Origin of the sequence: Metallosphaera sedula DSM 5348, from assembly GCF_000016605.1 — an archaeon.
GTDB classification, from domain to species: domain Archaea; phylum Thermoproteota; class Thermoprotei_A; order Sulfolobales; family Sulfolobaceae; genus Metallosphaera; species Metallosphaera sedula.
Map to the genome: position 1 here is coordinate 1,530,216 of NC_009440.1, position 55,787 is coordinate 1,586,002.

Annotated in this window: 63 protein-coding genes and 5 tRNA genes (2 of these 68 cut by a window edge); 43 read left to right on the forward strand and 25 right to left on the reverse strand. The window is 45.1% G+C overall.

What is annotated here, in order from left to right; genetic code table 11:
• The 3 genes in view from MSED_RS08020 to MSED_RS08030 are tightly spaced (at most 2 nt apart) and all read right to left on the reverse strand, a layout consistent with a single transcriptional unit that may run on beyond the window.
• Positions 1-991, reverse strand: partial view of a succinate--CoA ligase subunit beta gene (locus MSED_RS08020; protein ID WP_012021524.1) — the 5' portion only. It extends 23 nt beyond the left edge of the window; only the first 991 of its 1,014 coding nucleotides appear in the window; the start codon lies at positions 989-991; the stop codon falls past the left edge of the window.
• Positions 992-993: 2 nt separating this feature from the next.
• Positions 994-1,659, reverse strand: a complete 666-nt coding sequence (locus MSED_RS08025; RefSeq protein WP_012021525.1) for an endonuclease III domain-containing protein — start codon at positions 1,657-1,659, stop codon at positions 994-996.
• Positions 1,652-2,602 carry a UDP-N-acetylglucosamine--N-acetylmuramyl-(pentapeptide) pyrophosphoryl-undecaprenol N-acetylglucosamine transferase gene (locus tag MSED_RS08030; RefSeq protein WP_012021526.1) on the reverse strand — a complete coding sequence of 317 codons (951 nt, stop codon included), beginning with the start codon at positions 2,600-2,602 and terminating at the stop codon, positions 1,652-1,654. The genes MSED_RS08025 and MSED_RS08030 overlap by 8 nt, the downstream gene beginning before the upstream one ends.
• Before the next feature lie 45 nt (positions 2,603-2,647).
• Between MSED_RS08030 and thrS the strand changes: the two genes are divergently transcribed.
• Positions 2,648-4,273 carry a threonine--tRNA ligase gene (thrS, locus tag MSED_RS08035; protein WP_012021527.1) on the forward strand — a complete coding sequence of 542 codons (1,626 nt, stop codon included), beginning with the start codon at positions 2,648-2,650 and terminating at the stop codon, positions 4,271-4,273.
• The gene (locus tag MSED_RS08040; RefSeq protein WP_012021528.1) at positions 4,274-4,744 is read left to right on the forward strand and encodes a methylated-DNA--[protein]-cysteine S-methyltransferase; all 471 of its coding nucleotides are present in this window, start codon (positions 4,274-4,276) and stop codon (positions 4,742-4,744) included. It begins immediately after the preceding gene.
• 172 nt (positions 4,745-4,916) lie between these two features.
• On the opposite strand, the gene MSED_RS08045 is transcribed toward MSED_RS08040, so the two are convergent.
• Entirely contained in the window at positions 4,917-5,114 is a 198-nt protein-coding gene (locus MSED_RS08045; RefSeq protein ID WP_012021529.1) for a hypothetical protein, read from the reverse strand.
• Between the two features lie 287 nt (positions 5,115-5,401).
• Here MSED_RS08045 and MSED_RS08050 point away from each other — a divergent pair.
• Positions 5,402-5,488: transfer RNA gene (locus MSED_RS08050), tRNA-Thr, on the forward strand.
• 2 nt (positions 5,489-5,490) lie between these two features.
• Here MSED_RS08050 and MSED_RS08055 read toward each other — a convergent pair.
• From MSED_RS08055 to MSED_RS08065, 3 genes are all read right to left on the reverse strand, one after another.
• Entirely contained in the window at positions 5,491-5,844 is a 354-nt protein-coding gene (locus MSED_RS08055; RefSeq protein WP_012021530.1) for a hypothetical protein, read from the reverse strand.
• A 100-nt stretch (positions 5,845-5,944) separates the two neighbouring features.
• Positions 5,945-6,367 carry a universal stress protein gene (locus tag MSED_RS08060; RefSeq protein ID WP_012021531.1) on the reverse strand — a complete coding sequence of 141 codons (423 nt, stop codon included), beginning with the start codon at positions 6,365-6,367 and terminating at the stop codon, positions 5,945-5,947.
• A 316-nt stretch (positions 6,368-6,683) separates the two neighbouring features.
• Positions 6,684-8,003: a glycosyltransferase family 4 protein gene (locus MSED_RS08065; RefSeq protein WP_048060119.1), complete on the reverse strand. Its 1,320-nt coding sequence runs from the start codon at positions 8,001-8,003 to the stop codon at positions 6,684-6,686.
• 116 nt (positions 8,004-8,119) lie between these two features.
• Between MSED_RS08065 and MSED_RS08070 the strand changes: the two genes are divergently transcribed.
• A tRNA-Ala gene (locus MSED_RS08070) sits at positions 8,120-8,209 on the forward strand.
• 132 nt (positions 8,210-8,341) lie between these two features.
• Here MSED_RS08070 and MSED_RS08075 read toward each other — a convergent pair.
• Positions 8,342-8,776: a phosphate-starvation-inducible PsiE family protein gene (locus MSED_RS08075; protein WP_048060120.1), complete on the reverse strand. Its 435-nt coding sequence runs from the start codon at positions 8,774-8,776 to the stop codon at positions 8,342-8,344.
• Between the two features lie 436 nt (positions 8,777-9,212).
• Positions 9,213-9,665, reverse strand: coding sequence for a nucleotide-binding protein (locus MSED_RS08085; RefSeq protein WP_012021534.1), 453 nt, complete (start codon positions 9,663-9,665; stop codon positions 9,213-9,215).
• Positions 9,666-10,019: 354 nt separating this feature from the next.
• Between MSED_RS08085 and MSED_RS08090 the strand changes: the two genes are divergently transcribed.
• Entirely contained in the window at positions 10,020-10,286 is a 267-nt protein-coding gene (locus tag MSED_RS08090; RefSeq protein WP_012021535.1) for a hypothetical protein, read from the forward strand.
• On the opposite strand, the gene MSED_RS08095 is transcribed toward MSED_RS08090, so the two are convergent.
• Together MSED_RS08095 and MSED_RS08100 are read right to left on the reverse strand one after the other, a co-directional pair.
• Positions 10,287-10,817: a cob(I)yrinic acid a,c-diamide adenosyltransferase gene (locus MSED_RS08095; RefSeq protein ID WP_012021536.1), complete on the reverse strand. Its 531-nt coding sequence runs from the start codon at positions 10,815-10,817 to the stop codon at positions 10,287-10,289. It abuts the gene before it with no gap.
• 158 nt (positions 10,818-10,975) lie between these two features.
• Positions 10,976-12,373, reverse strand: coding sequence for a hypothetical protein (locus MSED_RS08100; protein ID WP_048060335.1), 1,398 nt, complete (start codon positions 12,371-12,373; stop codon positions 10,976-10,978).
• A gap of 326 nt (positions 12,374-12,699) precedes the next feature.
• Between MSED_RS08100 and MSED_RS08105 the strand changes: the two genes are divergently transcribed.
• A tRNA-Ala gene (locus MSED_RS08105) sits at positions 12,700-12,773 on the forward strand.
• 6 nt (positions 12,774-12,779) lie between these two features.
• Here MSED_RS08105 and MSED_RS08110 read toward each other — a convergent pair.
• The 3 genes from MSED_RS08110 to MSED_RS08120 all read right to left on the reverse strand — a co-directional run bounded on the left by MSED_RS08110 (position 12,780) and on the right by MSED_RS08120 (position 15,375).
• Positions 12,780-13,355, reverse strand: coding sequence for an indolepyruvate oxidoreductase subunit beta (locus tag MSED_RS08110; protein ID WP_012021538.1), 576 nt, complete (start codon positions 13,353-13,355; stop codon positions 12,780-12,782).
• Complete coding sequence (locus tag MSED_RS08115; protein WP_374108055.1) at positions 13,343-15,172, reverse strand: thiamine pyrophosphate-dependent enzyme; 1,830 nt, start codon at positions 15,170-15,172, stop codon at positions 13,343-13,345. Before MSED_RS08115 ends, MSED_RS08110 begins: the two co-directional genes overlap by 13 nt.
• 127 nt (positions 15,173-15,299) lie before the next feature.
• Positions 15,300-15,375: transfer RNA gene (locus tag MSED_RS08120), tRNA-Pro, on the reverse strand.
• A gap of 44 nt (positions 15,376-15,419) precedes the next feature.
• Between MSED_RS08120 and MSED_RS08125 the strand changes: the two genes are divergently transcribed.
• Positions 15,420-16,145, forward strand: coding sequence for a helix-turn-helix domain-containing protein (locus MSED_RS08125; protein ID WP_012021540.1), 726 nt, complete (start codon positions 15,420-15,422; stop codon positions 16,143-16,145).
• Here MSED_RS08125 and MSED_RS08130 read toward each other — a convergent pair.
• The gene (locus tag MSED_RS08130) at positions 16,105-16,452 is read right to left on the reverse strand and encodes a nascent polypeptide-associated complex protein (RefSeq protein ID WP_012021541.1); all 348 of its coding nucleotides are present in this window, start codon (positions 16,450-16,452) and stop codon (positions 16,105-16,107) included. The two genes, MSED_RS08125 and MSED_RS08130, sit on opposite strands and share 41 nt — an antisense overlap.
• A 58-nt stretch (positions 16,453-16,510) precedes the next feature.
• Here MSED_RS08130 and MSED_RS08135 point away from each other — a divergent pair, with 58 nt between their 5' ends.
• The 9 genes from MSED_RS08135 (at position 16,511) to MSED_RS08175 (ending at position 25,166) form a co-directional block, all read left to right on the forward strand.
• Positions 16,511-17,776, forward strand: a complete 1,266-nt coding sequence (locus MSED_RS08135; protein WP_012021542.1) for an MBL fold metallo-hydrolase — start codon at positions 16,511-16,513, stop codon at positions 17,774-17,776.
• The gene (locus MSED_RS08140; RefSeq protein WP_012021543.1) at positions 17,773-18,933 is read left to right on the forward strand and encodes a threonyl-tRNA synthetase editing domain-containing protein; all 1,161 of its coding nucleotides are present in this window, start codon (positions 17,773-17,775) and stop codon (positions 18,931-18,933) included. The genes MSED_RS08135 and MSED_RS08140 overlap by 4 nt, the downstream gene beginning before the upstream one ends.
• The gene (mvk, locus tag MSED_RS08145) at positions 18,920-19,870 is read left to right on the forward strand and encodes a mevalonate kinase (RefSeq protein WP_012021544.1); all 951 of its coding nucleotides are present in this window, start codon (positions 18,920-18,922) and stop codon (positions 19,868-19,870) included. The genes MSED_RS08140 and mvk overlap by 14 nt, the downstream gene beginning before the upstream one ends.
• A gap of 16 nt (positions 19,871-19,886) precedes the next feature.
• A complete protein-coding gene (glmS, locus tag MSED_RS08150; RefSeq protein ID WP_012021545.1) occupies positions 19,887-21,674 on the forward strand; it encodes a glutamine--fructose-6-phosphate transaminase (isomerizing) in 1,788 nt (595 codons plus the stop codon).
• On the forward strand, positions 21,671-22,729 hold the full coding sequence (locus tag MSED_RS08155) for a sugar phosphate nucleotidyltransferase (protein WP_012021546.1): 1,059 nt from the start codon (positions 21,671-21,673) through the stop codon (positions 22,727-22,729). The genes glmS and MSED_RS08155 overlap by 4 nt, the downstream gene beginning before the upstream one ends.
• Before the next feature lie 78 nt (positions 22,730-22,807).
• Positions 22,808-23,209, forward strand: a complete 402-nt coding sequence (locus MSED_RS08160) for a DsrE/DsrF/DrsH-like family protein (RefSeq protein ID WP_012021547.1) — start codon at positions 22,808-22,810, stop codon at positions 23,207-23,209.
• Positions 23,206-23,424 (forward strand): sulfurtransferase TusA family protein, encoded by a 219-nt coding sequence (locus MSED_RS08165; RefSeq protein WP_012021548.1) that lies wholly within the window; start codon positions 23,206-23,208, stop codon positions 23,422-23,424. The genes MSED_RS08160 and MSED_RS08165 overlap by 4 nt, the downstream gene beginning before the upstream one ends.
• A gap of 37 nt (positions 23,425-23,461) precedes the next feature.
• Positions 23,462-24,352 carry a cysteine synthase family protein gene (locus MSED_RS08170; protein WP_048060122.1) on the forward strand — a complete coding sequence of 297 codons (891 nt, stop codon included), beginning with the start codon at positions 23,462-23,464 and terminating at the stop codon, positions 24,350-24,352.
• 151 nt (positions 24,353-24,503) lie between these two features.
• Positions 24,504-25,166, forward strand: coding sequence for a BUD32 family EKC/KEOPS complex subunit (locus MSED_RS08175; protein WP_012021550.1), 663 nt, complete (start codon positions 24,504-24,506; stop codon positions 25,164-25,166).
• Here MSED_RS08175 and MSED_RS12030 read toward each other — a convergent pair.
• Positions 25,150-25,335 carry a hypothetical protein gene (locus MSED_RS12030; RefSeq protein WP_053092991.1) on the reverse strand — a complete coding sequence of 62 codons (186 nt, stop codon included), beginning with the start codon at positions 25,333-25,335 and terminating at the stop codon, positions 25,150-25,152. The two genes, MSED_RS08175 and MSED_RS12030, sit on opposite strands and share 17 nt — an antisense overlap.
• Before the next feature lie 38 nt (positions 25,336-25,373).
• On the opposite strand from MSED_RS12030, the gene moaA reads away from it, so the two are divergent.
• Genes moaA through folE form a run of 3 tightly spaced genes read left to right on the forward strand, consistent with a single transcriptional unit; the run spans position 25,374 to position 28,056 of the window.
• The gene (moaA, locus tag MSED_RS08180) at positions 25,374-26,327 is read left to right on the forward strand and encodes a GTP 3',8-cyclase MoaA (RefSeq protein WP_012021551.1); all 954 of its coding nucleotides are present in this window, start codon (positions 25,374-25,376) and stop codon (positions 26,325-26,327) included.
• Positions 26,308-27,372: an aminopeptidase P family protein gene (locus tag MSED_RS08185; RefSeq protein WP_012021552.1), complete on the forward strand. Its 1,065-nt coding sequence runs from the start codon at positions 26,308-26,310 to the stop codon at positions 27,370-27,372. The genes moaA and MSED_RS08185 overlap by 20 nt, the downstream gene beginning before the upstream one ends.
• Positions 27,373-27,426: 54 nt before the next feature.
• Positions 27,427-28,056 carry a GTP cyclohydrolase I gene (gene folE, locus MSED_RS08190; protein WP_012021553.1) on the forward strand — a complete coding sequence of 210 codons (630 nt, stop codon included), beginning with the start codon at positions 27,427-27,429 and terminating at the stop codon, positions 28,054-28,056.
• 52 nt (positions 28,057-28,108) lie between these two features.
• Here the strand turns inward: folE and glnA are convergent, their stop codons facing one another.
• From glnA to MSED_RS08210, 4 genes are all read right to left on the reverse strand, one after another.
• Entirely contained in the window at positions 28,109-29,521 is a 1,413-nt protein-coding gene (gene glnA, locus MSED_RS08195) for a type I glutamate--ammonia ligase (RefSeq protein ID WP_012021554.1), read from the reverse strand.
• A 120-nt stretch (positions 29,522-29,641) separates the two neighbouring features.
• Positions 29,642-30,247: an ATP-binding cassette domain-containing protein gene (locus MSED_RS08200; protein WP_012021555.1), complete on the reverse strand. Its 606-nt coding sequence runs from the start codon at positions 30,245-30,247 to the stop codon at positions 29,642-29,644.
• 64 nt (positions 30,248-30,311) lie between these two features.
• Positions 30,312-30,710: a thioredoxin gene (trxA, locus tag MSED_RS08205; RefSeq protein ID WP_012021556.1), complete on the reverse strand. Its 399-nt coding sequence runs from the start codon at positions 30,708-30,710 to the stop codon at positions 30,312-30,314.
• Positions 30,703-32,052, reverse strand: a complete 1,350-nt coding sequence (locus MSED_RS08210) for a class I adenylate-forming enzyme family protein (RefSeq protein ID WP_012021557.1) — start codon at positions 32,050-32,052, stop codon at positions 30,703-30,705. Before MSED_RS08210 ends, trxA begins: the two co-directional genes overlap by 8 nt.
• Positions 32,053-32,247: 195 nt before the next feature.
• Between MSED_RS08210 and MSED_RS08215 the strand changes: the two genes are divergently transcribed.
• The 3 genes from MSED_RS08215 to MSED_RS08225 are packed head-to-tail and all read left to right on the forward strand — an operon-like array spanning position 32,248 to position 34,650.
• Positions 32,248-33,102 carry a beta-ribofuranosylaminobenzene 5'-phosphate synthase family protein gene (locus MSED_RS08215; RefSeq protein WP_012021558.1) on the forward strand — a complete coding sequence of 285 codons (855 nt, stop codon included), beginning with the start codon at positions 32,248-32,250 and terminating at the stop codon, positions 33,100-33,102.
• A 31-nt stretch (positions 33,103-33,133) separates the two neighbouring features.
• On the forward strand, positions 33,134-34,129 hold the full coding sequence (locus MSED_RS08220; RefSeq protein ID WP_187146796.1) for an RsmB/NOP family class I SAM-dependent RNA methyltransferase: 996 nt from the start codon (positions 33,134-33,136) through the stop codon (positions 34,127-34,129).
• A 2-nt stretch (positions 34,130-34,131) separates the two neighbouring features.
• Positions 34,132-34,650, forward strand: a complete 519-nt coding sequence (locus tag MSED_RS08225) for a DapH/DapD/GlmU-related protein (RefSeq protein WP_012021560.1) — start codon at positions 34,132-34,134, stop codon at positions 34,648-34,650.
• On the opposite strand, the gene xerA is transcribed toward MSED_RS08225, so the two are convergent.
• Together xerA and MSED_RS08235 are read right to left on the reverse strand one after the other, a co-directional pair.
• Positions 34,647-35,507, reverse strand: a complete 861-nt coding sequence (xerA, locus tag MSED_RS08230; protein WP_012021561.1) for a site-specific tyrosine recombinase/integron integrase — start codon at positions 35,505-35,507, stop codon at positions 34,647-34,649. The genes MSED_RS08225 and xerA overlap by 4 nt on opposite strands.
• A 47-nt stretch (positions 35,508-35,554) precedes the next feature.
• Positions 35,555-37,186: a hypothetical protein gene (locus MSED_RS08235; RefSeq protein WP_012021562.1), complete on the reverse strand. Its 1,632-nt coding sequence runs from the start codon at positions 37,184-37,186 to the stop codon at positions 35,555-35,557.
• An 87-nt stretch (positions 37,187-37,273) separates the two neighbouring features.
• Between MSED_RS08235 and MSED_RS08240 the strand changes: the two genes are divergently transcribed.
• Together MSED_RS08240 and MSED_RS08245 are read left to right on the forward strand one after the other, a co-directional pair.
• On the forward strand, positions 37,274-38,272 hold the full coding sequence (locus MSED_RS08240) for a DUF711 family protein (protein WP_012021563.1): 999 nt from the start codon (positions 37,274-37,276) through the stop codon (positions 38,270-38,272).
• A gap of 49 nt (positions 38,273-38,321) precedes the next feature.
• Positions 38,322-39,371, forward strand: coding sequence for a phosphate signaling complex PhoU family protein (locus tag MSED_RS08245; RefSeq protein WP_012021564.1), 1,050 nt, complete (start codon positions 38,322-38,324; stop codon positions 39,369-39,371).
• Here the strand turns inward: MSED_RS08245 and MSED_RS08250 are convergent, their stop codons facing one another.
• On the reverse strand, positions 39,372-40,538 hold the full coding sequence (locus MSED_RS08250; protein ID WP_012021565.1) for a nicotinate phosphoribosyltransferase: 1,167 nt from the start codon (positions 40,536-40,538) through the stop codon (positions 39,372-39,374).
• A 60-nt stretch (positions 40,539-40,598) separates the two neighbouring features.
• On the opposite strand from MSED_RS08250, the gene MSED_RS08255 reads away from it, so the two are divergent.
• The 16 genes from MSED_RS08255 to MSED_RS08330 all read left to right on the forward strand — a co-directional run bounded on the left by MSED_RS08255 (position 40,599) and on the right by MSED_RS08330 (position 50,957).
• Entirely contained in the window at positions 40,599-41,069 is a 471-nt protein-coding gene (locus MSED_RS08255) for a 30S ribosomal protein S19e (RefSeq protein ID WP_012021566.1), read from the forward strand.
• Positions 41,070-41,077: 8 nt separating this feature from the next.
• On the forward strand, positions 41,078-41,431 hold the full coding sequence (locus MSED_RS08260; RefSeq protein ID WP_012021567.1) for a DNA-binding protein: 354 nt from the start codon (positions 41,078-41,080) through the stop codon (positions 41,429-41,431).
• Positions 41,428-41,583, forward strand: a complete 156-nt coding sequence (locus MSED_RS08265) for a 50S ribosomal protein L39e (RefSeq protein ID WP_012021568.1) — start codon at positions 41,428-41,430, stop codon at positions 41,581-41,583. Before MSED_RS08260 ends, MSED_RS08265 begins: the two co-directional genes overlap by 4 nt.
• 3 nt (positions 41,584-41,586) lie before the next feature.
• Positions 41,587-41,850, forward strand: a complete 264-nt coding sequence (locus MSED_RS08270; protein ID WP_012021569.1) for a 50S ribosomal protein L31e — start codon at positions 41,587-41,589, stop codon at positions 41,848-41,850.
• Positions 41,850-42,521, forward strand: a complete 672-nt coding sequence (locus MSED_RS08275; protein WP_012021570.1) for a translation initiation factor IF-6 — start codon at positions 41,850-41,852, stop codon at positions 42,519-42,521. Before MSED_RS08270 ends, MSED_RS08275 begins: the two co-directional genes overlap by 1 nt.
• Before the next feature lies 1 nt (position 42,522).
• Positions 42,523-42,783: a 50S ribosomal protein L18Ae gene (gene rpl18a / locus MSED_RS08280; RefSeq protein WP_012021571.1), complete on the forward strand. Its 261-nt coding sequence runs from the start codon at positions 42,523-42,525 to the stop codon at positions 42,781-42,783.
• A gap of 5 nt (positions 42,784-42,788) precedes the next feature.
• Positions 42,789-43,223, forward strand: coding sequence for a prefoldin subunit alpha (pfdA, locus tag MSED_RS08285; RefSeq protein ID WP_012021572.1), 435 nt, complete (start codon positions 42,789-42,791; stop codon positions 43,221-43,223).
• Complete coding sequence (gene ftsY, locus MSED_RS08290) at positions 43,220-44,341, forward strand: signal recognition particle-docking protein FtsY (RefSeq protein WP_012021573.1); 1,122 nt, start codon at positions 43,220-43,222, stop codon at positions 44,339-44,341. Before pfdA ends, ftsY begins: the two co-directional genes overlap by 4 nt.
• A gap of 83 nt (positions 44,342-44,424) precedes the next feature.
• On the forward strand, positions 44,425-44,604 hold the full coding sequence (locus MSED_RS08295) for a preprotein translocase subunit SecE (RefSeq protein WP_012021574.1): 180 nt from the start codon (positions 44,425-44,427) through the stop codon (positions 44,602-44,604).
• A gap of 11 nt (positions 44,605-44,615) precedes the next feature.
• Positions 44,616-45,077 carry a transcription elongation factor Spt5 gene (locus tag MSED_RS08300; RefSeq protein WP_012021575.1) on the forward strand — a complete coding sequence of 154 codons (462 nt, stop codon included), beginning with the start codon at positions 44,616-44,618 and terminating at the stop codon, positions 45,075-45,077.
• Positions 45,078-45,088: 11 nt separating this feature from the next.
• On the forward strand, positions 45,089-45,595 hold the full coding sequence (locus tag MSED_RS08305) for a 50S ribosomal protein L11 (RefSeq protein WP_012021576.1): 507 nt from the start codon (positions 45,089-45,091) through the stop codon (positions 45,593-45,595).
• A 4-nt stretch (positions 45,596-45,599) separates the two neighbouring features.
• Positions 45,600-46,256 carry a 50S ribosomal protein L1 gene (locus MSED_RS08310; protein WP_012021577.1) on the forward strand — a complete coding sequence of 219 codons (657 nt, stop codon included), beginning with the start codon at positions 45,600-45,602 and terminating at the stop codon, positions 46,254-46,256.
• On the forward strand, positions 46,253-47,251 hold the full coding sequence (locus MSED_RS08315) for a 50S ribosomal protein L10 (protein ID WP_187146782.1): 999 nt from the start codon (positions 46,253-46,255) through the stop codon (positions 47,249-47,251). Before MSED_RS08310 ends, MSED_RS08315 begins: the two co-directional genes overlap by 4 nt.
• Positions 47,252-47,294: 43 nt before the next feature.
• Entirely contained in the window at positions 47,295-47,603 is a 309-nt protein-coding gene (gene rpl12p, locus MSED_RS08320; protein ID WP_012021579.1) for a 50S ribosomal protein P1, read from the forward strand.
• A gap of 56 nt (positions 47,604-47,659) precedes the next feature.
• Entirely contained in the window at positions 47,660-50,374 is a 2,715-nt protein-coding gene (gene alaS, locus MSED_RS08325; protein WP_012021580.1) for an alanine--tRNA ligase, read from the forward strand.
• Positions 50,334-50,957 carry a DUF434 domain-containing protein gene (locus tag MSED_RS08330; RefSeq protein ID WP_012021581.1) on the forward strand — a complete coding sequence of 208 codons (624 nt, stop codon included), beginning with the start codon at positions 50,334-50,336 and terminating at the stop codon, positions 50,955-50,957. The genes alaS and MSED_RS08330 overlap by 41 nt, the downstream gene beginning before the upstream one ends.
• Positions 50,958-50,969: 12 nt before the next feature.
• Here the strand turns inward: MSED_RS08330 and MSED_RS08335 are convergent.
• Both MSED_RS08335 and MSED_RS08340 read right to left on the reverse strand, forming a co-directional pair.
• Positions 50,970-51,060: transfer RNA gene (locus tag MSED_RS08335), tRNA-Arg, on the reverse strand.
• 111 nt (positions 51,061-51,171) lie between these two features.
• Positions 51,172-52,512, reverse strand: a complete 1,341-nt coding sequence (locus tag MSED_RS08340; protein ID WP_012021582.1) for a hypothetical protein — start codon at positions 52,510-52,512, stop codon at positions 51,172-51,174.
• Positions 52,513-52,779: 267 nt separating this feature from the next.
• Between MSED_RS08340 and MSED_RS08345 the strand changes: the two genes are divergently transcribed.
• The 3 genes in view from MSED_RS08345 to MSED_RS08355 are tightly spaced (each overlapping or abutting the next) and all read left to right on the forward strand, a layout consistent with a single transcriptional unit that may run on beyond the window.
• Positions 52,780-53,343, forward strand: a complete 564-nt coding sequence (locus MSED_RS08345) for a hypothetical protein (RefSeq protein ID WP_012021583.1) — start codon at positions 52,780-52,782, stop codon at positions 53,341-53,343.
• Positions 53,340-54,938 carry a hypothetical protein gene (locus MSED_RS08350; protein WP_012021584.1) on the forward strand — a complete coding sequence of 533 codons (1,599 nt, stop codon included), beginning with the start codon at positions 53,340-53,342 and terminating at the stop codon, positions 54,936-54,938. Before MSED_RS08345 ends, MSED_RS08350 begins: the two co-directional genes overlap by 4 nt.
• Positions 54,935-55,787, forward strand: partial view of a hypothetical protein gene (locus MSED_RS08355; RefSeq protein ID WP_012021585.1) — the 5' portion only. It continues 653 nt past the right edge of the window; the window shows 853 of its 1,506 coding nt (coding positions 1-853); its start codon is at positions 54,935-54,937; its stop codon lies off the right edge, out of view. The genes MSED_RS08350 and MSED_RS08355 overlap by 4 nt, the downstream gene beginning before the upstream one ends.

Consider the following 55,787-nt stretch of genomic DNA (forward strand, 5'->3'; position numbering starts at 1 on the left):
TTGCGGTTAATGCATCTTCGTAAACTCTTATCCCTTGACTTTGGAGTATTTTCTTCCCTTCATCCTCATTCGTACCAGTTAACCTGACGTAAATGGGTTTGTTTATCTTACGATAGGCCTCCACTATCCCCTTAGCTACCTCATCACACCTAGTTATTCCACCGAAAATGTTAATCACTATCTTTTTCACCTTGGGGTTACTTCCAACCCTGATCACCGCAGACGCAACCTTTTCGGTATCTGCACCCCCTCCTACATCTAGGAAATCAGCCGGATTTCCCCCCATTAGTTTCACGAGATCCATGGTCGCCATTGTAAGACCTGCGCCATTACCCACTATGCCCACGTCTCCCTCGAGTTCGACGTAGGAATCCGCTGGAACTTTCTCCCTCTGTAGCTCCTTTAACAGTTCTTCGTGTCTATACAGTGCGTTATCATCTAGGATTACCTTGGAGTCGAGAGCCAGAGGACCGTTCTCCGTGATGGCGAGCGGATTAATCTCAGCCAATTCAGCGTCGTACTCCAAGATTAGCCTGAGTAAACCTTCTATGACCCCTCCGAGACCCCTATACCCAACATATTTCTCGATTGCATCCACATCGTACCTCATTAATTTTCTATCTATGGGGATAACAAAAGTCTTGACGTCCTTACTCTCCTCAATGTTTATCCCACCAAATGGGGATGCCACTATCATCGGGTTCCCAGTCTCTCGATCCATCATAGCTGAAAGGTATATTTCCCTGGTGTGCGGGACAAATTCCTCTATCAAGAATGTGTTTATACCTTCCTTCATGAGTTCTTGAATCGTGCCGTAACTGTCCTCAGTTACCCTAACAAGCCCCCTCTTTCCCCTACCGCCCTCAAGTAGTTGTGACTTAACCACCACCTTCCCTTGAACGTGAACAGGGGACTTCACCACCTGTCCGCGAGGCACTGGGATGTTAACGAGCGAAAAAAGCCTCTTTCCCTCATACTCGTAAAGCTTCATGGTTATCTATAATTATATTCGCATACTTGTTTAAGAAAGCATCTATCACACTTAGGCTTGGTTAGTAAACAAAAAGCTTTTCCAACAGCACCTAAACCAGCATGCAAAATCTTATACAAGTATAGGTCCTGTTGAACATTATGGTAGACGAAGTTGGGTAAGTCACGTTTCTTCATTTCCTGCCCAGTTACCCTCCCTAGTACCCTCCTAGAATATTCAGTGTTTGGGAATACAGGTTGATGACCCGCGAAGAGAAGGATGGAATCAGCGGTCTCCTCACCGACGCCCTCTTGGGTCAGAAGTAGAGGCCTCCTCTCAAGCAACAGGACTTTGTTTAGACCACCCATTTCCTTAACAAATTTAGCGAAGTTCAGAACCCTTCTAGCCTTAGTCCTGTAGAAATTGATGGGTCTGAAATAGCTCTCTAAAGTCGGGAGATCCAGCTCTGCTATGGAGTCCACCTTGGCAAGTCCGTGTTCCTCCAGTGTCCCAATTACCCTCTTTACTGATTCCCACTTGGTCAATTGGACAAGAAAGGCTGAGATCACAATCTTATCGGCTGAATCGAAGCCATCCCACCACTCATAGGATTTGGGATCGGTAATAACCCAGCCTGTGTGTCTTATGACTTCCTTATTCCCCTCAAAGAGCTTAACGAGTTCATTCAAGATAATCCATGATCACCTTCACTAACCTCTCTGTCCCAGGTTCATAATAGTTGGGCTTTTTACGCTTCTGAATGGCCTTAAGCAATTCCTCGTCTTCCCAAGTGGATGGATCGTCTAGAAATTCTGCACCTATTATTTCGGAGTATAGTTTCACATCCTCGTGGGTAGCAGCCCTGGTGAGGCTCTTGTTAAAGACAATGATTGTGGGTTTCCCATAGAGCACGGCTGACTCCATGGCTGTTTTACCCTGATGAGTTATTACCAGGGAAGCTCCTGCGATAAATCTCTCAATATCTGGATCAAAGCTGAATGCTTTTACGCCACTTTTCACGTATGGCTCAGGAGATATCTTTCCAGTCTGCATTACCAGATTTGTTAGCCCTAGACTGGAAATCCTGTCAAAAAGGGCTTTGAAACCTTCGGTCCCCGCGGTGACTAGGATGAAACCCTCGTCCACTGGATCATATTTTCTCCTTTGAAGAATGGGCCCCACCACTATCCCGTTCTTATAAAGCCTAGATTGCTCCTTCCAGTGAAGGAACACTCCCTTGGAGAAGTGCGATAACACGGACACTGCCTTTCCCTTGGTCACAATCCTATCCTGGCTTTCTAGCGTGAAGAGAGTGGAACCCCTCAATCTTTGAAATAAAGAAGGTATCACTGAATGATTCGAGCCAGTAGCAATGACCACGTCATAACTTGGAAGAGAAATTGATTGCGAGAGCGCCCTAAACCCCCTTGTTACCAAGGAAGTGTTTGGGCCCTTCGGATCCCTAGGCTTACTAACCTCGTATATCTTCTCAGCGTGAGGGCTCAAGAGCTTCCTGGAGTTTTCGTCGCCCTCAGGAATCACGAAGTCAACCTTAAAGGGTAAATACTCTGCGATGGCCTTGGCAAATCCTGTATGTCCCCCTCCGCTCGCTATAATGAGCAGCCTCTTCATGCTAAACTATAAGATTTTTACCCTTTTAGCCTATTTAGGGCTAACATGGAGTCCTATAGAGGATTGTGGCTAAAGGGAGCAATAGTAATGGCATTAAACATGTATGAGGCTGGGCTCACTCCAGTGGAGATAGGCCTAGGAGAGAGAGATTTTTACATTGATGTTCAGTCAGATTCGGCTCTTTCCCTTCAGGAGTCTGAGAAGTTTGCCCAGTGGAAAGATCACAAGTACGAGATCAAGGACGGAAAGGTAACCTATAACGGAAAACAAATACTTCTTCAAGGGGACGTGACACCCTCTGGAGAACCAAGATATTTCAAGGTTCTGAACATCTCAGTACATCATCCCTCAGCTAACGTTCAGTTGGTGAGGATTAGGGGTATTGCCTTTGAGACCAAGGAACAAATGGACGATTACCTTCAGTGGTTGGAGAAGGCCTCCGAGACTGATCATCGTATTATAGGGGAGAGGATGGATCTCTTCAGTTTCCACGAGGAATCTGGTCCAGGTCTAGTCCTGTTCCATCCCAAGGGCCAGCTAATTAGAAATGAGATGATAAACTACATGAGGGAGATTAACGCTTCCATGGGATATCAAGAGGTCTACACATCTCACGTGTTTAGGACTGTTCTTTGGAAGATAAGCGGTCATTACGATACTTACAGGGACAAGATGTTGATCTTCCAAAAGGATGATGACGAACTAGGAATAAAACCCATGAATTGTCCCGCTCACATATTAATCTACAAGTCAAGAGTTAGGAGTTACAGAGATCTTCCCATAAGGTTCTCCGAATTCGGCAACGTTTATAGATGGGAGAAGAAGGGGGAGCTTTACGGCTTACTTAGAACAAGGGGATTCACGCAGGATGACGGTCATATCTTTTTAAGGGAGGATCAGCTGAAGGACGAGGTAAAGAATCTAGTTAGGAAGACTCTTGACGTCCTCGGTAAGTTCGGGTTTAAGGGAGAGGACGTTCGGATAAATCTGAGCACAAGACCAGATGAAAGTATAGGAAGCGATGAACAGTGGGAGAAGGCGACTAAGGCATTGCTAGATGTACTAAAGGAACTTAACGTTCCCTATGTCGTGAAGGAGAAGGAGGGGGCGTTTTATGGACCCAAAATAGATTTTGACATAAGGGACAGCTTAAACAGATGGTGGCAATTGTCCACTATTCAGGTAGATTTCAATCTGCCTGAAAGATTCAAACTGGAGTACGTGGATGAGGATGGAAGCAAGAAGAGGCCGGTCATGGTTCACAGGGCCATATACGGCTCGCTCGACAGAATGATAGCCATACTTCTTGAACATTTCCGTGGAAAGTTACCCACCTGGTTGTCTCCCGTTCAGGTAAGGGTTCTACCCATAAGTGAGGACAACCTAGATTACGCTAAGAGGGTTATGGACGTGCTAGTGCAGAGAGGTATCAGAACGGAAATCGATCCGAGCGGGGAAACGCTTTCCAAGAGGATAAAGAGAGGTTATGATGACGGTGTTCCTTACCTTGTCATTGTTGGTAGGAAAGAGGCCTCTGAGGAAAAGGTAACCATCAGGGCCAGAGGAAACGTGGAGATAAAGGGGGTTCCTCTTTCCAGATTTGTGGATGAGCTCTCCCTAGAAATCGGGAACAGGGACGCTGAAAATACTCTGATTAAGAGGATTGGATAAATGATAAGATATGGGACATACATGAGCCCCTTTGGCCCTATTACCTTGGTTTCGGAAGATGAAAAGATAGTTATGCTGGATTTTTGTAAGTGCGCCGAAGAAAGCCTAGTGGATAACAATAGTTTTGTAGGTCTCTTCAAAAAACTTGACAATTATTTCCAGGGTAAGAGGACTGACTTCGACGATATACCAATCAGGCTTAACACGAACAGCTTCAGGATGAGGGTTTACAAGGAGGTGAGGAAAGTGAAATGGGGTGAAGTAGTTACTTATAAGGATATAGCGGAGGCTGTAGGAACTTCACCTAGGGCAGTGGGGGTTGCACTGTCGAAGAATCCAATTTTACTACTAATTCCTTGCCATAGGGTTGTAGCTGAAAACGGCTTAGGTGGTTATTCCAGGGGTGTAGAGCTGAAAAGGAAACTTCTGGAACTTGAGGGTAGCTTAATCAAAGTACCCTCAATAAAATGAGGGATATCTTACCCTTGTTTCACACCTATACTGTCATTTGGAAACATTTTCTTCATCTCATCAACTGAATATAATATTTAAAAAGTACAAAAATGAAAAGAAATATTGCTTCTCTGCACTTAACTAACACTCACATAAGATCTGACCGAAAAACTAACTTGACGTAAATCCTTTACTGGTTTAAGCTGTACTCTAAATCCTCAGAATCGCCTATATACCAATCCCTGGTAGCTCTCTCTACTCCCTTCTCCTTTATCTCCTCTAACATGAAATTGAAATGCTCGTTAGCAATTTCCGCACAGTCCTCTGGAAGCCTCGAGATAAGCTCGTTAACTATTTTCCTTATTAGGCCTACGTTTTCTACATCCATCGTAATATTTTGAAAGTTATATAATAGGGGGAGAATAACGTTAGTAATAATAGTTTAGCCAAGCCGTGTTGTCCTATATCGAGTGTAGTCATGTAGCGGAGTTCGAGAAGTTTAGGCTCTGTTGGGTAAGGGATTATTCTCGTTCTAATTCTCTACCCTTGTGAATGGAAAATCTAATTCTTCCCCCTTTCTATCTCTCGCTTCCTATCGCAAGACAACCAGGTCATAATCGCGAGGCTATAGTCATGAATAAAATTTTTGAACTACTCCATGCTCTACTTATCTGTGCCGCGGTAGCTCAGCCTGGCTGGAGCGCTGCCCTGGTAACCAACCCGGGCAGGCAGAGGCCCCGGGTTCAAATCCCGGCCGCGGCTCCTCACATATAAGTTTGGGGCTGTTGAGCTATTGGAGATTTCCTTATCATGTTTTCAATGATCATGTTTCCCTTGCTAAGTTTTCTAAGAACGTAAATTGATAGCACTTTCAACTTTCTCTTTCTCAGATCATCCATTTCCATTTCTATTCTCCTTAATTCCAAGTCTTCATCTTCAAATTCATCTAGAACCGACTCTCTTGAATTTAGATCCCTGAGTATTTTCTCTATTTCAGAAGAAACCCTAAGTATTTTCTCATCTTCCTCCTCTTTCGTTAATTCTAAGATCATTTTACCAGCCTTAGTTACATTTCCCTTATTCAGTTCATCAGCTATCTGAAGAAGAGTCTCGAACATTAGAATAAATTATGTAGGTTGAGGTTATAAATAAGTTTTAATGTGATGCCCGGCATTCTTCATTTAGAAATATTTTGTGTAAAAATTACTCATCGTGAAATCATCTAACTACCAGGACTGGGACTTTAGACTCCTGGACAACCCTGGTAGAGACACTCCCCAACAGGACTCTTTTCATCGTAGATAGTCCCCTGCTTCCCATCACTATTAGCTTTATATCGTTCTTCTGAACATAATCAAGTATAACGCTAGCCGGATCCCCTTCCAATGCCTCACCTACACCCTTCAGTCCCGCATTTGTTATCTCCTTTAACGCGTAATCTAAGTCATCTTTTGCCTTTTTCTCCATGGCCTTTACGGCATTCAAAGGAGGTAAGACGCCGGAGCCGTAGAATATGGCCTCATCTACTACTTCTATAACATATATCACACTACCATACCTCTTCGCAATGTCTATGGCAACCTGAAGAGCCCTCTTTGAGTGTTCAGATCCATCGAATGGCACGAGAATTGAATCGAACATTTCAATTATACATTTGACAATATACCATTTAAAGCTCTACTAAGATAGAGTAAGGCCAAAAGTTGTATCACTGTTAACTTCTTAGGGTCCACGTAATTTCAATAATATTAGTTTGCGATATGACGGATCATAGATGAACTGGGTGTGCAGAATTGGACCATTTACCTTGTTATGAGCCTTGGAATTGAAGATGTGAGATCAAGGTTTATGTGGATTTGACGAGAGTTAATGCCGGGTTAGTCCTAGGACTAGAAAGACAGATGTAAGGGCTTCCAATTCAATAAATTCCTCTTTTCTCTCTAATTATTTAGTCCCCTTACTTGCTATGAATGTAACCTCTTTGAGCCTCCTCTAATGCTTCCTTTACTTTTCCTGACGCTGTTTGTACGGAACATTGTGGCAATGTCTCATAACCTCTTTGACCTAACTTGTCGTAATTCTTTACCGCTTCCACCAAAGCCCATGACATTTGATCTGGTTTATCAGGCGAAAAAGTGTATCCATTCACCCCATTTATGATCAACTCACTTACGCCGGCTCCCTCGCTTACTACCACTGGCTTCTTGTAATTCCACGCTTCACATATTGTTAACCCAAACCCCTCGCTTCTTGAGGTCAAAGTGACCACGTCGCTTCTTTGATATAAAGCCATTAGTTCATGGTCGCTCACATATCCTGTGAAAATGACCTTATCCTGAACTCCTAGCTCCACCACTAAGTCCCTTAGCTTTCTTGCCCAAATACTAGCCTTATCATGGCCAAGGCTCTTACTGGTGAAACTTCCGTTCCCTGCCACTACCAGCTTCAAGTTGGTGTTTTTGATAGCCTTAATCGCTATGTCCTGACTCTTTATCGGGTCCATTCTTCCCACTAACAGGACTACCTTATCATCCTCTTTGATCCCAAATTTCTCTGAAACAGATTCGACTTCGCTCTTGCTTACGTGGGAGTAAGCTGAGGGATCTATGAAGGGATATATTTGTCTAGCTTTCACCTTGGCACCTGATCTGACTAAGCCCTCTAGGTCACGTTTTGTACTGGATATGATCAGATCGAAACCCTCAAATGCCCTAACTAGGAACTCTCTGACCCTATCACTTAACCTCTCTGGCACAAAGGGAATATGGTACCATAGGACTGCGGGAGCTGATGGGCCAATTATCCCTCCCACGAGTAACTGCTGGAAATCATTTATCAGATATACGTCTGTATCAGAATAGAATTCCAGGAGTTTAAGGGCAGAATGCCAGTTGTAGGAGGCATAAGCTATGTAGTCTGAGCCAACGATATTATAGTTGTACATGCCGTGAGCTTCATTGTATAATCCTTCCTTGAATCTGGTGTAACTGGATAGAAGAGTTGGAGGTAAATCGATGAAGTGAATATCTATTCCTTCCAGCACAACCTGAGGAGGGTATCCAGGTCCTAAGGCTACCCATCTGCTCCTCTCAAATCCTGAGGTTTTGACTAGGGACATCATCATCCTAGCTACTCCGCCCACTGAGATCTGATAATCTTGGTCAGAAAGTGAGCTCAGATCCAGTGGGATTGGAACTTCTCCATATCTCTCCAAGAGTTCCTTGTAGGTGAAGTTGAAACGGATTGGAGGAGTTTGAGTATTAATGGCAATTCTCATGCAGTAAGTAACGTAACTACCTGTTATAAAGATGAAGAACCCACGAGAATAGAGAGGAATGTCCCTGGTCGTTACTGGCGATAACATTTTTAGTCAAACGGTTAGATGAAGTATGTGGGCCGGTAGCTCAGCCTGGAAGAGCGCTCGGCTTGCAACCCACGGGCAGGATACCGAGAGGTCCCCGGGTTCAAATCCCGGCCGGTCCATACTATTTTATGAGTATTGTAATTATTAGCTTGACTATAGTATATTTTCTACAGCTTCTCACATAGCTTACTGACCCGCCTAAATTAGAAATTCATTTAGTAGTAAGGCACATATAACTAAAATAAGTTCGATTACCTCGCCTTTTTCCTGGTGAGCTGACGTTGACCGAGCCTCTTTTTTCCCTTCCTAGATATAACATATCTTGCTAAGGACCCGGCAACTATGAGGCTTCCAAGAGTTAACAGATCAGTATAGTTAAAGGGAGGAGCAAGTATCTCGATGATAATTTCTCTAGATACAAAGGATATCATCGCGTCTATAACGTAGACAACACTCCTTCCTTTTCCCCTAAAGAAGTCTAGGGCACTTAGATATACTTCTAGGAAAACGATAATTAAGAGTACATTCTCAAGAATCACAGAGGCAACGTAGATCAACCCCGCTTGAAATGCCGTAACTATCTGAACTGCAGTGCTGATAACTGTGAACCCTAAGCCTATTAGGAGCAGAATCTGCACTATTACTGATACTGTTTTAAAGACAAGTGAACTGCTAATTATTTTCACAGTATCATTTAATATTGGTCTATTCAAATAGTTATTGGTAAAGGATTCGAGAAACCTAAACTTTGAAGAGTAATGGTACGAATGTATGAAGGAATAAATGGGAGTGATTCTCCTTCACGTGAACTTAAGGTCAAGCTTACTAGCTTCCAGATATGAAGTTAAAGATCTAGATCGAAATTATATCCCGAAATTACTTTTTATAACAATCTCCTGTGGCTAATGGACGTTATCCTCTATCATCTTTGCCATGTTTACTATTTCTTTTGGAATATCTGCATTCCAAAATCCATTAAATGATAAATCTCTGTAGAAAGGTATTATTAACATACCAAATACGGGCTTAGAATTGATTTTAAAATTACGCTCTTCTCTTGTCATATTAATTACAATAAAGTCTAGGATTCCCCTAGCAGAGTCACTACTATTTCTGACTAACTCAATATATGATTCGATCATTTTTTTCAGTGGACATTATTACAAACTCTTGAGGACTACTGACAGCTATAACATGCGTGGGATCACTCTTAACACCATAAAATGCGAGCATCTCTCCGGAAACTATTTTGTCATATATGTGAACACCGTAATCGATAATTAAATAGTCTGTCTCTGAGATTATTTCATCATACTTGTCTTTAATTTTACTCAAGTTAAAAGAGGAAGAAAGCTGAGAGGACATGGAAACTATCTTAAGGTTCCCCTGGTCTATCATGTAATCATGACCATCTTCCAAACTACCCCGAATCCCATGAATATTACATAGTGTCCGAGACGAACTGATATCCAGTATTGTTACCCTATGTCTTGCCGATAACACCTTTGCAATTCCATTTACTACAGTTGATTTCCCTACACCGCCCTTAGCTCCGATGACGGCTATTCTAATCATTTTCTTGGTCTATAACATCTAGCAAAGAAAATATTTCCGCTTTCTCTTTGGCCTTGAAAAGCGTTGAGGTAGAAATTGGAATTCTCCTTTAGTGATAGCACTTCTTTTTCTGATGCGAAAACAAAAGTCATAGTTTACAACCTGATCTTAAAGGTCGAGTACTCATCGCGATCTTTCTAAGGCGGTGTATTTCTTTTACTACCTGTTAGCTACACGTAATCCTTCAAAGCGTCTGTCACTACGTCCACCTCAAAACACCTTTAAAAGCTGTAACACCTCCTTTTGTCTAGAAGGAGATAGTGGTGGTAACCCGATGGCAATATTAATATTTGGAACCAGAGGGCACAGTATCACATGGTTAAACTTGTCAACTGGAGGAGAGCGACGTTAACTGAGCAGAAATTGAACATCACTTCCATACTTAAGAGAACCAGTGCTGATATAGTGATTATTCCCTTAAGTCACAGCAAATTAGTGGAATACATAAAGTCCACGGATCTAGATACCATGGAGCCTTTAATCATAAGACTTGAGAAAAAGGGCAAACTCACGAGGGAACTCAACAAGCTGAAACGGGAAGGATTTGAGGTAAAGGTAGTTCTTCCTAACCTAGATAATTGATCATTTGCTTTTACCTTTCCAGATCACGTCCTGGTTTCCTGTCTTCTTGTTAACCCAGAGTCCCAGAACAAATAGTAAGCTTGAAAGTCTATTCAGGTAAATAACGTGGCTCTCTCTGGTTCTATTCTCTCGATAAAGACTGACTACACTTCTCTCTGCCCTCCTACACACAGCTCTGGCTAAATGTAGAAAGGATGAGGCAAGATGCCCACCGGGTAAGACGAAGTTCTTTAGGGGATCAAGCTGATTTCCGTAGATATCAATTAATTTCTCTATCTTCTCGATTTTATCCTTCTCAAATCCCATGTCAAATCCAGCAATTTCTGAAGAGATCTCAAAGATATCCCTCTGTATATCTTGAATTGGATCCCTTAGCTCAGGGTATAGGGATACCACCACCCCCAGGACCGAGTTTAACTCGTCTAGGTTGCCCAACGCTTCCACAAGCTTGTCGTCTTTCCAGACTTGTCCTATGGATGGGATCCTTGTGAGACCTGAATCACCTGTGCCCGTGTACCACTTTCCCGACAATGTGCGAGGCCATGGATCATCAACTCTTGGGACTTAAAAAGACTAGTACTCCAAGTGAAACAAAACGAATAGTGGCGAGAAGACCTTGATGAGCCCTGTGAGGTAGGGGGTGTTAGGCTCCTCATTGCACTACGTGCTACCTTAGAACCAAGTGGTAACTATCTAGAGGCGCAATCGGTAACGATCCCCACTAGATCCTCGTAGGAGTAGTATGGATACTCCAGGATGGCTGCCGAGGCACAGTTCTCAACCTTGAGCCTATTCTGATACCACTCCCTGTAGAGTAATCTATCCGTAACTGGGGGAGGATTGCCAGACAGCTGTTGGACTAGTTTGTTATAGAGCGTTTCAAGCTCGGAGGCTCTTTCCTTAGCCTCGGTCAAGGCCTGCTCGTAGGATTGATCCATCCAGTCAATCAAGGTAGCAGAGGCCAGGGCTATGAAGGGAGCGAAGCCTATCTCCGACAAGGCCTTCTTGAACCGTTCCGCGCCATCGAGGAGGGCCTGGAGCTCCGGCTCAAGGCTGAGCTCCTTAGCCCAGGTCCTGACACCGGTGGAGGTGAGCGGGGGAGGCCTCACAGCCCTCACGGCAACAACTTCGAGACCTTGAAGGGAAAGAGTCTCGTATCCCGAGACCAGTCCTGCTACCCCGAAGCCGGAGCAGGTGTTCCCGCAGGCTATTGAGGTGAGAATAGGGGCGCCCAGGTCGGCGTCGCCTATCCTAGTAAAGGACTTGCCAAAGTTGCATAAATTCTCGGGCATAATCTCGGCACAGATTGAGGCTAACTCCTGGCTAATCCCGTTCAGGGTAAAGAATGGGAAGTAAATGTTACCCAAGATGGTAAGACCACCTATCTGTATGGGCTTGGCGGGGGTAGCCCCTATCCCCTCATAGACGAAGGGGTATCCATCAGAGGACAAACGCATTTCATCTTCACCAGATCTAGACAGGTAATAATTTCCCTTTTTGTCCCGGTACGTTAGAAATGTACTAGATCTAGCTCTCAGCTCTGGCGCATTGCTCAACAATCCCATGAAAACTACCTGGTAACTTGAAAGTACGTTCCAAATCCGCCCAGGGATTCCATTACAGTCCTCGAACTGAGCTGGGTTGTACCAGACTGGTGGCACTTCAGGTCTCTGCATGGGAAATATCCCGATCCCCACCTCGGCAAATCTCTCAAGGATAGCTAGCCCGATCTTCCCGTAGGAGGTTGCCTTACTCCCTCCTTGGTACGCTATTATGGTTCCGTTGGTCCAGTGGGGAGATACCCCACCCACATAGTACCACTCCCCTGTGTCCTCGGTCCTGAGGAGGAGACCCTGTCTGAATATCTTGTCCGGGTCGTTGTCAACCTCCTCGCTCACCCTGTGAGAGCTCGCGATCGCAAGGTAAACCTCGTATCTCCGCGCGCTTTGCTTCTCGTACAAAGAGAAGTAACCCCTTAACCCCTGCTGGAGGCACTGCTCCTGCTTCGTGTTCAGGCTTACCTCGAGACCAATGATTGGCCCCAGCGCTCGGCTCACACCTGAAATTGCTCCAGCTTCTTGATCCATATTCATTTCCACATCGGGAATTTATTTATTCGTTATCGTCGCATCGAGGGTATTACCTGTTTTTGAAACATTAAATAGCTGGTCTGGCCAGAGCCTTACCCTGACATACCGTAATAACTACGTCTAGCCCCATGGCGTAACCTATGGTCCTCACATTTTCGTCCATTTCTCTGCGGAAATCTACTAGATGTCCTTGGCTATAGCCTTACTAATTATGGATGCGGCGATACCACAACTGAGTTAAACCAGTCACATATCTTCTCAGAAAGAACCCTGGTCCTCTTAAAGGGTAAAAATAAAACTAGATAACCGGAATTGATGGTGGTGGGCCGGTAGCTCAGCCTGGAAGAGTGCCTGGTTCGCACCCAGGAGGTCCCGGGTTCAAATCCCGGCCGGTCCATCCTCGCTACTGCGTCATTAAGGCCTTTTCCTTGCTTCTTTCCCAGAACCTGACCCCAGCCAGGAAGGAGTTCCTGTTATTTTCATCCCTCAAGACCGAGAGGAAATCATCCCTCTCCAGGTACTGAGAGAACCTCGCTTGATAAACTACTCCAAGAAGAGCAGTGTTACACTTACCTGCTTTCCCTACGAGTTCATTGCAATCCAAGACATGTACTTTCCAGTCCCTTAACCTCTCGATTATCATTCTAACGTCATATTCCTGGACCTTAGGGAGGGAAGGCGGTTTCACTGACGCATTTAGGAAAATCTCTCCTTCCCTTGAAAGATACTCTACATTCCTGAGCGCCTCCGTTGCCTCTAATGCTATCATTATATCTGCCCCTCCGCGAGGTATGAGCGGAGCCTCCACGTTTCCGATCCTAACGTGAACGTTAACTGCACCTCCTCTCTGGGAAAGACCGTGAGTCTCAGCTTCGAAGACTCTGTAACCCTTACTCGCAAAGGCCTCAGCTATGATTTTACCCAACGTAACAACTCCCTGACCCCCTATTCCAGCTATTAATACGCTTAGCTTGTCCATGCCTCATCCCACCCCATAGGTTTCTCCCCCTCAAGTTTGATAGCGTTAAAGGGGCACACGGGAACGCATGCGCCACACCCAATACAATCCTGAGGATTAATTACCGCCTTCTTGTCACTCCTTTTCAGGATTGCAGGACACGTAAAGTAATCATAGCAGATCGTACAGCCTGTACATTTATCGTAATTCACCACGGCTACCTGTGCGGGTTTTACCCTATCTATGACCTCGAGGGCACAGGCCCTTTTCGCCACCACGACAGCTGGTGCCTGATTCCTCTTTACCCATTCAGATGCCCTAGCTACAACCTTGGCAAAATCAGGACTAAAGGGATCCCCAACTTCCACATACTCAACGCCTAGGCCCTTAGCTACGTTCGCTATATCAATACTGGTTGATGGGCTACCCTGTTGGCCTGTCATGGCGGTGGAGCGATTATCTAACACGATCACGAGAACTGGGAACTTGTTATAGACGGCATTTGCGAGGCCTGGAAGTCCTGTATGGAAGAACGTTGAATCTCCTATGATTGCCACGGGGATCGTGTGCGTCGACCTATAAACTCCATTAGCTATTCCTAAACTACTTCCCATGGATATCAAGCTATCTTGCTCGTTGAAAGGCGGGAGTACTCCCAATGAGTAGCAACCTATATCCCCAGAATAGAAGGTGCTTGAGATCCCGCCCAGGGATAGCCCCTTCTTGAGGAAGAAGAAGCTTGACCTATGCGGGCAACCTGGACACATGGCGGGAGGTCTCTTGGGTACATCTACGGGGGCCTTTAGGATCTGGTCCAGTTGAGGTTCCTCCTCAATACCAAGGAATTTAGCTATGGCTCTTGATACCCTTTCGAGGGACATTTCTCCCGCGTATCCCGTAAGTTTCTTTCCATCCACCTTAACGTGAAGTCCTTGGTCAAGTATCATGGATTTCAACTGATTCTCCACCACAGGATCCAGCTCCTCAATCACAAGGACTTTCTCGACGTCAGTAAGGTAATCTAGAATCTTCTCAGGCAATGGTACAGAGCAGGATACACCTATTACCTTAACTTGCTCAGCCTTAAGTTCCCTCAAGGCCTCTAAGGCGTAAGAATATGAAATTCCTACCCCAACAACAGCCACCTTACCTTCCCCGCGAGACTCCACCAGATGGGCGGTAAGCGACTTGATCTTCTCCCATCTGTTAAGTTGTTCCTCCCTATCCCTTCTGGAGACCTCAGGTACAAGGGAGTATCTTCCAGGGTTTTTCTGGAATTTCCCATAGACCGGTTCCCTCCTGGGAATTACATTAACCTGTGACCTAACATGGCTAATCCTGGTATTTGTGGAAATAATGACAGGATGACCAACCTCCGAGCTCAGGTTAAATGCCTCAACTGTGAGGTCATGAGCAGATTGGGGATTGAAGGGCTCAAGGACTGGAATCATACCCATAAGCCCATAATACCTGGTGTCCTGTTCGCTCTGCGAAGACCACATGCCTGGATCTCCTGCAGAGACCACCACAAGTGCCCCTGATACTCCCGTGTAGGATGACGACATAAGCGAATCTGAGGCAACGTTCATTCCCACGTGTTTCATGGTGACCAGGGCCCGGGCACCCATAATTGCAGCCCCGAATCCTGTCTCAAAGGCCACCTTCTCATTGGAACTCCATTCTGTGTAAACGTCCTTGAACTTCATAAGGGTCTCAATTATCTCGGTCGACGGAGTTCCGGGGTAACCTGCCGCAACCGCAACGCCGGACGCTAGAGCACCGTAAGCTATGGCCTCATTGCCTAACATTAGACTTGGCTTAACAACTAACATAACTATCGTGATAAACTTTACATGTAAACTTATAAAGATAAATACTATTAATTGTGTTAAGTGTAATAGGTTTTAATATTTACATGTTATCAACATGATAGATAAAGCCACTAGATGACAGATCGGAGACGGATGGGCCCGCCGGGATTTGAACCCGGGATCACGACGACCCGAACGTCGCATCCTAATCCAAGCTAGACTACGGGCCCTCGTCTCAAGTGAAGTTATAATATGCGCGTTATAAAAGTTTTCAATGGCCACTGAATACGTTATAGAGAGCATTGCCAAGAGAATAGCCGGGGACATAGTGTGGAGCGAGAACCCAGGTCTCGCAATGAGGAAGTGGAGGGAGACCTTTGGGATTTCCCAGTCAGAGCTGGCTCGAATACTTGGGATGTCCCAATCGGTCATAGCTGATTATGAAAGGAATAGGAGGCAACCTGGAAGCTACGTAGTCAAGAAGTTCGTGGAAGGGTTGATAGAGGCCGACTCCAAAAGGGGTTACAAGGTGATAAATGAGCTAGGGAAACTCTTCTCCCTGAACTTTCCCTTCATACTAGATATGGCCGACTTCGTGTCTCCAATAACGCTCCAGGACGTCGTGATGGCCGTGGACGGGATACCCGTGATGGCAGATCTGAGCAACATACAGGTCTACGGCTATGTGATCACAGACAGTATTAGGGCTATCACGGCATTAAGCGGAATGGAGTTCTACCAGTTCCTTTCCATAGTGTTCAACAGAATCCTCGTATTCACAAAGGTGTCAAGCGGAAGGTCGCCCATGATAGCCCTTAAGATTGCCCCCATAAGACCTAAACTCGTAATCCTGCATAGGCCGGTTAAGATGGATCCCCTTTCCATATACATTGCCAACAAGGAGGGCATAAACGTAATAGTTTCCACCAAGAGAACTGAAGATGAACTTCTTAACGGGCTTAAGAGCCTTGCCCTTCGGTCAGAGATAAAATTGCCTTAGCTATATCCCCGTTGGCCTTGCTCAAGGCCTCCCTGACTTGCGCCTCTGGCTTCCCTGTCTGCTCCATAACGAACCTAACGTCATCCTCGTTAACTTCAACCTTGGGTTCGGCTTTGCTCTCTACCCTCGTAGTTCCTCCCACTATGGTAATTGCCTCCTGGCCCATCACGTTAGCCTTGGTCACCATGGGAGACTCGATCACTATCCTCTCATTGGGCGTCTCAATTATTACTCGTAAAGCGTCTATGTTCTGAGTTTTTATGCCCATTTTCTCAAGCTTCTTGAGATCCTTGGGACTGACTTTCATTAGACATTTTATGCTATTACTCAAACTTAATATTTGCGGTTAACCTTTACTAACAGATATGGACTATAGTATAAAGATACTTGGCGGAGGCAATGAAGTAGGCAGAGCTGGGATAGAAATATCCAATTCTAGCGAGAGCCTAATTCTTGACTACGGAGTAAATTTTAATCAAAAGGATGAACCAAACTTCCCCCTTCAGGAGTCACCTTCCAAGGTTAAGGGATTCGTGGTCTCACATGCCCACTTGGACCACGTTGGGGCCTTACCCATTTACCAGATATCCAGTAGTAAACCGGTTTACGGAACTGGGATCTCGAAGTACATTACTGAGTTGATGTTGAAGGATTTCATCAAACTGTCTGGACCAAAGGTCCCCTTTGAGTGGGTTGAAGTGAAGAAGACTATGGATAACTTTAGGACGTTCAATTACGGTGAGGAAGTGGAGATAGGAGGGTTCACCGTAACAACTTCAAGCGCGGGACACATACCCGGTAGCGCCATCACAGTTGTGAAAACGGAAAAGGGAGACATAGCCTATACTGGAGACATAAACGTGACCATGGCAAAACTTGTGAAACCAGCTGAACTGGAAGTAATGAGAAAGTCTAGGGTTATCATCACCGAGGCCACGTACGGCAAGTTTAACCATCCCACCAGGAAAAGCGTTGAGGAGGAGTTTTACGCCTCCGTAATGGAAGTACTTGAGGGCGGAGGGACGGTCCTTGTCCCAGCGTTCAGCCTTTCCAGAAGCCAGGAAATACTTTCAATTCTTGCTGAGAAGAACATACCCTACCCCGTGTATTATGACGGGCTTGCTAGAACAATAATGGAGATCATGATTGATAACAGTCAATACATAAATAACAAGGAGGCCTTGAGGAAGGCCTATGATGAGTTCCAATACGTGAAGGGGTGGGAGGATAGGAGAAAGGCATGGAGATCAAATGGAGTTATAGTTGCTAGCGCAGGAATGCTAAAGGGCGGACCAGCTGTATACTATTTCAAGAAGATAGCTGACAGTCAAAAGAACGCGGTGTTCCTCGTGAGCTATCAGGCTGAGAATACTCCCGGAAGGAAGCTATTGGAGCTAGGTAAATTTGATGACTCCTCACCCTTGTTAAAGGCAAGGCTACAGATGTTCGACTTCTCCAGTCATGCAGGGAAAAATCAGCTACTGGACATAGTTAAGACCTCAGAAGCCCTTGAGAAGATAGTTGTAGTACATGCGTCTCCAGATAGTGCCCAGGCTTTCTCGGACTACGTGAAAGAGAAGTTGGGGGTAGAAGTTTTAGTACCAGAAAATGGACAAGAAATCCGACTATGATACTATTGTTCATACATGCGTCCGATTTCTCCTTTGAGGTAAAGCAGAAGGCATTGGAAACGGCTGAGGATCCTAATCCTGGGTCCTTTTCTTCTCAAAATACGTTAGTTACATTCATCTCTGTGGAGAAGGGAGATGACGAGGAGATATTGGAGAGAGCCCTGGAGAACATTCGCGACGTAATGAGTAAAACCAAGCCAGATACGCTTGTGTTATATCCCTATGCCCATCTATCCTCGAACCTGGCTGAGCCAAAAACGGCGATCCAGGCACTTAATTCGCTTTACGAAAGGCTTAAGGCGGAGAAAGAGAAGGTGGTTAAGGCACCCTTCGGATGGTATAAGGCCTTCACAGTGAGCTGTTATGGTCATCCACTAAGCGAGCTCTCGAGGAGGATAACTAAGGCCGTAGAATACCAGAAGAGCAAGGAAATGGAGATCTGTACCAAGTTTGGGTTCCCAGGATCTCCTGAGTCAACTTTCATGAAGATGGCAGTTCTGGAGAGGTTAAAGAGAGATTTGGGTGCTAAGGGGGTTGTATACGGTGAAACTAGAGTCAAGGGCTTCCTGAGTGTTAGATTCTCTAGACCAGAGGGCAGGGCACTCCCCTGCGTCAACGAGGACCCCAGGATTGAGGTAGTTTACGAGAGTGATAGGGACCCTGACTTTCCCAGGGAATTTCAGGACTCGGTTAACAGGTTTCAGATCTGGAGCCGGAACGGGAACCTTGTTAGGGTAGACGTAGGGCTTCTGCTATACTACATACTCTTGAAGTCTAGGGAGAAGCAGACACCCACTTTACCCCTTTGGCTATCGCCAATCCACGTGAGGATACTAAAGGTCAGAAAGGAGGATAACGTTGAGGACTTTGCGAAATCCTTGAAGGAAAGGGGTATCAGGGTTCAAGTTGACGACCTTGAAGAGGGTTTGGGAAATAAGATACGTAGGGCAGGAATGGACTGGATCCCCTTTGTGGCCATAGCGGGAGAGAGGGAGCTCAAGACAGGGAACCTGACCGTAAGGGTGAGAGAGACCTCAGAGCAAAAACCCATGACTGTGGACGAGATAGAGAGAGTTGTTAAGTCGGCAGATGACCTTCTTCTGCCATCTAACCTGCCCCTGAGCCTGAAGGAGAGGTTAAATAATGAGGAGAGTTGAGGCCATAGTACCCCTTAAGCTTACCCTATTCGGGGAACATGCAGTAGTTTATGGGGAACCTGCAATAGCCATGGCAATTTCGGAGACTATGAAAGTTACCGTCACAGAAAGCGATAGAACCGTTATCTCCTCTTCTTCCCTTAACATTGGGAACATAAAGGTGGATTTGAGGGACATGAGGGTGGAGAGCGAACAGACTGGTAAGGCACTATCGTTTGCCCTAGAGGCCCTGAACTATTTTGACGAGAAAAAACCAGCTCTAATCTCCATAGAATCCTCCGTCGATCCCTCGGTTGGATTGGGAACTAGCGCGGCGGTTATTGTGGGAGTAGTATCTGCATACTCGAAGTTTCTAGGTTACGACATGACCAACTTGGAGATTGCCAAGGTATCTAGACATATCGAGAAAAAGGTTCAAGGCCTAGGTAGCAGGATGGATACCTTCACTACCTCACTGGGAGGGGTTCTGTACTTTCCTAGGAATTCGGAAGACGTGGAAAGGGTAAACTCGTCTTTGAACATCTCCGGAGGATACATAAGACGAATCTCCTCTACTGCGGAGATCTTGAGAAGGGTTAAGGCAGTGAAGGATAAGAGTAGGGAATTCGACGATATACTTCACCTCATAGGGAAATTGGTAGACGAAGCCAGGTGGGGAATAGAGAGGGAGGACATGGAAACTGTGGGACAGTTAATGTACATCAATCACGGTCTTTTGATGTCCCTTGGAGTTACCTCGCCTGCAATAGACGAACTGGTTTCCACGGCCAGAAACATGGGCCTTCCGGGTTGCAAGATGAGTGGTGGTGGGGGTGGAGGATCAGTTGTCTGTCTCAAGTCGCAGAAGGCTGAACTCCTTTTAGAGTCAAGGGGCTTCAGACTTGTCAATACTGAACCAAATCAAACGGGTGTGGTGATAAAGGAAATAAATGACTGAACGTTAACCATGTATCATGTGCGGAATTATTGGAGTAGCATCTATCGGAGCCAAGGATGCTGCCTTAGCCAATATAACTTTGGACGCATTAAAGAGCTTAGAGTATAGGGGATACGACAGTGTAGGAATGGCCTCGATGGATAGCTCTCACCTAGAGGTGAGAAAGGCTGCAGGTAACGTGGAGAAGTTCGAGAGGTTAAAGAATCCTTTGAACATGAAGGGAAACATTTTCCTGGGCCACACCAGGTGGGCTACTCACGGTGAGCCAAATGATATTAATGCTCATCCCCATCTAGACTGCACAGGGGAAATAGCGGTTATACATAACGGAACTGTGCTCAACTTTCTAGAACTTAAACAAGACTTGATTGCCAAGGGGCATAGGTTCGTAAGTGATACAGATACCGAGGTGATTGCCCATCTCATTGAGCATTACAGGAAGCTTGGAATGGACAACTTCACTGCGTTTAAACAGGCCATATTCAGCATACAGGGAGACCACGCAGTTCTAGCCATAATAAAGGGAGATAATAGGATATTTTTCTCGAAGAAGAACAACCCTCTGGTAATAGGATTAGGAGACGACATGAACCTTATATCCAGCGATGTTTGGAGCCTGGTTAAGGTTACTAACAGGACCATAACCATAGGTGACGACGAACTTGGATACATAACCGCTACCTCGGTTTACGCAGAAAAGATTACTGGGGAAAAGGTCAACCTGACCTCTAGGCTCATTATTCAGCAAATAGACAGTTCCGCAACTTCCCTTCAGGGATACGAATCCTTCATGATGAAAGAAATCAGGGAAAGCTGGGGAGCGGTTAGGGATACCATAGTTGGACTCATGAATGACATGGAGAAGCTTGGTAAGGCAGTGAAGGCTATGGACAAGGCACGCAGGATACTTGTGGTGGCAGCTGGGACAAGTTATCATGCAGGGTTAATTTTCGCCTCTAGGTTGATGAGGACTGGGAAGACCGTTATCCCAGTTATAGCCTCTGAGTATGAAAACGTTAAGGCTGGCGGGGAAGACGTTGTTTTAGTCATTAGTCAGAGCGGGGAAACCATGGACTCACTTCTAGCGATGAAAAGCTTCAAGAACAGTGGGTCTTTCGTTGTATCCCTAACCAACACCCTTGGAAATAGTATCTCATACTACAGTGATATCGCCCTCCATACCAGGGCAGGACCTGAGATAGGTGTTGCTGCAACTAAGACCTTTACCTCTCAGGTTGGGGCTTTACTCCTTATTTCCTCCTTAATGATTGGAGAAAACCTGGATTACCTTAAGGAAGCTGAGAGTACAGTATCAAGTAGCTTCTCTAAGTCCATTGGTTATGCAGAAAAAATAGGGGTGGATGTTTCAAAGAAACAAAGCTTATACTACCTTGGAAAGGGACTTGGAGTGCCCATGGCCATGGAGGGAGCGCTGAAAATTAAGGAGATAGCGTACATTCACGCAGAGGCTTATCCTGCAGGAGAGAGCAAACATGGACCCATTGCGTTGGTAGAGAAGGACTTTCCCGTGATCTTTGTGAATACTGGCGAGCACGTAGATGAACTAAGAAACAATTTGAAAGAGATGCAGAGCAGAAAGGCCAGGGTATACGTGGTCAGTGCAGGCTCTGAGCTAAGAAGCGACCAGGAGGTTACTGAGATCATGATCGACATTAACGACGCTAGACTGGCACCTCTGGCTTTGGCACCTCCATTGCAACTAATTGCGTATTATGCAGCGAAGGAAAGGGGTCTGAATCCCGATAGACCCAGAAACTTGGCTAAGACGGTGACTGTTAGATGAAAGCACTGATACTCGCCGCAGGAAAAGGAGAAGGACTAAGCCCCTACAGTGATAAGGTGCAGAAGGAGACAATCCGAATTGTGGGTAAACCTGTAATACAATACGTAATAGAAGGACTTGCTTCAGTTGGAGTTACAGAATTCGTAATCGTCGTGAACGAAAAGGAGGAGCAGGTATTGCAGGCAGTGAAGGACTTGAACGTGAGGATTGAGACAGTTAGGCAGAGGTCCCCTGGAATCTCTGGGGCTGTACAGGATGGGATGGAGTACATGGATGACATGTTTGTTCTGGCCTTTGGAGATATAGTAACGCCCAAGGACTTTTACAGGGAACTGATTACCACGTACCACAGATCTGGTTCCCCTGTATTTTCCACAGTTCCCGTATCAACGGGTCTAGACACCTACGGGCTCGTGAAGGTTGATCAGGGACTGCGGGTTGTGCGCGAGGGATCCACGCTTGCATTGGCAGGAGCCTACGTAATTCCCAAGAAACCGTTCAATGACTTTCTCCAGTACCTAGATGAAGTGGCCAGGGACGCTGACTATTTTGTATGGACAGGATCGTGGGTAGACATAGGATATCCGGAAGACTTAATTCAAGCAGTTGAGGAGCTACTGAAATCCGAGTCGTCAAGGATATCTAACAAGGCTAGCATAGCTAGCACTGCAGTGATAGGAAAGAGTGTAATAGTGGAGGATGGGGCCACGATCGAGGATTTTGCGATAATAAAGGGTCCAGCATACATTGGAAGAAATGCGTATGTGGGTTCGTTCTCCCTTGTTAGGGATTTCTCGTCGATTGAGGAGAGCGCAATCATTGGAGCCTACTCTGAAATAGCCCATTCATTGTTGGGCCCCTACTCTGTCGTAGGATCTAAGTCGTACATTACTCACAGTATCATAGGAGACAGAACTAGGGTGGGAGCATCTGTCATAACAGCTAGCTATCCCGCAACTGTGAAAAGGCAGGTCTCTGGAAAGTTTGGCGCTTTAATCTCTCCAGATGAGAGTATACCGCACGGGGTAGTGATTGGGCCCTCCTACAGGAAATAGACCAGCTACGGCTCTAGGAGTCTTAATAACCAGCACATCTTTCTGCATCTTTTTAATTTGGCCATCTATCATAGAGTTATGCCGAAACTGACAATTCTTCTCGCGGACAACAGTATGGACAAGTTATATCATGGGCTTGTGCTGGCACTTGACGCTAGATCCATAGACTGGACTGTGAAGTTCTTTGTGACATCGCAGGCTGTCTCGATCTTTACAAAGAAGTTCAAGGGTAAGTCTAAACTGAGGCTTGGTTTTCTGGCTAGGCTTTTCGTGGAATCGGAAATGAAGAGAATGAAGCTTCCAGATACTTCTGTGCTCATAGAGGAGGCCATAAAGGAGGGTGTGGAGTTTTACGTGGATGAAGTAGGGCTAAAGATAGCTCATTTAGGGAAGGAGGATCTGCTGGATAACGTGAAACTCTCTGGAGGAATTACGTATCTGAAGGAGGCTCAAGACTCTGACGTGGTGGTCACATTATGAAAGAAATTGAGACAAACGAAGTCTGCCCTGTGGTGATCCTTAAGGTGATGAGGGAATGGAGAAGCGTTAAGGGGGAGGAAGAGCTAGTGATTAGAACTCCTTGGGAAGCAGTTACACAAGAACTCGAGAAGTGGTGTAATGAGACCGGGAATCAGTTCCTAGGTTACACCAAGGAGAAGGGAAAGTTCGTAATTAGGTTGAAATTAAAAAGATAGATTATTATATCACCCAGATCTCCTTTTCTAAGGGTAGATGCGTATTGTGTCCTCAGAAAAGGTATATTATAACCCAATCCAACTACTAGAGGAGAATTGGCCTACTCCTCTTCTTAAGTTATCCATTGGCCAAGACGTGTGGGCCAAACTTGAGTTCTTCAATCCCTTCAGCAGAAGTATAAAAGATAGGACAGCCCTTTTCCTATTTAGAGAGGCACTTAAGGCAGATGCGACTCAGATAACGGAAGCAACTTCGGGAAATGTGGGGGTAGCCCTGTCTTCACTTTCAGCCATATACGGCAAGAAATTCGTTGCCTTCATCCCCACGCAGGCCCCGAGGGCATTCAAGATTGCAATGAAAGTGTTGGGAACTGAGGTAATAGAGGCCGGAAAATCTACGAATGATCTAATCCCGCTCGTAAAGAGCTTCGCTAAAACCTCGGGAAGCTACCATCTAAACCAGTTTAACAACCCCCTCAACATCAAGGCTCACATGGAGACTACCGCTAAGGAACTTGATGAACAACTGAAGTCCGTGAACAAGTTCCCGGAGAGGATAATCGCAACCATGGGAACTGGGGGCCATATTGCAGGGATATCCAAATATTTCAAGGAAAAATACGGTGATGAGGTAGAGATTATAGGGGTCCAACCCGCAGAGAATGACAGAATACCTGGAATAAAGAGGCAAAACGGTGATACACTGGTCTCCTCAGCCAAGGTAGATAGGGTGATTGACGTCACCTCAAAGGAAGCAATAGAAGGTGTTATTAAGGTAGCAAGGAGCTCAGGAATACTTATAGGACTTAGCTCGGGTGCAACAGTCGCAGCTTATAACAGGTTTAACGATGAAAAGACCACTATCCTCATTTTCCCAGATGACGGCTTCAAATACCTTGATGAGCTTGAAAGATTTCTTCAGTCCTAAACACTTAGAAATTTAGTCCTGTTATCAATTTACACTTATTTTCCATATCCATAACAGGAAGATCTTTAAGCGGATAAAACTAGTTGACAACCCCTCCTCGAGTTCAAGGAAAACACTATGAGTTAAAAGATCGTGAATCCTATACACTGACATGAAAATAGAGGATGCCATCAGAGTGCTTTACGCTCAAACCAAGGTATTAGAGACACAGGGTCAAAAGTACGTGGTTAAGTGCTATGACTCTAGCGTAGCCTTGAAATGGTACTTCATTTCTTCCATGTTCAGACCTTTTCCCTATGTGGCTAACCCCCTAACTAGGATGAGCAGGGAGATGGAGTTCATGACCTATCCCTGGAAGAACCTAAAGGTGCCCAAAATAATAGACTTTGACATTAAGGAGAAGTGCGTGATCAGGGAGTTCATCGAGGGAAAGATCCCTGAGGAGGAGAATGATTTCATTAATCTAGGAGTAGTATTGAGAGAAATACATGATAACGGCTTTGTCATGGGCGACACAAAATTTGAAAATTTTCTGATAAACGATTCAATTTATGTAATAGATGCGGAAGAGGCCATAATGAGCGACGAACCTGAATTAAGGGCATGGGATATTCTAGTATATTTCCTTTTTGTTGCATATAAATATATACAAGATCTTAAAGGTTTCGAAAATATCGTGCATGGATTTTTAGATTTATATAAACCGAGCAGAGAGGTAGCCCTTAATGCGATGAGCTTGAGAAATGTTCAACTCTTATCCCTATTCCCACCCATACACCTAGGCATACTTAGAAAAATCATTTCCGAATTTTAATCAGAACCGTGTTATCTGCTCTCTCCAAAGCTATCTCCGAGTCTGTTAGCTTAGTACCGCAGGCGGGACATCTGTAGAAATATCTGATAACTTTCCTGTTATTTGTTGTCTCCGCCTCAGATATGAATTCCATCCTTACACCACATCTGGGACAAATTACCTCGTTCATATTCGAGTTTATAAGATCCCACACAGGTATAAAACTTAATGATTGACAGGTATGGAAGGCCTTTAGAGGACTTGAGGGTTACCCTAACTCACGTATGCAACTTCTCCTGCTTCTTCTGTCATATGGAAGGTGAGGATACGGAGTCCATGCAGGGATTGTCCCCTCACCAGATAGGTCTAGTCTCTAGGGTGGCTGTTGAGTTTGGCGTGAAAAGCGTGAAATTAACGGGTGGGGAGCCTACCCTAAGAAGGGACTTACCTGAGATCATTAGGGAAATTAGGACCTCAGGAGTTAGGGATATCTCCATGACCACTAACGGATTCCTCCTCGCAAACATAGCTGGCAAGCTGAAAGATGCAGGACTAGATAGGATAAACATTAGCTTACATGCCCTAACGAGAGAGAAGTTCAAGGACGTTACAGGGGTGGACGGAATGGACAGGGTCATAGCTGGGATAAGAGAGGCAAAGAACCAGGGTTTTAAGCCCATAAAACTGAATTTCGTGTTAACCAAGAGAAATAGCGAGGAGGCTAAAAGGGTAATAGAGTTTAGTGAGGAGATCGGAATAGACGAGTTACATCTCATAGAGCTTCACCCTGTGGGTCTTGGCAGATCAACCTTCTCCTTTCACCAGGGAATGGAAGAATTGGAGAAGGAAATCGCCAAGATTGCTGTGAAGTCAGAGATAAGAGAGAAACATTTCAGACCAAGGTATACCTTGCCCTCAGGACTCGTGGTGGAGATAGTTAAACCTTACGCAAACCCGATCTTCTGTGCAGGGTGTAATAGGGTAAGGTTGACTGTAGACGGCAAGTTGAAGACATGTCTCTACAGGGATGATAAGGTAATAGACGTGATGTACGCCTTGTCCAACAAGGACTTAACCCTTGAGGAAAGATTGGAGCTCATAAGACATGGATTTGAGGCAGCTATTTCTATTAGGGAGCCCAACTTTAAGTACATGATGAAAATTGAGGCTCAACAAGCTTGAGAAAATAAAGGAAAAGTCTAACGCGAAAAACCTGCTAATTGTCGGGGAGCCTAACCTGTTCTATTTCACGGGATATAGGGGAGTTGGTGGCTTACTGGACTGTGATGGTACAAGGACCCTACTGGTGCCATTACTGGAAAGGAATAGGGCCTTGGGAATCAAGGACTTGGATGTGAAGGTATATTACCCGGTAAAGCTCGAGGAGAACGTAATAGAGGGAACGCTAGTTTCAGCAGTAGAAAAACTCTGTCCTTCCACGACAGATAAAAAGCTCTTGATAGATTTGGGTTACGCCTCTGTGGATCTATTCCTTCAGTTGAGTTCTAAGTATGAAGCGAAGAACATCACAGAAGATATACTCCAGACGAGGGCAATAAAGGAGGAAAAGGAAATTGAGGCTATCAGGCATGCTCAGAGGGCAACCGCCATGGCCATGAAGATGGCAAGCGAGTCTCTAGTAGAGGGAATATCCGAAATTGAACTTGCAGGCATAATTGACGAGACCATGAGAAAGGGTGGTGCTGAGGACTATGCTTTTCCCTCTATAGTCGCCTTTGGTGAAAATTCGGCTGAACCTCACCATATTCCATGCGAAAGAAGGCTGAGAAAGGGTGATACAGTAGTGGTAGATATAGGGGCTAAATACAATGGATATTCCTTTGACAGCACAAGGACATTCCTGTACGGAATCACAGAGAAAAGCAAGAGGATATATGACGTGGTTCTTGAGGCACAACTAGAGGCAATCGACGCAGTCCAGGAAGGAATAGAGGCGTCTCAAATCGATAGGATAGCCAGATCCAGGATTGAGAAGGAGGGTTTCGGAAAACTATTCGTTCACTCCACGGGACATGGGGTGGGAATCGAGGTCCATGAAAGCCCAGCAATTTCCATGAAGTCTAAAGACATCCTAAGGGAAGGTATGGTAATAACGGTAGAACCAGGTATATACTTCCAAGGTGAACTGGGCGTTAGAATAGAAGATACAATCCTTGTCAGAAAGGGTAAACCGGAGGTCCTTGAGACCCTTTATAAGACCTTGTAAGTCTATTTAATATAAGAATTTTTAGTAGATGTATCTTATGATACCTGTTTGGCCATGGAAACTTCATTAAGCAAAGAAAAACTAGAGGAAGAAATAGCTAAGAGAGTTAGAGAAATTCTAGAGCTTCTGGGAGAAAATCCTGATAGAGAAGGATTGGTTGAGACACCAAACAGAGTAGCCAGAGCATTTCTAGAGATGACTTCCGCTCTGAGGACTCATCAGCCGGAAATAAAGGTGTTCAAGCTAGGAGAGGATGGAGTGACATATGAGGAGGACCAGATAGTATTAGCCTCAGATATTCAGTTCTCCTCCCTATGCGAACACCATCTTTTACCCTTTGTTGGAAAAATACATGTTGCCTACGTAGTCGGTGAGGAGGGTAAGGTTGCTGGATTTAGTAAGATAATAAGGATTGTGAACTATTACGCCTCTAAACCCCAAATCCAGGAGAGACTAGTTAGTGAAATTGCAGATGCCTTAATGCAGAGCGACCTACATCCAAAGGGTGTAATAGTGATAGGAGATGCGGTTCATATGTGCTCTTACGTTAGAGGAGTCAAGGATAAGGAAGCTAAGTTGCTGTCAATAGCTAGCAGAGGAGTATTCAAGACGAATAGAGCTCTAAGAAACCATGTATTTAGAATGCTAGAGGTGTCAAACAGAAGAGGATTTAGGTTGGGCTAGCCTAAATAAAAGAAAATAGAATAAATAAAACCATATAAAGAAATAAAAGAAATTACACATCCAGGTAATAGTATATTTCCATTGGATGTGGGTACATCTGAAGAGTTCTGCTTTCCTCCCTCTTCAAGTCTATGAAGGTCTCCAGTATAGATGAGTTGAAGATTGGTTTTAGGAACTCTGTATCAGATTCTAGCTCATCCAATGCTTCATCTAGCGAGCGTGGTAACTCTTTGATCCCCAGCTCCTTTCTCTTTTCAGGAGTTAGATGATAAATGTTAGTATCTACAGGGTTACCGGGATCGATCTTCTTCTTCACTCCGTCCAATGCTGCAGCAGCTATGGCAGCGAAGGCTAAGTAAGGATTGGTTGAGGGATCGGGAGCCCTGTACTCTATCCTCTTGGCTTTCTCCATCCCCTTATAGTACGATGGAACCCTTATCACGGCGCTCCTATTACCCTTACTCCATGCAACGTAGACAGGAGCCTCAAATCCAGGAATTAGCCTTCTATAACTGTTAACAGTGGGAGAGACTATGGCCGATAACGATCTTGCATGAGATAAAATTCCGCCTATTACATATCTCCCGAACTGGCTAAGCTCCGCATATTCGTCATTGGGGTCATACATTAAGTTCTTACCATTCTTGGTCCACAGGCTAAAGTGAGTGTGCATTCCTGTTCCATTATCGCCAAACATGGGCTTTGGCATAAACGTCGCAACGAGACCGTATTTAGCGGCTACGTTTCTGATAACATACTTCAAGGTTTGCAGCTTATCGGCAGCATCAACCATTGTCGAGAATCTGAAATCTATCTCTCCTTGACCTGCAGTAGCTACTTCATGATGTGCTGCCTCAATTGTAAAGCCAAAGTACTTAGTAAGGGTCTGGATGATATCTAACCTTACATCCATGAGCTGATCCACTGGCGGAGCTGGATAGTAACCTTCCTTGTATCTGATGATGTAGCCTCCACCACCGTTCCATGGAGCCTCTCTAGCGGTTATCTTGTAACCTGTACCCTGTTGAGGGGTCTTAACGTCCACATCAACACGGTCAAAAAGGAAGAACTCTAGCTCGGGCCCATAATAGGAAATGTAACCTTCACCTGATAAGACACTCTCCGCAGTCTCTGCAACGTATCTAGGATCCCTCTCAAATCTTCCCTTTCCACCTCCCCAGTACACTTTAGTTAAAACTCTCGCCACTGACGGGGACCATGGTAAAGCAACCAGACTCTCTAGAACGGGTGAAAGAACCATATCGCTTTCGTATATTGTGGTGAAACCCTTGATGCTACTTCCATCAAGCTTACCGAAACCGTTCTTTATCTCCTCGACCGTGAAATCAGAGGCGGGTATAGTAACATGCTGTAGCCTTCCGGGTAGGTCGGTAAACTGTAAGTCTATCCATTCTACCTTATTCTGTTTTACGTATTCTACGGCTTCTTCAGGTGTCTTAGGCATGTATTTGGCATAATTAGCTGGGTATAAAAGTCTGTTTGTATTTATAATAAAAAGAATTCAGGAACTTAAATTCTAAATTAAAAAGTACTCATGTTCTACCGTAATCTATAAAGCAAGAAACTAGAATCTTTTCAAGAGAGAACCATTGCTCATCACATAGTGATGGTCTGCATAATTAGAGTCCGAAATGTCCTGCGTGGTAAAGATCAAATCGAAACCGAAGGACTTTCTTATATCGATGAGGTTCTTAAGAAAAATCTCTTTGTCGCTAATATTTGCCATTGCCTCGTCCAGCAAGAGCAAATGTGGCCTTCTTAATATAGCCGTCACTATTGAGACCCTCTCCCTTTGACCTAGACTTAGCTGTCTGACCTTGCCAGTGAAGTTAATGGAAAACTGGCTCTTAATTTTCTCAAGTTCAGCGTCTGTTACTGGAGAAGTGCTGAGTTTAAGGCCAAAACGTAAATGATCGTCAACTTTCATGGAGGGGATGAAGGAGTCTTGAGTAACTAAGACTATCCCTCTCTTTTCAGGAGGAAGCTGGGTTACGTCTTTTCCATACAACTTCACATAACCCTTATCAGGTTTGATGAAACCAGCAATAATGTTCAATAGGGTAGATTTACCAGATCCATTGGGACCAGTTACACAAATGGTGCCCTGATCATTTAATTGTGCATTTAAAGTAAAATTTCCAAGTCTCTTAGTCACCATAACATCTATCATTTTACACTTAATTAGTAAGAAAGAGGTAAAAATCTTTATTGAATAATCCTACAATGAGTAGAGACTAAATGTATTTCTTTAAAGCGTTCTCCAAGGTGTCTTCGTCCACCGCCCCCACAAGGGTTTCCTTAACTTGACCATCCACCAGAATGAGAGTGGTAGGTATGTTCATTATCCCGAACTTATCTGCAGTCTTTGGATTCTCATCGACGTTTAACCTTCCAAATAGTGCCTTGTCGCTGTACTTTGAGGCCACTCTCTTGAACACGGGCTCATAAAGATGACAGGGAGCACACCATTGTGCCCAGAAGTCTATAACTACAACCTTATTCTTGGAAAGTACCTCTTCCAGGCCGTCATCCGTTATGGCCACTATCTTTTCCTCGGTCCTCCTCTCTAGGGACAACGCCTTCTTATTCAATCTCTCTGAAATCTCCTTAGCTAACTGTTCAAGTTCACTCAAGTTTGTTCACTATGTAGATTCTCTTTAACTTCTTATAAAATGCTACCTTCGAGTTAACGTAATCTAGAAGCTCCTGTTCGCTCACCTTCTTCCTTAATGTGACCTTGGCGACCGGTTCCTGTCCTAGGTTGCCCGCATCTTCTCCAACAACTTCAGCTTTCTCCACCGCTGGATGAGTCAGAAGAATAGACTCAAGATCCCTGGGAAATATTGGATAGCCCTTGTATTTGAGCATCCTTTTCTTCACGCCCTTAAAGAAAAGCAGACCACGTTCGTCAATGGATACTAAATCTCCAGTTTTAAGCCAACCATTATACCAGACACGGTCGTTCTCCTTAGTGTCCTTGTATCCAAGCATGAGCCAAGGCGCCTTAGCCCACAACTCGCCAACCTCTCCAGGCATTGCATCCTTACCGTCCTCCATGACCACCTTGATATCTACGTGTTTGAGGGGCTTCCCGATGGTTATTATCCCTGTGATGTCCCTAGGTTGGAGCGTAAGAACCAATCCCTCGGTGAAACCGTATTGCTGAATAATGTCCTTGCCGAACTTTTCCTTGAATCCCTTGACTGTATTGGGAAAGAGAGGCGCAGCAGTGCTTATGCAAACTTCAAGGGATTGTAAACCATGCCCCCTCTCTATAAGGGAGTCATAAACCATGGGAACGGTTGCTAGGAAATTGACGTTATTCGTGTTGATCATTTCGCTAGCCTGTACGGGATCGAATTTCTTGACTGGTATAAGCTGTCCTCCAGCCTCAAGCGTTACACCTAGGACGCTATTTCCTAGGACGTGTGCTATGGGAACAGTGAGAATGGTTGAAATACGAGAAAGTCCAATTGACTCGTAAAGAACTCTATCATTGAACTCAACCCTGGATCCGCTATGAATAACCTCCATCGTTCTCCCGGCTATCCCCGCGTAGTAGTAGGATAGACCCGGGGTGTTATCGTTGTACTCCTCAGGTCTCTCCTTAACTTCGCCCTCAAAGGATGGTATTACTGCCTTGAAATCCTTGAGTACTTCCTTCTCCCTACTCAAGGTTTCCTGATCAACTAGAATCATGTCTGGAGAGCTGTCCTCTAGGATGAACCTAAGGTCCTCCGCTGAGGTCAAAGGATCTATTGCCACCACTTTAGTACCTGCCCAAAACCCGGCAATGTAGGAAAGTACCGATTCCGCTGAGTTGAACATAAAGTGTGCAACAACGCCACGTTCCGGTATCTTAGAGGCAAGCCTAGCTACCCTGTCCCTAGCCTGTTCATAGGTCATTACTCCTGGTATGAGGTAACTATTGGGTCTGACTTTACTCCACTTCTCAAGGAGCTTTGCGATACTCATTGGGATCTACTTTCATTCTCTCCGAATAGCTTTTTAATTCTAGCCTTTGGGTCACGCTTGTTCTAAACACAATCGTGGTACAACCTATCTTGTCAGTTCCTAGGCGAGCGTAACTTAATCCTAGATTGTGAACGCATCCTCACAGGAACGATAAAGGAAGGGTTTAAGATTTTTCTCTCTCCCTGATCTTCAAGGATGCTAACAATCAAGGGTCTTTCGAGAATTCACATCACTCTCTTCGACTTAGAGGGAAAGCATGGAAGAATTGATGGAGGTATGGGAGTCGCGCTGAAATATCCCAGGATAGTGGTGAACTCAGGTAACTGTAAGGAGGTAAAGGTAGGAAAGATTGAGACGTCGATTTGCGTCGAGGAAGATTACGAAGCGCATGTGGGGCTTGGACATACTACACAGTACTACCTTTCCGTGGCCAAACTGGCATCAGAACTCAATTTCGAGAGGAGAAACTCGCACGAACTGGCCAGGTTGGTTGGAAGAGGCGGAACTTCTGGTGTTGGAGTACATCTCTTTGATAGGGGAGGGTTCGTGGTGGATGGAGGGCATTCTACCAGGGTTAAAGACTCGCCCTTACCCTCAGACTACTCGAGTGCTCCTCCTCCCCCCTTATTACTCAGGGTGAACTTCCCTTGGTATATTTACGTCAATATTCCTTCTGGTAAAAGGATATTTGGACCAGAGGAGATCAAGGCTTTCAGGCAAAATGCCTCAGGGTTTGATGAGTTAGCTAGGGTTGTCCTCATGGAGTTCATCCCATCTGTGGTTGAGAGGGACCTATCGGGAGCTCTGGAAGGACTTTGGAAGATACAGGGTCTAGGTTTTAAAAAGGTAGAGGTAAGTCTTCAGACTGATACCGTCAGGGAGTACATGATAAGACTTTACAAGATGGGATTTCCCTCAGGCCTCTCGTCATTTGGGCCTGCCATTTTCACCTTCGTTTCCTCTAGGAGGGAAGGAGAGGAACTAGTATCCAGATTCGGAGGATGGGTAACCGAGCCCAATAATAGAGGTGCAGAGGTTGAATGGTCCTGAGCTGATATATGACGAATTCGTGATGGAAGAGTTGAGGAGGGTATACGGGAGTTCGCTCAACGAGTACCTAGAATATCTGGGAAGGCCAAATCCTAGACTCTACATCAGGCTCAATACGTTGAGGAAACAAGAATTGAAAGAAGAGCTCCATGAATTCAAACAGGATGAGGACTTTGAGGAAGCCTATTTCGTTGAGGTGAGGGGCCCAAACTTCCTTGAAATGCGCGATACCAAGGTAGTGGTTGACAAGAAGACGGCCGAAAGCGCAATGCTAGGTTCCAACGTGTACAAACCTGGAATTAAGAGGATCGAGGGGAATGGCTCTAGGGTTTCCGTTGTGTCGGAGACAGGGAATCATGTGGCCAATGGAATTCTAAGGAGAGATAACATGATAGTAGAGGTTACTGAGTCCCTTTACTCGTCGATAAAGGTTGCGGAACTTGATGTGGTAAAGAGGGGGTTGGCGATCTCTCAAGGTAAAGCCTCAATGTACGTTGCCAAGCTTCTGGATCCGAGGCCTGACGAAATAATAGTTGATATGAATGCGTATCCGGGAGGGAAACTCACCCATGTTTATCAGCTACAACCTAAGGCAAAAATCATGGGGTTTGACCATACAAGAAAAAAGATAGATAAATTAAGAAATATTCTGGATACCCTAAAGATGAAGATGGATGTGTATGTGGCTGACTCCAGGTATCTGTACGAGGATCTGGGTATCAGGAACGTGGACAAGGTTATGATCGATCCACCCTGTTCTGCTCTAGGTGTTAGACCGAAAATCTTTGATAGAAAGACCAAGGAGGACATACAAAACTTCTCCTCCTATCAGAAGCAATTTCTTAACTCGGCGTACAAAATACTGAAGCCGGGAGGAACGGTCATCTACTCGACGTGTACCACAACTTTAGCCGAAAACGAAGAAGTAATTACAGATCCGCGCTTCGAGATAGAGTTCATGATCAGGTTCCACCCAAACGTGCATCAGATGACCGGTTTCTTTATAGCGAAGTTGATCAAAAGGTGAGTATGCCCGTTGAAGAGTTTCTAGGTAAGAAACCAAGGATATCCCCTAAGGTCTACCTTCACCCCACATCTTATGTTATAGGGGATGTAACAATAGGGGAACTAACTAGCGTGTGGCATTACGCTGTTATAAGGGGCGACAATGACAGTATATCAATTGGAAAAAGAACAAACATCCAAGAGAACTGTTCCCTTCATACGGACAAGGGATACAAGATAGAGATTGGCGACTTAGTGAGCGTAGGCCATAACGCCGTGGTTCACGGGGCAAGAATAGGTAACAACGTCATAGTGGGAATGGGAGCAATCCTCCTAAACGGGGCCAAAATAGGGGATAACGTTATCATTGGAGCAGGTGCGGTAGTGACGGAGGGAAAGGAGATACCCTCCAATAGCTTGGTCCTGGGAGTGCCAGCCAGAGTAGTTAGAAAACTTACCGAAGAGGAGATTCACATGATTGAGGCGAATGCAATGGAATACGTTGAAGAACTATTAATAATGCTAGGAGAACATAAGGCCTAAGTCTCAAAGGCTCTCCTATAGGCGTTCTCTAGGTCCTCTGTGACCAAGTGCGTGTAGATTTGCGTAGTTTTGATGTCCTTGTGTCCCATTAACCTCTGCACTGCAGGAAGTGGAACTCCTCTCCTTATGGCGTTGGTGGCGAACGTGTGACGGAGTACGTGCGGCCTCAACCAGGTTAGCCCGGTCTTTCTACCAAGCCTCTTTATGAGCTTGTACAATGCTTGGTAGGAGAGGTTGAACAGGGGAGCGTCATCGCTTTCCTTATCTTGGGTCTTCCTTAAGTATTGCCTAAGTAGGGTTGCCGTTCTAGAGGTGAAGAAGACTATCCTTTCCTCTCCGTTCTTGGTCTCTCGAACCCTAATGAGCATTCTTTCCAGATCTACGTCGCTTCTCCTCAACGAGAGTAGCTCAGAGGAACGAAGACCAGTGTCCACCAAGAGTGAAACTATGACCTTGTCCCTCAACCTCCTGCAGGCCGAGAGAAGAGCTACAATATCTTCCTCTCTCAAGGCCATCCTTTCAGGGCTCCTTATTCTGGGCACAGGAGGTTTCACATTTACCCCCAGCCACTTCAGAAATCTTCTCACCGCGATTACGTAGCTTCTGATTGTTGCCGACCTGCCCCTTTTATCCACTACCCTCGATCTTCCCTTTCTGGAGTTAAGGGAACCGATCCAGTCTATCACGTCCTGGGTGGTAACACTCCTAGGATCCTTCTTGACGAACTGTAAAAAGTCCTGGATGGCGGTAGAGTATAGCTTTATTGTTCCTTGACCAGCACCAGAAAACTTTAGTGACTCCATGAAATAAATGAAGGGATCTGCATCAGTGGGTGGCTCGCCAAGCTGAAGTTTCATAAGAAAGTACTTGAGTGTAACACGATAAAAGCCGGAGTGCCACGATACTAGTACGCCTTGAGGCTTAGGTATAACTCACCTCCACTGGACAAGGGCAAGGAAGCGGAGTAGAGCTCTCCTTGGTTTAGAGACGGCGTAACTAGATGACCTCCTGGGGCAACGTAGGAATAAATGGTTCCAAAGTAGAACGTGTAGTTGTGGATGCCTGGGTAAATTGCAAGCCTCTGCTCATATGGTGAAAAGTAAGACCAATAACCAGTGTAGTACTGATTTCCATTGAGGTTAACAGGTTCGGCATAAACTACTGAGGGATAGGTTGAGTCTAGGGTTACATTAACTTTGTAGAAATATATGGTGCCCTCTGTGTTCCAGCAAAAGATGTTAGTATTTACCAGAGTTATTCCTCCACCACCCACTTGAAATACTGACCCAACAGGTCCATCCACAGGAGTACCGTTAGAAACACTGAGTTTGCTCAGCAAGACCACTGTATAAGGACCGTTGGAAAGAGATCCCGGATTATTTGTCACAACGTAGTTTCCGCACGACGCTTCCTCTCCAGCAGGGAGGTTCAGTATGGCCTCCCCATGCAGGAGATGTCCAGGTATAAATGGGGTATTGAATTCCTCAACCCCGTTTCCAACTACCGTGTTAAACATCAAAGGTTGGCCGTTTATTAGAATCTCTATACCATCTGGCGTATCCTGGATGGACATGTCCGCACTCCCAGTAAATGACTGAGCATGAGAGGTTGCGGTAATGGAGTTGATCTTTACCGTATAGTATCCTATATTAGGATTGTCCATGACATTGCCCGGGGAGAAAGCAGCCACAAAGGCTAAGGGAGTTAGAAATGATACAGGGTAACTATGATACTCTATCCATATCACTTGTGTTTGTTGTGGGTTATATATTACAAGAGATAAAGGAAGGGTAGCATAGCCTAAGTCAAGGTAACCGTTGATGGGTCCAGACTCGTAAGCGTTGCTATACCATCCAGTTTCCCATATTCTTCCAAGTGTCCAAGAATATTGTAATTCTATTGATGATCCATTATAGAACGGGAAGAGAATCGAGGAGTTATAGATGGACCCATAGAGATAGTGATTAGGGTAAGTATAGGTGAAACCTTGAGTCATCTCTGGATCGAATCCAGTGAAAGTTGAAGAAACATAACCCTGAAAGGATGAGGGTATTATGGAGCCTATGTCATACTGCCCAGGTATGTAGTAGTATACTTTACCCCCATATTGGTATGAATATCCACCTACTAGAGATCCCGAGGGAAGCCATGGAAATATCGATTGTGAACCACCCACCGACTCCGCTATGTTAGAGATGTTAAAGACCTGTCCCTGATCTGTGACGACAAGGATCCAGCCATAACCCCCCAACAAGGAGCTAATTGACCTAGGTTGAGGCCCGACTCTCATGTTGATTTTTTCAAATTGCCCGTTAGGAAATACCACGTATGATATGTTAACTGGATTATTGGAATAAACCTGACCTCCAGGTAGCTGTACTATTGACGCTGGCGCATTATCGAGCTGGGACGCAACGTAAGAAATACCCTTAAAGGTGGAGTTCTGTAGATATAGAATTACACTTACTGCGGATACAAAGATAATTACCAGAATTAGGCTTGATATTATTCCTGAGATTCCCTTTACCCTCTTCATAATCCCTTGAAGCTAGCAACCCTAATTTTGAATAGACACCTCACCGAAACTTGATAGATTTATTTTGATCCAACAGAAGCATTAGTCATGAGGATTAGAGCCTTCACGGCTTTCTTGAACAAGATATCACGTGAAATGGTAGAAGAGAATGTACATAAGCTAACCTCAATAAAGATTGACGCTTTTTCCAAGAGATTAACGCTCCCTCAACCTCCTAGGGACCTCTCCTTGGACAAGATTGTTGATATTTTACCTCAGGGAGACATTCTTTACTCATTGGGAGGACTTAGAGACAACGATCCTAGAATATCACATATCCCAGATGTTTTGACTGCCTCCAACAACATGTTCGTTCATGTTCTCCTTACAAATCGGGACAACATATCCCCCATTGTTAAGATGATGTCTAGACTGGAACCTGAACAGGCGACTAGGTTCGCCATTCTTCTCAATGAGGAGTTTCTCCTGAGTCCATATTACCCAACCTCGTCTGGAGATGGAGTTCACACTGGCTTTGCAGTATCTCTGATATACGTTAACGAAATCATGAAGGGCGAGATGACCACTTCACTAATCAAGGCCAAAGAGGTAGGAGAAAAGGTTGAAAAGGACGTCGGACTACGTTTCCTTGGGATTGACCCCTCTATCTCACCTTGGATGGAGGAAAGCGTGGGGGAACTTATTGAATCAAGACTGGGAAAAGAACTGTTTTCCCCAGGTTCCCTTTCTGTAATTAGGGAGTTAAATAACGAGATATTGGCAAGCTCCGTGGAAGCAGGTATCGAGCCACTTGGCTTCTCAGAACTAATGCTTCCCGTGGCGGAAGACGATATCTTGAGAAAGAGAGTACTTGAGGGTAAAATCACGTTGACTCACCTAGTCGCCATGAGCACTGCCTGTGTCGCCGGACTGGATATGGCTGGAATAGAATATGACTTGAAACTTTATACCGATCTTATTAAAGATTTGATGGTTATTCATTTCTTGAAAAAGAGACCATACGGTATTAGAATCATACCTTCCTGGGGAGAAGAAAAAATATTCACCAAAAGTTTTGGCATTATACCAGTGATCAAAACAGTATAGACTCAGTTTAAATTACTTTTATATACTCTTGAACTATATAGAGAGTTATATGGAAGTTAGAAGAGTTCAAAAATTCGGGAAATCTACCCTTATGGTTTCACTTCCTGCTGATTGGGTAAAGGAAGTCAGCCTTAACCCAGGTGAGAGTATTTACCTTGAGGTAGATGAGGATGGCAGTCTGAAGGTTTACCCACCGAACCTGAAGACAGAGAATGCCCCAAGGGAAATGAAGGTGAAGATCTCAGTAACAACTTCACCTGAACTTGTAACCAGGATAATTTACAGTTTATATATTCTAGGATTCGACAGAATACTAATAGAGACAACTAATGGGCCGTTTAATGAGGACCTTCTGAGAAAGATAAAGGAGACAGCCAGGAGTTTAATAGGCCTAGAGATAGTTTCACAGGATGTAACTAGCATCCAGATACAATCATTTCTAGATCCAACCAAGTACAACATAGGTAGTCTGATAAACAGGTTAACCAACACACTCAAGCAAATGCTACACTACCTAAACCTTGGAATCAGGGAGGCTAGTAGAACCTTCCTACAGGAGGTTGTAGAACTGGAAAAGGAAGTTGATAGGCTCTATTACCTTTCCCTCAGACAATTACTTCTGGCTCAAGTGAACAGGAGCCTCGCCTACATGATAGGAGTCAAGAGGATACAAATTGTGGGCAATAGGATACTGATGAAGGCGGCGGAGGAAGCCGCTGATGAGATCAGTGAAGCTGCCAATGACTTACTCAGTTTACATCCTGAGGATCTAGCCCTACTCAAAATGTCGTGGGATAAGATGGACATGCTCATAGATCAAACCGCTGTTGTGATAGATCACGTAGTTAAGGTCTTGAACAAGGAGGATATTAAACTAGTGAACGAGGCGTTGGAAGAGTTGAGGACATTGAGAAGAGTTCTCCTCTCCGACGCTCTGATCCTTGAGGAAAGAATACAGAGAATGAACGCTCCCAAGGTGGCAACTGCAATTAGAACCCTGAACCTCAGACTATATAATGCCATAAGAAGGATGGAACCCATTGCTGAGATAGCGTTCAACAGAGGTATAGAGAACCTAAAAGAAGTTGTAATAGAATAGCTATCTCTCCTGTTGCGCGGGCACTGAAATTTTCTTGAGCTGGGATAGGACCCTTTCTCTTATCTCTGAAGGAGTTGGTAAGCTTCTAGTTAGTTTTCCTTTCTCCATATACTTTTTGAGAAGAGGCTCGCATTCCATTTCCTTCCCCCAAGGAACTATATGATCCTCCGTTCCACATCGATACACTTGCTTGAATCCAGGCCACTTACCCCTCTTTGTGATGGGGATCCATTTTCCGTCCACAAATTTCTCAACGATGTCCGCACTGAAGTCCACGCTCTCCGGGAAGGCAACGCTTGTCCCAACCCCAAAGCCGTCTACGTAGTCCCGCAACTCAACTACTTGAGCCTCATCTAAGCCTCCACTCACTATAATCTTTACATCAGTAAACCCGTGAAGATTAAGGGTCCATCTAACTTCCTGAATAATTTTCTTAAAGTTCCCCCTCCTACTTGAGGGAGTATCGAGTCTAATTCCGTATAGCTTTTTGCCCAGAAGTCGAGCTGCCTTGAGAGCCTCGGTTCTTTCATCCTCAAAGGTGTCCACTAGGATTATCCTCGGAACGTCAGATTCAACGCCTGCATCAAATATCTTCCAAGCCTCTACATTATCCCCCACAGCGAGCATTAATGCATGGGGCATGGTACCGGAGGGCTTAACTCCCAATTCCCTTTCGCTAAATGCGCCTGAAACTCCATCCATTCCGCCTATATAGGCCGACCTATCAACCATGGGCGCTATAGCTGGATGAACTGATCTGAGACCGAAAAATATGACCTGCTTGTCCATGGCAAGGCTCTTTATTCTAGCAGCCTTGGTTGCAATACTGCTGGCATGCCTTAAAACGCCAAGAAGTGCTGTCTCCAAGATCCCAAACTCCAGATAGTTCCCCTCTATTACCAGGACGGGCTCGATTTCCCTGAACAATGTTCCCTCATCCATTGCATAAACATCTACATTCCTACCTTCCAAGAGGTACAGTGCCTCCTCTAAACCCGCAAAAACTCCCCATTCGTAGCCCTTCGGCAATCCGTAAGAGTGAAACTCCATCCTAACCTTCACGTCGGTTATTCCAGCCTTCTCCAACGCCCTTGAGGTTCTTTCGAAATATATGTCAGTTATCTTTCCCTCCCTTATTTCCTGTGATGTAGCTATGTGTAACTTCACGGGACCATATTGATGAGGTTAATTTTTAAACCTTGAGGAAGAGCTACTACTGAATCTAATATGATCACAGCTAACATGGTACCGCCAGACTTGCTGGTCAAAAGATTATCAGATTACATTAAGAATAATGTTAGTGAGGTTCAACCCCCAGATTGGTCACTCATCACAAAGACAGCCTCCTTCAAGGAGAGAATTCCGGACGACCCACAGTCCTGGTGGTATATGAGGGCAGCATCTATCCTCAGGAAACTTTACGTTCTGGAGCACTTTGGAGTCTCTGAGTCCACTAGATTATATGGAGGCCTTAAGAGAAGGGGAACAAAGCCACCAGTTTCAGCCAGAGCCCCAGGTCACTCAACTAGGTTAATATTTCAGCAACTGGAAAGGGCCGGCCTAGTTGCTAAGACAAGGGGAGCTAGGAAAGGTAGGGTCCTAACACCTAAGGGAAGGTCTCTCTTAGATAAAATGGCTCACGAAATCTTTATAGATCTAGCAAACAATAATCCTGCTTTGAAGAAATACTTGGAGTGAGAGGATAAATGTCCCAGGATGACTATTCTGATCCAGAGCTTGAGGAACTTCTAAGGAGAAGGGCTCAAACAGAGAGCAGGAGGGCTGCTGAGGAGAGACAAAGGAAAGCAGAACTAGAGGCAAGGAAGGATGCTTTACTTCGTTCCATTTTGACGCCAGAGGCAAGACAGAGGCTAAGTAACGTAAAGTTAGTCAAACCAGAACTAGCAGAATCGCTGGAGGACCAGCTAATTGCCCTAGCTCAAAGCGGAAGGATAAGGGTGCCTGTCACAGACGAAGAGCTTAAGGAGATCTTATCCCAAATAGCGGGTCAGTCAAAGAGAGACTTTAAGATCCAGATAAGGGAGAGGGGTTGGAAATGAGCAGATACAAACCATCTGGTCTAAAGAAGAGGTTAAACAAGGCACTAAAGTCAAACTCCTCCGTACCAGCCTGGGTCATTCTCAAGACCAACGGCGAAGTTAGATTTAATCCAAAGAGAAGGAACTGGAGAAGAAACGACCTTAAGGTGTAAACCATGGAGCAGAAGGATAATTTTGAGATGGTTATAAACTTAAGGAAAGCACACGACTCCAAAAGGCCAAAGAAGTTCAAGAGCGCGGTCAATCTGATAAGGGGGACTGTATCGAGGCACTTTGGTGCAGAAAAAGTGATTCTAGATCCATTTCTACTTAGCTATATCTCTTCAAACTCTAAGGATAAAATAACGAGAAGAGTGAGAGTGGTAGTCACTAAGATAGGAGAAAAGACTTTTCTTGTGAAGCTAGCAGTGAAGCCTTAATGAATCTACAAAGATTTAGCATATTCGGTAGCGACAACATCGGAGTTTACATTTTTACAAACGATAAGTACACCATTATCCCGACCAATCTAGATAAACAAAGCAAGAGCATAATACAGGAGAACCTTAATACAGAGCTTATCGAGACCACCGTCGCTGACAGTTTCCTGACGGGGATATTTGTAGCTGGAAATAATGAAACAATTCTCCTTCCTAGGATCGTAAGAGACGTTGAAATTAACGCAATTAAGAGCGTTGCTAAGGACGTAAACATTGAAGTAGTTGACGTTAGAGCCACTGCCCTAGGTAATGTTATCTTGGCTAATGATAATGCGGCCCTGGTCTATCCTGAATTTTCCGATGCTGAGATGAACATCATTGGTAAGGCCTTGAACGTTAAGGAGATAAGGAAAGGAACTATTGCTCAAGTTTTGGTTGTTGGGTCAGCGGGAGTTGTCACATCAAAGGGAGGTCTCCTTCATGTTGAGGCGACAGAGGAGGAGGTTAAGTCGTTAAGTTCATTTTTCAAGGTTAACCTAGACGTGGGGACTGTGAACTTTGGAAGCGCTTTCATCAGAAGCGGAATGGTGGCAAATAGCCATGGAATACTCGTTGGCTCCTCAACTACCGGGCCAGAGATTTTAAGAATACAAAGAGCCTTTAGTGATTGAGATGACTGAAGTTAAAACTTTCATGGTTAAGGGGGCTGCTCTCTTCAACGAGAGCGAATTTCCAGTAAGGCAGAGCTTCACTAAGTACGTGAGAGCGCTTAACGAAGAACAAGCGAAAGAGAAGGTTTACATGGATCTGGGAAGCAAAAACAAGATCAAGAGGAGGAACATAACCTTCCTAGAGATCAAGGAAGTAGATCCGTCAACGGTTAAAGAAAAAAGGATAAAAGAACTATCTAAGATAGATAAAATAATATTGTGATAGAAATGGCTGAATCCAACAACAGAATGGTGGTTAGCCTAGAGGATTTGCTGGCTCAAGCAGATGCACTCAGAAAGGAGATAGACGCTCTTCAGAAGCTTAGGGACGAGATAGCGGAGTCGCTTAATGCAGCAAGGAGTGCCAAGGAGGCAATTAACCTAATAAAGGGACAGGGGAAGGACCTCCTGTTATCTGCAGATAGAAGAGGGTTTGTTCTGTTGAAGGTCACAGAGATTCCTTCCTCAAAGGTCTTGGTTAACTTGGGTTTAGGCTATTACGCCGAGATCGAGCCAGATCAGGCTTCCAAGATACTCGACGAAAGGGAAGAACAGCTAAATAAGAGCCTCCAGGACATTACGGCCCGGCTTAACAATGCAGTTAATGCCTACACCCAGATAGCCGAGATTCTGAACAGGGCTCAGCAACAGCAAGGTGAGTGAACTGTTTCGACAGGTTAAAGAAAGCCTTTTCGTCCTTTACAGAGAAACTTTCCAATAAGTTCGAGAAAGAGGAACCTAGGGAGGAACAAAAACAGGAGGAAAATGTTCCTCAAATCTCTCCTTCTCAAGCTCAACCCTCACAAGAGACTGTGTCTCAGCCACCACAGGAACCAACGCCTCAACCAGCTCAACCGGTACAGTCTAGGAAAGAGGTTGAGGAAAAACCCAAGGAGAAGGAGTCCAAGTCTGGCTTCTTTAGTTTCTTCAAGTACAGGGAAATTAAGGAGGAGGACATCTCTGACCTCATTGAGGAGCTCAGGATAGAACTCCTTGAAGATGACGTCTCCCTCGAGGTAACGGATAAGATCTTAGAGGACCTGAAGAACACCCTTGTGGGTCAGAAGGTCTCAAGAAGGGAAAACATTGAGGAGCTTATACAGGAGTCACTAAAAAAATCACTAAGGGAGATTCTAAGAAAAAATTACAGAGAAAGAGACATGATTGAAACCATTAAGAGTTCCAAGAAACCCTACGTTATAGTGTTCTTTGGAGTTAACGGCGTGGGGAAGACGACCACAATTGCAAAGTTCGCCATGTTACTTAGGAAGAATGGGTTATCCGTGATCATAGCTGCTTCAGACACCTTCAGGGCAGCGGCTCAGGAACAGCTCGCCTATCATGCAACTAAACTCGAGGTTCCACTGGTCAAGGGAAAATATGGGGGAGATCCAGCCTCAGTGGCCTTTGACGCAATCCAGTCCGCCAAGAGTAGAGGTATAGACGTAGTCCTAGTGGACACGGCCGGAAGGATGCATACCGACAAGGACTTAACGGAGGAACTCAAGAGAGTGGTAAGGGTAGCCAAGCCAGACCTCAAGATCCTTGTTCTAGATTCGCTGGCAGGAAATGATGCACTACAACAGGCTGAGTATTTCGAGAAGAACGTGGGGTATGACGCCGTTATCCTCACGAAGGTTGATGCAGACGCCAAGGGAGGAGTAGCCCTTTCTCTGGCATATAAGCTGGGGAAACCCGTGATCTATCTGGGAATGGGTCAGGATTACGAATCCCTTATTAAGTTTGACCCAGATTGGTTCGCGGACAGATTATTAAGTTAAGATCCATTTTCGTATACCTAGGCAAGTAGTTCATTCCACGGCCTCTCAGTTAAATTAATATTTTCACGGGAAAGATAGTGAGTATGGGCTTAGCTGATAGGATAAAGAAACTCAGGGAAGATTGGAAAAGGATAATCAGCGTCGCCAAGAAACCAGACAAGAGCATGTTCTACCTGAACTTGAGAGTAACACTTATTGTCCTTCTCTTCGTAGGCTTACTGGCATTTCTAGTCCAATTAGCCTTCTCTATTCTTCTAGGTTAGAGGGATGCTAAGTGGAAGCACCGAAAGTTAGGAACTTCTATGCCGTGAAGGTTACAGGGGGTCAGGAAATAAGTGTCGCAATTATGCTTGAGGAGAGAATTAAGACAAACGGCATTGGAGACGTTTACTCCATCATAGTCCCGCCAGGACTCAAGGGATATGTTATTGTGGAGAGTTCTGGTCCACATGTGGTGAAGTTCATCATCGCTGGTATCAGGCATGTGAGAGGCGTTGCCCCTGGGCTTGTTCCCAAGGATGACATTATGAAGATGGTATCAAAGAAGCAGACAGGTCCTTCCATAAAGACAGGTGACATGGTGGAGGTCGTGTCAGGCCCATTCAGGGGAATGCAGGCCCAGGTCATGAGTTATAATGCGGATCGCGGAGAAGTAGTTTTAAATATACTAGAATCGGCCTTTCCTCTACAGGTAACAATACCTGTAGACCAAATTAGACCCGTTAAAAAGACGTAAGGTGAAATTTCATGGCTAAAAAATCCATAAAAGTAGTGGTAGAGGGAGGGAACGTAAAACCCGGTCCACCCCTCGCCCCAACCCTATCCCAACTTGGGTTAAACGTTGGGGAAGTGGTCAAGAAGATAAATGAGGCCACGTCTCAGTTCAAGGGGATGACAGTCCCCGTCACACTGGACGTGGACACGGACACTAAGAAGTATGAGGTGTCCGTGGGAGTTCCGACCACTACTTCTCTCCTTGTGAAGAAGGCAGGAGCAAGCGGTCCATCTGGGGATCCAGAGCACAAGAAAATAGGTAACATCTCCATGGATGATGTGATTGAGGTCGCTATCTCGAAGAAGCCATCCCTAACAGCCAAGGAACTGAAGGGAGCTGTGAAGAGTATCCTGGGAACAGCTAAATCAATTGGCCTAACAGTGGATAACAAGGATCCCAAGCTAGTGGTGAGAGAAGTAGAAGAAGGTAAATATGACGATAAGATAAAGGAAATGGAGGAAAAGTGGTCTTCAGGGTGATTAAATGATAGTCCCAAAGGAGAAAATTGAGGAGGCAGTTAAGCAGGCACTCTCTAAGGAGAATAACCCCAAGAGGGGGTTCACACAAAGCGTCGAGTTGATCATCGCCTTTAAGGACGTGGACATGAAGAGGGGTGACATAAAGCTCAGGGAGGCAATAGTCCTACCGAAACCGCCATCAAAGCCCAGGAACGTCCTTGTGGTTCCGTCGCTGGAACAGATGGAATCGGCAAAGAGGGCTGAACCCAACGTTATCCTGTCCAAGGAGGAACTTCAGAAACTCCAGGGCGCAAAGAGGGCCGTGAAGAAGCTAGCGAGTAAGAATCAATGGTTCCTTATAGCTCAGGACTCCATGTCCCTAGCAGGTAGGATCTTGGGTCCGTCCCTAGGACCCAGGGGGAAGTTTCCAACCCCCTTACCCTCATCTTCAGATGTTTCTGAGTACATTCTCAGATATAAGAGATCTACCCTAGTGAAAACAAAGGACCAGCCACAGACCCAGACCTTCGTTGGAACCGAGGATCAGCCATCTGGGGACCTTGCGGAGAATGTGTTCGCTGTCCTCAATAGCATAGAGGGAAAGATAAAGGGGCCAGCCTACATCAAAGCTATATACGTGAAAACCTCTATGGGTAAACCAGTTCAGATTAATCTGAAGTGATCACCATGAGCATAACAGAGGAAAGGAAAATCCCAAAATGGAAGATTGACGAAGTAGCTGAGCTAGAGGAAAAGATCAAGAACTCTAGCACCGTCATGATTGCTGACATCCAAGGATTCCCCACAGACAAGCTACACGAGATTAGGAAAAAGTTAAGGGGAAAGGCAGAGATCAAAGTGACCAAGAACACCCTCTTCCTAATTGCTGCGAAGAGGGCAGGGATTGACGTCAGCAAAATCGAGAACTATATCACGGGGAGTAACGCCTTCATTTTCTCCAATGACAACCCCTTTGCGATCTCAATCTTCCTATCCAAGTTTAAGCTAAAGAGGTATCCAATGCCCGGAGACAAGGCGGACGAGGAGGTCGTGATTCCCGCAGGAGACACTGGAATGACTGCAGGACCAATACTCAGCACCTTTGGAAAGCTCAAGGTTCAGACCAAGGTACAGGATGGTAAGGTTCATGTAGTGAAGGACACCGTGATCGCGAAGCCTGGGGATCCAATACCTCCTGAGGCTGCCCCAATACTTCAGAAGTTAGGAATAATGCCAGTCTACGTCAAGCTGAAACTTAAGGCTGCATATCACGAAGGGTTAGTTATACCAGTAAGTGAGCTGGAGATCAACCTAGATCAATATTCCTCCATGGTCGCAGAGGCCTCAAGAAATTCCCTAGCTCTAGGCGTCGAGATAGCCTACCCAGTGCCAGAGGTCCTCAAGTTGACCATAGGGAAGGCCCACATGAGAGCATTAGCCCTTGCTGGAGAGTCGGGCTTCCTAACTCCAGACACTGCCAACTCAGTCCTAAGCAGGGCAGTAGCCAAGGCCTACGCATTGGTCTCGGCCTTGGGTGGGAAGGTAGATCTAGGGGTAGAGGTTCCAAAACAACAGACGGTCCAGCAAGAGAAGAAGGAGGAGAAGAAGGAAGAGGAGGAGAAGAAGGGTCCAAGCGACGAGGACGTAGGAGGAGGACTCTCCTCCCTGTTCGGATAAATTAGTTTTTTAAAGCGGATCCACCACTTCATAGGTGATCGAAATGGAATACATATACGCAAGTTTGCTTTTGCACACAGCAAAGAAGGAAATAACTGAGGACGCAGTGAAAAGCGTACTCAGTGCTGCTGGAGTTGAGGTTGACGAGGTCAGAGTGAAGGCAGTAGTGGCTGCCCTAAAGGAGGTAAACATTGACGAAGTTCTAAAGAACGCTACCGCAATGCCCGTCGCCGCTGCACCAGCTGCAGCTCCAGCACAGGAGGCAAAGAAGGAGGAGAAGAAGGAAGAGGAGGAGAAGAAGGGTCCAAGCGACGAGGAAATTGCTGGAGGACTCTCCTCCCTGTTCGGATAAATTAGGTAGTTTTTTAGAAGACGTTTTAATCCTCTCGGGTTTTTATTCTACTCGATATGAAGGGAAATCAGGAGGAGTACAGGCTCAAGTTCTTTCTTGATCACGATTACCTAAGAAGGGAATGTAAGGTATGTAAAACTCCTTTCTGGAGCAAGGACAAGACCAGGGAGGACTGTGCAGATATCCCATGTTCAGACTACTACTTCCTGGACATGAAGGAGAGCAACCTCAATTGGAGCGTGAGTGAGGCTAGGAGGAGGTTCCTGGACTTCTTCAGGAGGAATGGGCACGAGATAATCCCACCGAAACCGGTGCTAGCAAGATGGAGAGAGGACCTCTACCTCACGATTGCGAGTATCGTTGATTTTCAGCCATATATCACGAGCGGGATCTCTCCACCACCTGCCAATCCCCTGGTCGTTTCACAACCCTGCATTAGAATGGATGACGTTGATAACGTTGGGATAACCTTCGGGAGACATCTCACGACCTTCGAGATGGGTGGTCATCATGCGTTCAACTACCCCGATAAGTTCCTGTATTGGAAGGATGAGACTGTTGCCTACGCCAAGGAGTTCTTCACGAAGGAGATGGGAATACCTGAGGAACTGCTCAACTTCAAGGAGTCCTGGTGGGAGGGAGGAGGAAATGCAGGACCGTCATTTGAAGTAACTGTGGGGGGGCTTGAGCTAGCAACCCTTGTGTTCATGCAATACGAGATAAGGGATGGAGAGTACGTACCCCTGAAGCTCAAGATCGTGGATACAGGATACGGGATAGAGAGGCTCGCTTGGTTCACCCAGAAAACGCCAACTGCCTTCCACGCAATATATGGGGAGTTAGTGGACAAGTTTCTTGAAAAACTCGGTCTACCCAGCTTGAATCCAGATATGCTGAAAGTTGCGTCAAGGTTTGCAGGAAGGATTGACCCTGACGTTCCTTCCACGATCCAGGGACATAGGGAACAGGTCGCAAAGGCAATGGGTCTTCCCGTTAAGGAGGTTAGTGAGGAATTAACCAGGGCTGCCAGGGTGTTCCAAGTACTTGACCACACAAAGACGATTGCGCTCATGCTTGGGGATGGCCTTGTCCCCTCAAGCGGAGGTGAAGGATACCTTGGAAGGCTGTTGATAAGGAGAGCCCTCAGGACCCTGAAGCTCTTGAACGTGGATGTGAGACTCTCGGAGCTAGTGGATATGCAGATAGGCTTCTGGGGAAAGGACTTCACTCAACTCGTGAGGAACAGGGACTACATACTGGACGCAGTCAACCTTGAACAGGAGAAGTTCAACGAGATACTCAACAGGATGAGCTCTGTGGTTAGCTCGCTTACCAAGAAGAAGGAGATTGGTGTTGAGGACCTGATCCAGCTGTACGACTCCCAGGGAATTCCCCCAGACCTGATGGCTGAGGAGATGAGGTCTAAGGGTCTTAAGGTTGAAGTTCCGCATAACTTCTACTCAATAGTCGCGAAGAGGCACCAGAGTGCTCCTGTCAAGAAGGAATGGGATACCACGAAGTTACCGCCAGAGGTTGTGAAACAGGTAAAGGACTTACCTCCAACGGAGAAGTTATACTACAAGGATCAATATGCCAGGAACTTTGAGGGCGTCATCGTTAAGTCTCTGGGTAAATACCTCGTGCTGGATAGGACCGTGTTCTACCCGGAGGGCGGTGGACAGTTGGGAGATCAGGGATGGCTTCTACTGGATGGACAAAGGGTAAAAGTTGTGGATACACAAAAGGTTGGTGATGTGGTAGTTCACGTTCTAGAGAGGGAGATCTCAGCGAAGGAAGGGGACAAGGTAAAGGGCGAGATCGACTGGGTCAGGAGGTTCAGGATGATGAGACACCACACCGGAACTCACGTTGTTCTAGCAGCCGCGAAGAAGCTCCTCGGTGATCACGTATGGCAGGCTGGCGCAGAGAAAACCCCAGAGAAGGCCAGGCTTGACATAACCCATCACAGGAACCTCACAAGGGAGGAGGTGAAAAGGATAGAGGAAATGGCCAACCTCGTCGTGGATGATAGGAGGCCCGTGACTCCATTTGAGATAAACAGGACTGAGGCCGAAACTAAGTACGGGGTCTCAATTTACGAGGGAGGAGTGCCCAACAAGGCAGTGATCAGGCTCCTTGAGATAAAGGACTGGGACGTGGAGAGCTGTGGAGGAACACACGTTGCAAACACTGCTGACATTGGCGGAATCAAGATAGTCAACGTTGAGAAAATACAGGATGGGATAATTAGGCTGGAGTACGTGGCTGGGGACGTCATCTCGTCTTATGCGGGGAACCTAGAGGACAAGCTTGAGGGGTTAGCGAGCAAACTTGAGACGTCAACCTCGCAGATTGAGAGCAGAGTTGAGAAATTGAAGGAAGAGAACGAGAGGATGAAGGAGTTAATAGCCTTCTACAGGAGGCAATACCTAGATGACCTTGAGAAACATGTGGAAACCAGGAACGTTGGGAAGGTCAAGATCGTGATACTACCAAGTCTGAAGGATGAGGATCTGGAGAGGGAGGCTATGAGGAGATTGACTTCAACTCAGGGAGTTGTTGTGATTCACGTTAACCAGGTTAATGGGAAGCTACAGATAGAGATTGGAACTAGCAAGGACCTCAACGTGTCCACCGTCGTAACGGAGCTCGTAAAGGCGGGAGGAAAGGGAGGAGGAAGAGGGACCTTTGGATCAGTAATGATAGAGAAGGGAACAAAGGAGGAGGTAATTGATATCGTGGAGAGAGCAATTAAGGGAGGCAATTCTTGATTATAGGTACCTTCTAGATAGGGGATATGGAAGCAAGCCCTCGCTGGATCTGGTAACGGGGAGATATGGACTAAACGGAGAGGAAAGACTTCTCCTTTTTAGATGTATTCATCCCAAGAAGGAGGTTGAGATGATCAAGGGTAAAGTGAAGTTGGAGGAACCCTTGATCTTGGATGGGTTCAACGTTGGCTTGAGTCTAGTGAACGCCTGGGATGGGGAACAGCTCTTCCTCTGCGACGACAACTTTGTAAGAGACCTCGGGCTAGGGAGAAAGAAGGGCGACTCAAGGTTAGTGAACGCCTTAGTGTCTGTGGGGGAGCTCCTAATCTCGCTTGGGCTAAAGTTCAGGATAGTTCTAGATTCTCAGGTTAGTATGAGCGGTGAGATAGCGGGGAAGTTAAGGAGGCTAGGTTTAGACGTGAGTGTCGTGAATAGGGCAGACAAGGAGATTATCGCGTCTCAGGGAACGTCAGTGACGAGCGACTTCGTTATCCTTCGTGAATCTACGAAGGTGTTTGACCTTGTGGGATCTTTCATGGTTGATAGTTTTGACGTGAATAAGGTTCAAGACTTTCTGGAATAACAAAGTGAAAAGCGGACCCGGGGGGATTCGGACCCCCGACCCTCGGCTCACTCTTGCCTCCGCTTAGGAGGCCGGCGCTCTATCCTGGCTGAGCTACGGGTCCCTACAACTAAAGGGGAATACATCAAAAAAGATTTACTCTCATCAGCGATGCAGACATTTACCTTGTAACCACATGAAAGAAGTTGTTTTTAACGAGAGTCTTTAAAAAAGACTATCCTATTATCCAGGTATTAGGCCCAGATTCCATCAAGTATGTAATGCTAGCATATTTATAATGACCTGATCCCGACGGCCAATACCAAACTATAGCAGATAATATAGCTGGTGGAGAGGAGGATGGATACACAAAGTTCCAATAGACTATTCCGTTTAGAGACTGTTGAGCATGATTGATAGTCCAATTATACGCCATAGTATTATTATAATATGGACCATGAGTAAGCATAGTGGTAGATACGTTATAGAAAGATGTATCCGTGCCTGGACTATTGCTTTGTTTTGTCACTAAGAACGCTTGAGATATAGCGTCTGTAAAACTATTGGAACCAAAACTAATTTTCAACTCGGACCCATTAGTTTGACCAATAGGAAAAGCAACACTTCCAATAATTTTTCCAGTATCACTAAAAAGTATTACATTATTACCTGTTTGATGACCGTAAGTAAAGTTTAGGAAATACCAATTAAATGGAGATACTGAACCTAGAAGTTGGGGATTTCCATTGCTCTTACTGTAATTGGAACTAACGTAAATATTATATCCGCTTTGATATATTTTTAGATAGTAAAAATTGTTATTAGTAGTATTTAATGTGGCATAAAATATGGTAGAATTCGTTGTAGCATTACCCAGCGGTTCAAACCATAGACCTGTCTGAACTCCCTGGTTGTTGGTGAATAGATGAGGTGCTTGGAAATTCACTTGTTTACTATTTCCTAGATAATTGCCTGTGTGCGTTACAACATAAAGTCCTAAACCAGCATCAGCTGGGTTCACGAAGAAGTAGCCGAGCCTATACCACTTCCCGAACTCATGCGTTAAGACCCAGACCACAACGATCTGACCTGGCTTCACAACGAAATGTACAATATATGTCCCGGTGCTTGACGCGTTGTATGCTGGTACTCCTGACTTAAGTTGTTGCCCCTGTGGAGTATAAACAGGCGAATTAAGCGTGAAGTGGGGCAATATCTTAAGGCCTCCCGAGTAATTCATGAGAATAGTTGCGTTAGGATTTCCTTGGGGACTATACAGGTAAGTTCCCAGACCAGGCAAAGGATTAACCACGAATGGAACTAGAACCACATTCTTCACTGGAGCAGAGTACCATAGTAGAAACGATACATTAAAATAAGTGTAGCTGGGCCCTATCCCCTTGAATGTTATAGGTGACACGAAGATCTCGGTTTGCTTCGATTGAGATACTACAATCTCATTTCCCGCAATTGTTGAGCCTTGGGTGGAAAAGTAAGAATTGTAAAGACCAAATACACCTATCGCTAGCATTAATGTAACGAGGACCACTAGAAGAGTTACCACCACTGACGGCATATTATAAAATCAGTTAGCTAGTATTTAAGTCAATGAAGAGATTTCACGCGAAATCTGTGCCGAACCTGAGTCATCAGATCAAAACTTCTTAAATAGTTATAGATTTTGTTAATTTTTATATCGACATTGAAAATCAATTTTACTCGGTCTGAAAATGATCGGGAGCGGTTCCAAGGACTTATTCCGAAAACTCAACCCTAGCCAAGTTTTCCATCCCAATTCATTAAAACTTATTTACACTGAAGATTGCTATTTATATAGAAGTTCATGCCTGAAAACATAGTCCAAGAGATAATATTAATTTCCGTAGTTGTGGCTTTGGGAATTGCTATAGTCGCTTTCTCGATCTCGGTGCTCTATCCTCAGATAATTCTAACATCTGAGGAACAGACTGCTAGCAATATCGCTTCACAAACGACTCTCAGCGTTGGACCTCTCCTGGTCAATTCAACGTCAGGTAGCTTGGTTCTGGAAGTTTATGATCCGGCAGAGAGCGGGAATGTTTCCATAGTTGCCTTTTACGTCCCACAAAGTTTTGAGCCGTCAATCTCCTTAGTTACACCTACCAGTCCTCCAAGCTCCTCAACCTTTAAGGTCTACTCGGTTACCGGGGCTTTAGATAGGGCAGAGATCATCTCAAGAATATATGACTTGAATGGTCAAATTCTGTATAATTCTCCCTTGACCGCGTACAGCGTCCCCTTCAATACCCCAGTAACTGTGTTTGCGAAGGGGTACCAACAGGGGGATATAATTGTGATATGGGTTCTTTACGGTCAAGGGGATACCTTCAGGATAGGTTACACTTTCACGGGGGTGCCCTCCTCATGATCAGGAGAGCCATATCAGTACCCATTTTCATGGTCCTAATGTTCATTTTACTTGTTGCAGTCATAGTTCCAGCCTATCTTTTTATGAGTTCGACACAAATCTACTCGAATCAGGGATCACAACAGGCAACTGGATACCTCGAGGGACAGACACAGGAGGTGAACCAGGTGTTTAGGGGGAACCCAAACGTTTACTATAACTCAAGCAAGTCACCATACCTTCAAGTTCTCTTCACGTCGATTCCATACCCGTTAAACGTGACGCAGATCTACTACTACAACGGAACAACATGGAGCCCTGTGTTAAAGGGTTCCCTGGTTGTTGCGGGAAACACGTTCATACCGCTTCCGAGTAAGGCGTTTAATAAACCTATCATCATGGTGTCGGGCGAAGGTAATGTGTATTTCCTGAACCCAAATACCTCGATCAACACAGTGAATGTGCAGGGACCAGCAGGGAAACTCCCGGTGTACATCGCGTCCTTTGTCGAGAATGGGTCTAAGTTCATACCTGTGTCTGTTCAGGTCATTTTCCCGACCACGGGAAGTAGCTCGATTACACCTCAGGTTTACTATGTTACGCCTGGGACCTATCCCCTAACTGATAAGAACCAGACTGTTTTCCTACCTCAGTACGGACTGACTGGAACCTTCCAGAACTGGTCCATAGTGGGAGGAACACTTAGTGCAACGAATCAACTTTCAACGTCCGTCACTGTGTTCTCTGCAACTGTAATAACTGCGATTTATAAAGCTCAGACTACTAAGTATGAGGTTCAGATAGTGCCTAAGAATATTCCATTGGCCCCTAACGTAACAATTTTAAAAAGGCACTCTCTCTTGTCACTCTCACTTTCAAACTTGTCACTCTCATCATTAAATAAAACTATTCCAGTAAAAATAGATAACAAGACCTACCTCTTAAACTCCTCCGGCATTAAGCTAAACTTAACCTATGGATACCATCTTATACAGTTCCCGTCTTATTATAATATTTCGTTCAATTATACTTCCGAAACTCTTCTCAAAAAAATTCTGGGAAAATTTTTCATGTATGCTGGGGAGATTAATTGTTACGAATTTAATGGACTATCTTCACCTAACTCGAATGTTTCGATCAAGGGGACAGATATTGTCTTCGTAAACGGAAGTGGCAAGGTTTACGGGATCTATACTCAATCTAGCGTGTATTACGCCATGCTTGTGAACAATAGTTTTTCATTTCCATCGGGTGTAAGTTGTATTAGCTGCAGGCCATCCGTGATTGGAGATATTGCTGGACAGCTGATTCAAGTAAATAACAGTTTTGTAATAGGGCCTACAACTAATAATGGTGTGGAAAGACTATATTTTAAGAATGGAACTACTATTTATTTTACAAAGGTTTACTTATATGGACCCTTTAGTGGGCAATTTCAGATATTAGATCAGAATAACCCAGAGAGTTTTTCTCAGTTGTTATCCAATCCTTGCTATATTAAAGTGGATTATCCTTTAGGAACTTATTCATTTAATCCGCCGTATTCATTTAACATGAACTATCCTTACTACATCACAGATGTCCAACAGTGGGAATACGGAGGCTATGAGCTATGAGACTCTCAAGAGGTTTAACTAATGCCATTGCAATTCTCATGCTTATTATTGTAGTCTTGGTAATCTCCATTCCCATGATTACATTCTTCACAAATACCCAACAGACAGGTACCGAGAAACTGGCACTAGTCAATAACTACATTTTCCTCAAGAACCTTCAGGTTAAGCAAGTCGAATATGGACATCCTGCGATTTACTACGCCAATTCCTCCATAGAGTTCTACTACACCAACGGTACCTTTGTTCCGCCTACCAACCTCACCATTGTGAAGATCCTTTACCTCCAAGGTGGAGTATGGTTAAACCTTTCTTATCATTACCCTATCACAATTAACGCGTTCACTAATCTGACCCTTCCTAGTTACGTTCAAGGGAAACCCATCATCATTGTGACCTCCCTAGGCAACGTTTTCTTCCTTACACCCAAATCGTCTATTGGACCATACTCTACCTCAGCTAAGGGTGGTCTAGTTATCGCAGCTGAGATCGCTGAGCCTAATGGACCTATTGGAGTAGCCACTAACGTGACTACAAACATTAATGGGCCGTACAAGAACTACACCACACCTATAGCGTTTCCAAATCAGACAGGAACTTTTGTGGTCAAGGCTCCTGAATACGTGTTTTATGAGAGACCTAATGGATCTATTGTAACAGGGGTGTTTCACAACTGGATACTGGGGGGACAAGTTACTGCAAATTCTACTACCTCTAGTTCAATTAGTGTAAGTTTAACAGGTGGTACCGCCACCCTAACCGCCAACTATACGCCTATAACTGACTATGTAAATCTAGAAGTTCAATCATTTAATGGTGAAAACGTAAATATTTTAATTGATGGAAATAGGT

Coding starts and splice junctions, on each gene's coding strand:
- MSED_RS08125 (WP_012021540.1), top strand. CDS start 15,420: ATGGCCACTGAATACGTTATAGAGAGCATTGCCAAGAGAATAGCCGGG.
- pfdA (WP_012021572.1), top strand. CDS start 42,789: ATGGCTGAATCCAACAACAGAATGGTGGTTAGCCTAGAGGATTTGCTG.
- MSED_RS08240 (WP_012021563.1), top strand. CDS start 37,274: ATGAGGATTAGAGCCTTCACGGCTTTCTTGAACAAGATATCACGTGAA.
- MSED_RS08090 (WP_012021535.1), top strand. CDS start 10,020: ATGGTTAAACTTGTCAACTGGAGGAGAGCGACGTTAACTGAGCAGAAA.
- MSED_RS08200 (WP_012021555.1), bottom strand. CDS start 30,247: ATGATAGATGTTATGGTGACTAAGAGACTTGGAAATTTTACTTTAAAT.
- MSED_RS08160 (WP_012021547.1), top strand. CDS start 22,808: ATGCCGAAACTGACAATTCTTCTCGCGGACAACAGTATGGACAAGTTA.
- xerA (WP_012021561.1), bottom strand. CDS start 35,507: ATGAAACTTCAGCTTGGCGAGCCACCCACTGATGCAGATCCCTTCATT.
- MSED_RS08305 (WP_012021576.1), top strand. CDS start 45,089: ATGGCTAAAAAATCCATAAAAGTAGTGGTAGAGGGAGGGAACGTAAAA.
- MSED_RS08215 (WP_012021558.1), top strand. CDS start 32,248: ATGCTAACAATCAAGGGTCTTTCGAGAATTCACATCACTCTCTTCGAC.
- rpl18a (WP_012021571.1), top strand. CDS start 42,523: ATGACTGAAGTTAAAACTTTCATGGTTAAGGGGGCTGCTCTCTTCAAC.
- MSED_RS12030 (WP_053092991.1), bottom strand. CDS start 25,335: ATGAACGAGGTAATTTGTCCCAGATGTGGTGTAAGGATGGAATTCATA.
- MSED_RS08350 (WP_012021584.1), top strand. CDS start 53,340: ATGATCAGGAGAGCCATATCAGTACCCATTTTCATGGTCCTAATGTTC.
- glmS (WP_012021545.1), top strand. CDS start 19,887: ATGTGCGGAATTATTGGAGTAGCATCTATCGGAGCCAAGGATGCTGCC.
- MSED_RS08310 (WP_012021577.1), top strand. CDS start 45,600: ATGATAGTCCCAAAGGAGAAAATTGAGGAGGCAGTTAAGCAGGCACTC.
- MSED_RS08110 (WP_012021538.1), bottom strand. CDS start 13,355: ATGGACAAGCTAAGCGTATTAATAGCTGGAATAGGGGGTCAGGGAGTT.
- MSED_RS08085 (WP_012021534.1), bottom strand. CDS start 9,665: ATGATTAGAATAGCCGTCATCGGAGCTAAGGGCGGTGTAGGGAAATCA.
- MSED_RS08130 (WP_012021541.1), bottom strand. CDS start 16,452: ATGAAAGTCAGTCCCAAGGATCTCAAGAAGCTTGAGAAAATGGGCATA.
- MSED_RS08265 (WP_012021568.1), top strand. CDS start 41,428: ATGAGCAGATACAAACCATCTGGTCTAAAGAAGAGGTTAAACAAGGCA.
- MSED_RS08245 (WP_012021564.1), top strand. CDS start 38,322: ATGGAAGTTAGAAGAGTTCAAAAATTCGGGAAATCTACCCTTATGGTT.
- MSED_RS08040 (WP_012021528.1), top strand. CDS start 4,274: ATGATAAGATATGGGACATACATGAGCCCCTTTGGCCCTATTACCTTG.
- MSED_RS08235 (WP_012021562.1), bottom strand. CDS start 37,186: ATGAAGAGGGTAAAGGGAATCTCAGGAATAATATCAAGCCTAATTCTG.
- MSED_RS08030 (WP_012021526.1), bottom strand. CDS start 2,602: ATGAAGAGGCTGCTCATTATAGCGAGCGGAGGGGGACATACAGGATTT.
- MSED_RS08210 (WP_012021557.1), bottom strand. CDS start 32,052: ATGAGTATCGCAAAGCTCCTTGAGAAGTGGAGTAAAGTCAGACCCAAT.
- MSED_RS08340 (WP_012021582.1), bottom strand. CDS start 52,512: ATGCCGTCAGTGGTGGTAACTCTTCTAGTGGTCCTCGTTACATTAATG.
- folE (WP_012021553.1), top strand. CDS start 27,427: ATGGAAACTTCATTAAGCAAAGAAAAACTAGAGGAAGAAATAGCTAAG.
- MSED_RS08175 (WP_012021550.1), top strand. CDS start 24,504: ATGAAAATAGAGGATGCCATCAGAGTGCTTTACGCTCAAACCAAGGTA.
- rpl12p (WP_012021579.1), top strand. CDS start 47,295: ATGGAATACATATACGCAAGTTTGCTTTTGCACACAGCAAAGAAGGAA.
- MSED_RS08055 (WP_012021530.1), bottom strand. CDS start 5,844: ATGTTCGAGACTCTTCTTCAGATAGCTGATGAACTGAATAAGGGAAAT.
- moaA (WP_012021551.1), top strand. CDS start 25,374: ATGATTGACAGGTATGGAAGGCCTTTAGAGGACTTGAGGGTTACCCTA.
- thrS (WP_012021527.1), top strand. CDS start 2,648: ATGGAGTCCTATAGAGGATTGTGGCTAAAGGGAGCAATAGTAATGGCA.
- MSED_RS08045 (WP_012021529.1), bottom strand. CDS start 5,114: ATGGATGTAGAAAACGTAGGCCTAATAAGGAAAATAGTTAACGAGCTT.
- MSED_RS08135 (WP_012021542.1), top strand. CDS start 16,511: ATGGACTATAGTATAAAGATACTTGGCGGAGGCAATGAAGTAGGCAGA.
- mvk (WP_012021544.1), top strand. CDS start 18,920: ATGAGGAGAGTTGAGGCCATAGTACCCCTTAAGCTTACCCTATTCGGG.
- MSED_RS08295 (WP_012021574.1), top strand. CDS start 44,425: ATGGGCTTAGCTGATAGGATAAAGAAACTCAGGGAAGATTGGAAAAGG.
- MSED_RS08345 (WP_012021583.1), top strand. CDS start 52,780: ATGCCTGAAAACATAGTCCAAGAGATAATATTAATTTCCGTAGTTGTG.
- MSED_RS08260 (WP_012021567.1), top strand. CDS start 41,078: ATGTCCCAGGATGACTATTCTGATCCAGAGCTTGAGGAACTTCTAAGG.
- MSED_RS08065 (WP_048060119.1), bottom strand. CDS start 8,003: ATGAGAATTGCCATTAATACTCAAACTCCTCCAATCCGTTTCAACTTC.
- MSED_RS08170 (WP_048060122.1), top strand. CDS start 23,462: ATGCGTATTGTGTCCTCAGAAAAGGTATATTATAACCCAATCCAACTA.
- MSED_RS08140 (WP_012021543.1), top strand. CDS start 17,773: ATGATACTATTGTTCATACATGCGTCCGATTTCTCCTTTGAGGTAAAG.
- MSED_RS08255 (WP_012021566.1), top strand. CDS start 40,599: ATGATCACAGCTAACATGGTACCGCCAGACTTGCTGGTCAAAAGATTA.
- MSED_RS08275 (WP_012021570.1), top strand. CDS start 41,850: ATGAATCTACAAAGATTTAGCATATTCGGTAGCGACAACATCGGAGTT.
- MSED_RS08060 (WP_012021531.1), bottom strand. CDS start 6,367: ATGTTCGATTCAATTCTCGTGCCATTCGATGGATCTGAACACTCAAAG.
- alaS (WP_012021580.1), top strand. CDS start 47,660: ATGAAGGGAAATCAGGAGGAGTACAGGCTCAAGTTCTTTCTTGATCAC.
- MSED_RS08270 (WP_012021569.1), top strand. CDS start 41,587: ATGGAGCAGAAGGATAATTTTGAGATGGTTATAAACTTAAGGAAAGCA.
- MSED_RS08155 (WP_012021546.1), top strand. CDS start 21,671: ATGAAAGCACTGATACTCGCCGCAGGAAAAGGAGAAGGACTAAGCCCC.
- MSED_RS08165 (WP_012021548.1), top strand. CDS start 23,206: ATGAAAGAAATTGAGACAAACGAAGTCTGCCCTGTGGTGATCCTTAAG.
- MSED_RS08225 (WP_012021560.1), top strand. CDS start 34,132: ATGCCCGTTGAAGAGTTTCTAGGTAAGAAACCAAGGATATCCCCTAAG.
- glnA (WP_012021554.1), bottom strand. CDS start 29,521: ATGCCTAAGACACCTGAAGAAGCCGTAGAATACGTAAAACAGAATAAG.
- MSED_RS08100 (WP_048060335.1), bottom strand. CDS start 12,373: ATGGATCAAGAAGCTGGAGCAATTTCAGGTGTGAGCCGAGCGCTGGGG.